The 57671-nt window shown below is 45.6% G+C and carries 38 protein-coding genes (2 of these 38 cut by a window edge); 16 read left to right on the top strand and 22 right to left on the bottom strand.

Annotation, left to right across the window (positions count from 1 at the left end):
- The 3 genes from H6H02_RS04390 to gyrB form a co-directional block, all read right to left on the bottom strand.
- Positions 1-1168 carry the 5' portion of an ABC transporter ATP-binding protein gene (locus tag H6H02_RS04390; protein WP_190815038.1) on the bottom strand. It extends 761 nt beyond the left edge of the window, so 1168 of the gene's 1929 nt are visible here — the first part of the coding sequence; its start codon is at positions 1166-1168; its stop codon lies beyond the left edge, outside the window.
- An 89-nt stretch (positions 1169-1257) separates the two neighbouring features.
- The gene (locus H6H02_RS04385; protein WP_190815035.1) at positions 1258-2238 is read right to left on the bottom strand and encodes a type IV pilin-like G/H family protein; all 981 of its coding nucleotides are present in this window, start codon (positions 2236-2238) and stop codon (positions 1258-1260) included.
- A gap of 444 nt (positions 2239-2682) precedes the next feature.
- Positions 2683-4626, bottom strand: a complete 1944-nt coding sequence (gyrB, locus tag H6H02_RS04380; protein WP_190815033.1) for a DNA topoisomerase (ATP-hydrolyzing) subunit B — start codon at positions 4624-4626, stop codon at positions 2683-2685.
- Between the two features lie 280 nt (positions 4627-4906).
- Between gyrB and miaA the strand changes: the two genes are divergently transcribed.
- From miaA to H6H02_RS04355, 5 genes are all read left to right on the top strand, one after another.
- Complete coding sequence (gene miaA / locus H6H02_RS04375; protein ID WP_190815440.1) at positions 4907-5833, top strand: tRNA (adenosine(37)-N6)-dimethylallyltransferase MiaA; 927 nt, start codon at positions 4907-4909, stop codon at positions 5831-5833.
- Positions 5834-6387: 554 nt separating this feature from the next.
- The gene (locus H6H02_RS04370; RefSeq protein ID WP_190815031.1) at positions 6388-9540 is read left to right on the top strand and encodes a PAS domain S-box protein; all 3153 of its coding nucleotides are present in this window, start codon (positions 6388-6390) and stop codon (positions 9538-9540) included.
- Between the two features lie 114 nt (positions 9541-9654).
- The gene (gene glcD / locus H6H02_RS04365) at positions 9655-11127 is read left to right on the top strand and encodes a glycolate oxidase subunit GlcD (protein ID WP_190815029.1); all 1473 of its coding nucleotides are present in this window, start codon (positions 9655-9657) and stop codon (positions 11125-11127) included.
- 45 nt (positions 11128-11172) lie between these two features.
- Positions 11173-11826 (top strand): hypothetical protein, encoded by a 654-nt coding sequence (locus H6H02_RS04360; protein WP_190815027.1) that lies wholly within the window; start codon positions 11173-11175, stop codon positions 11824-11826.
- Between the two features lie 114 nt (positions 11827-11940).
- Positions 11941-12528, top strand: a complete 588-nt coding sequence (locus H6H02_RS04355) for a GDSL-type esterase/lipase family protein (RefSeq protein ID WP_190815025.1) — start codon at positions 11941-11943, stop codon at positions 12526-12528.
- Between the two features lie 186 nt (positions 12529-12714).
- Here H6H02_RS04355 and H6H02_RS04350 read toward each other — a convergent pair whose 3' ends face one another.
- Positions 12715-13281, bottom strand: a complete 567-nt coding sequence (locus tag H6H02_RS04350) for a hypothetical protein (protein WP_190815023.1) — start codon at positions 13279-13281, stop codon at positions 12715-12717.
- Here H6H02_RS04350 and H6H02_RS04345 point away from each other — a divergent pair.
- On the top strand, positions 13264-14289 hold the full coding sequence (locus tag H6H02_RS04345) for a 1-acyl-sn-glycerol-3-phosphate acyltransferase (RefSeq protein WP_190815021.1): 1026 nt from the start codon (positions 13264-13266) through the stop codon (positions 14287-14289). The genes H6H02_RS04350 and H6H02_RS04345 overlap by 18 nt on opposite strands.
- Before the next feature lie 39 nt (positions 14290-14328).
- Here H6H02_RS04345 and H6H02_RS04340 read toward each other — a convergent pair whose 3' ends face one another.
- The 9 genes from H6H02_RS04340 to dxs all read right to left on the bottom strand — a co-directional run bounded on the left by H6H02_RS04340 (position 14329) and on the right by dxs (position 21981).
- Positions 14329-14862, bottom strand: coding sequence for a rhodanese-like domain-containing protein (locus H6H02_RS04340; protein WP_190815019.1), 534 nt, complete (start codon positions 14860-14862; stop codon positions 14329-14331).
- A gap of 107 nt (positions 14863-14969) precedes the next feature.
- A complete protein-coding gene (locus H6H02_RS04335) occupies positions 14970-15770 on the bottom strand; it encodes a sterol desaturase family protein (protein WP_190815017.1) in 801 nt (266 codons plus the stop codon).
- A 61-nt stretch (positions 15771-15831) separates the two neighbouring features.
- Positions 15832-16143 carry a hypothetical protein gene (locus H6H02_RS04330; protein WP_190815015.1) on the bottom strand — a complete coding sequence of 104 codons (312 nt, stop codon included), beginning with the start codon at positions 16141-16143 and terminating at the stop codon, positions 15832-15834.
- A gap of 73 nt (positions 16144-16216) precedes the next feature.
- A complete protein-coding gene (locus H6H02_RS04325) occupies positions 16217-17218 on the bottom strand; it encodes a type IV pilin-like G/H family protein (protein WP_190815013.1) in 1002 nt (333 codons plus the stop codon).
- A gap of 175 nt (positions 17219-17393) precedes the next feature.
- Complete coding sequence (locus H6H02_RS04320; protein ID WP_190815011.1) at positions 17394-18026, bottom strand: type IV pilin-like G/H family protein; 633 nt, start codon at positions 18024-18026, stop codon at positions 17394-17396.
- Between the two features lie 106 nt (positions 18027-18132).
- On the bottom strand, positions 18133-18765 hold the full coding sequence (locus H6H02_RS04315; RefSeq protein WP_190815009.1) for a type IV pilin-like G/H family protein: 633 nt from the start codon (positions 18763-18765) through the stop codon (positions 18133-18135).
- Between the two features lie 42 nt (positions 18766-18807).
- Positions 18808-19866 (bottom strand): S-methyl-5-thioribose-1-phosphate isomerase, encoded by a 1059-nt coding sequence (gene mtnA / locus H6H02_RS04310; protein WP_190815007.1) that lies wholly within the window; start codon positions 19864-19866, stop codon positions 18808-18810.
- A gap of 45 nt (positions 19867-19911) precedes the next feature.
- Positions 19912-20058, bottom strand: coding sequence for a hypothetical protein (locus H6H02_RS04305; RefSeq protein WP_190815005.1), 147 nt, complete (start codon positions 20056-20058; stop codon positions 19912-19914).
- Between the two features lie 15 nt (positions 20059-20073).
- Positions 20074-21981, bottom strand: coding sequence for a 1-deoxy-D-xylulose-5-phosphate synthase (dxs, locus tag H6H02_RS04300; RefSeq protein ID WP_190815003.1), 1908 nt, complete (start codon positions 21979-21981; stop codon positions 20074-20076).
- 78 nt (positions 21982-22059) lie between these two features.
- On the opposite strand from dxs, the gene H6H02_RS27525 reads away from it, so the two are divergent.
- The 9 genes from H6H02_RS27525 (at position 22060) to H6H02_RS04260 (ending at position 42449) form a co-directional block, all read left to right on the top strand.
- On the top strand, positions 22060-22194 hold the full coding sequence (locus H6H02_RS27525) for a hypothetical protein (RefSeq protein ID WP_277922516.1): 135 nt from the start codon (positions 22060-22062) through the stop codon (positions 22192-22194).
- 6 nt (positions 22195-22200) lie between these two features.
- Positions 22201-23796: a serine hydrolase domain-containing protein gene (locus H6H02_RS04295; RefSeq protein WP_190815001.1), complete on the top strand. Its 1596-nt coding sequence runs from the start codon at positions 22201-22203 to the stop codon at positions 23794-23796.
- Positions 23797-23989: 193 nt separating this feature from the next.
- A complete protein-coding gene (locus H6H02_RS04290; RefSeq protein WP_190814999.1) occupies positions 23990-24742 on the top strand; it encodes a peptidylprolyl isomerase in 753 nt (250 codons plus the stop codon).
- Positions 24743-25610: 868 nt separating this feature from the next.
- On the top strand, positions 25611-25832 hold the full coding sequence (locus tag H6H02_RS04285; protein WP_190814997.1) for a hypothetical protein: 222 nt from the start codon (positions 25611-25613) through the stop codon (positions 25830-25832).
- Positions 25833-25965: 133 nt separating this feature from the next.
- Positions 25966-29010 carry an endonuclease/exonuclease/phosphatase family protein gene (locus H6H02_RS04280; RefSeq protein ID WP_199328984.1) on the top strand — a complete coding sequence of 1015 codons (3045 nt, stop codon included), beginning with the start codon at positions 25966-25968 and terminating at the stop codon, positions 29008-29010.
- A gap of 455 nt (positions 29011-29465) precedes the next feature.
- Positions 29466-37784 (top strand): esterase-like activity of phytase family protein, encoded by an 8319-nt coding sequence (locus H6H02_RS04275; protein ID WP_190814993.1) that lies wholly within the window; start codon positions 29466-29468, stop codon positions 37782-37784.
- 111 nt (positions 37785-37895) lie between these two features.
- Entirely contained in the window at positions 37896-40769 is a 2874-nt protein-coding gene (locus H6H02_RS04270; RefSeq protein ID WP_190814990.1) for a right-handed parallel beta-helix repeat-containing protein, read from the top strand.
- 406 nt (positions 40770-41175) lie between these two features.
- Positions 41176-41445: a ChaB family protein gene (locus tag H6H02_RS04265; RefSeq protein WP_190814988.1), complete on the top strand. Its 270-nt coding sequence runs from the start codon at positions 41176-41178 to the stop codon at positions 41443-41445.
- A gap of 452 nt (positions 41446-41897) precedes the next feature.
- Entirely contained in the window at positions 41898-42449 is a 552-nt protein-coding gene (locus H6H02_RS04260) for a hypothetical protein (RefSeq protein ID WP_190814985.1), read from the top strand.
- Between the two features lie 290 nt (positions 42450-42739).
- On the opposite strand, the gene H6H02_RS04255 is transcribed toward H6H02_RS04260, so the two are convergent.
- From H6H02_RS04255 to H6H02_RS26985, 6 genes are all read right to left on the bottom strand, one after another.
- Positions 42740-43957: an aspartate aminotransferase gene (locus H6H02_RS04255; protein WP_190814984.1), complete on the bottom strand. Its 1218-nt coding sequence runs from the start codon at positions 43955-43957 to the stop codon at positions 42740-42742.
- 136 nt (positions 43958-44093) lie between these two features.
- Positions 44094-45278 carry an iron-containing alcohol dehydrogenase family protein gene (locus H6H02_RS04250; RefSeq protein ID WP_190814982.1) on the bottom strand — a complete coding sequence of 395 codons (1185 nt, stop codon included), beginning with the start codon at positions 45276-45278 and terminating at the stop codon, positions 44094-44096.
- Between the two features lie 196 nt (positions 45279-45474).
- Entirely contained in the window at positions 45475-45996 is a 522-nt protein-coding gene (locus H6H02_RS04245) for a Ycf51 family protein (protein WP_190814980.1), read from the bottom strand.
- Positions 45997-46002: 6 nt separating this feature from the next.
- Entirely contained in the window at positions 46003-46485 is a 483-nt protein-coding gene (gene sufU / locus H6H02_RS04240; protein ID WP_190815438.1) for a Fe-S cluster assembly sulfur transfer protein SufU, read from the bottom strand.
- Positions 46486-46675: 190 nt separating this feature from the next.
- A complete protein-coding gene (locus H6H02_RS04235) occupies positions 46676-47119 on the bottom strand; it encodes an STAS domain-containing protein (protein ID WP_190814978.1) in 444 nt (147 codons plus the stop codon).
- 371 nt (positions 47120-47490) lie between these two features.
- A complete protein-coding gene (locus H6H02_RS26985) occupies positions 47491-52911 on the bottom strand; it encodes a CHAT domain-containing protein (protein ID WP_242040558.1) in 5421 nt (1806 codons plus the stop codon).
- A gap of 512 nt (positions 52912-53423) precedes the next feature.
- Between H6H02_RS26985 and H6H02_RS04220 the strand changes: the two genes are divergently transcribed.
- Entirely contained in the window at positions 53424-53966 is a 543-nt protein-coding gene (locus H6H02_RS04220; RefSeq protein ID WP_190524603.1) for a hypothetical protein, read from the top strand.
- 19 nt (positions 53967-53985) lie between these two features.
- Here the strand turns inward: H6H02_RS04220 and H6H02_RS04215 are convergent, their stop codons facing one another.
- The 3 genes from H6H02_RS04215 to H6H02_RS04205 all read right to left on the bottom strand — a co-directional run.
- The gene (locus H6H02_RS04215; RefSeq protein WP_190815434.1) at positions 53986-55371 is read right to left on the bottom strand and encodes a DUF3370 domain-containing protein; all 1386 of its coding nucleotides are present in this window, start codon (positions 55369-55371) and stop codon (positions 53986-53988) included.
- 137 nt (positions 55372-55508) lie between these two features.
- Positions 55509-56312: an alpha/beta hydrolase gene (locus H6H02_RS04210; RefSeq protein ID WP_190814976.1), complete on the bottom strand. Its 804-nt coding sequence runs from the start codon at positions 56310-56312 to the stop codon at positions 55509-55511.
- A gap of 207 nt (positions 56313-56519) precedes the next feature.
- Positions 56520-57671, bottom strand: the 3' portion of a protein-coding gene (locus tag H6H02_RS04205; protein WP_190814974.1) for a DUF3370 domain-containing protein. The gene runs 276 nt beyond the window's last position; the window shows 1152 of its 1428 coding nt (coding positions 277-1428); its start codon lies off the right edge, out of view — the gene reads right to left on this strand; it ends in the stop codon at positions 56520-56522.

The following is a 57671-nucleotide window of genomic DNA, read 5'->3' as shown; positions in this document are numbered from 1 at the left end:
TGCCATTCACCGCCATTAAATAACGTTTGGTTTGACCAAACATTCCCTGGATTGGAAAGCCAACTTGGAGGTCGCGGACAGAGAGTAGAGCTTTTTCAGTGGTAGAGATGCGATCTATCGCTTCTAAGTTTTGAGTTGAACCCAGAATTTCTTCTGATTCCTGACTCTTGACGCCTGTTTTTTCTCGAATCTCAATTTCGCCGCTGGGTGTTTTCACCACTTCCATAAAGTCAGCGACGGTCGGCAGGTATTTCAACCGGCGGGTGAGGCTGGGGCGACAGGCTAACAAACCTTTGGTGTAAGGATGTTGGGGGTTAGAAAAAATTTGTTCGACCGAGCCGTATTCAACAATTTTGCCTTGATACATCACGGCGACAACGTCGGCAATTTCAGCAATCACCCCCAAGTCGTGACCGATAAACATCATCGACATCCCACGGGCGTCGCGTAACTCCCGCAACAGATCCAGAATCGTTGCTTGTACCGTTACATCCAAAGCGGTCGTCGGTTCGTCAGCAATCAACACCGCTGGATTGCAGGAAATTGCCATTGCAATCATCATCCGTTGCAATTGCCCGCCGGAGAGTTCGTGGGGGTAGCGATCCAGCATTGCCAATTTTTGCTGATTGATCTGCTGATTAATTTCTGCTTCGCTATCTCTTCTGGCTTCTGGTCTTTCTTCTAGATAGCGTTGCCGCATGTCTTCATCGTTAGCGAGGAGTTTGACTTCTTGGAGACGTGCGATCGCTTGCCGCCTCGCCTCGGCAGGCGTTACATTTTGATGCTGACGGATTGCTTCGACTAACTGAAACCCACAGGTAAAAACTGGGTTTAGGGAACTCATCGGTTCCTGGAAAATCATCGAAATCTGACCACCCCGATATTTCCGCAACTCCTCTGCACTCAGATCCCGCAAATTTACTACAGATCCGCCTCGTTCCTGTGAGTTTTGAAACCAAATTTCACCGCCGCTAATCCTGCCCGGAGTTGGCACCAGACCCATGACGGCGAGGGAAGTCACCGATTTACCCGATCCCGACTCTCCCACAATGCCCAAAGTCTGCCCGCGACTCAGTTTGAAGGAAATACCATCAACTGCCAGAATTTGCTTTTCATCAGTTAAAAATTGAACTTGCAGGTTGCGGATGTCTAAAACGGTGTCACTCATGGCAGTCAAGGCGAGAAATTTAACTGGACTTTAACAATCTATGCAATCGCGAGAGAATCAATCCGGTTATTGATAGCGACAGCAGCCGATTACTGTAACAGACGCGAACCCGATGGACATTGAACTGCTGATGAGCCACTTTGAGGCGGTTTCGGCATCGCCGGAGGTGAGGTTGAGGGGCGCTGGGTTTCGCAAACCGCTACGAGGGTGGTGGCTTCACCGTTCCTTTTGCTGGCAAATACTGCACCCGTGTAGCTATGAATTTCAGCATTCTTGGCTTGGGCGGCGATCATCACGCTTTGGGCGTCCTTTCCTGGTGATACCAGACGATAGTTGTAATAGATGCTGGCTGGTTCGCCTCCTAGACCTAAATCTTCAGTGTTTGTGGCAAATTTGCCTTTTTGCTGATAATAAGCCTGTTGCGCTTTGTTTACCATCGCGATGTACAATTTGGCTTCCGTTTGCGGTTTTGGGAGCTGCGAATCTTCGGACACCTGACTCTGTGCATTTTCCAGCTCAATTACTTTGGCGTCTTTAGGTAATGTCGCGCTATCGGAAATTTTTTCAAATATCGTTGCCTTAGGGGTAAAAGCATTGGGTCTGGGTTGTCCAGCTTGCCGTCCCTCTAATTCCAAGCGTAGTTTACCGCGATCGATAAACTCAAAAATGCTCAGGATGCTCTCTTTTTGGCTAAAAACCAGGTCAAGTTGTCCCGGTTTAGGCTGGGAATTGACCTTGTACTTAATTCCAACGGCAACCGGAGGGCCATCGGACGTGGGAAATACAATGAATAATTTTCCCTCTGGGGCAAATATAAATGTGACTAGCTCCCCAGATTCGGGGTCTTTGGCTTGCCATTGCCCTACAAATTGCTGGGAAGCGGTGGTTGTTGCAGGTGCAGGTTTGGCTGGAGCCGCAGCGGGTGCGGGTTTGGCTGGGGTATTTGCCGATGTCCCTAAGATACCTGTCACCAGGATGCCGTTGATTGCAATTAATAAGCTAGATGTAATCAACTTGCTGTTAACAGGGAGGTTCGCCAGTTTGAAAAGGTTGATGAGCCGGTAATTCATTATTTTTGGGTATTTGCTTGATATTTTTTTCCAAATTTTGATGATTCTTCCGTGAAATGTGAAAGATTAAATTAGTAAGACCTGAAATTGCAAATTATAGTTTCCCTCAAGTTATAACATAACCAAGCTATAGCAATATTATTTGAGTTGTGAGATGGCAGTTTCTCAGATTCCTGGCTTCTTAGAGAAGCTGGGTATCTCACCCTTACCAATCATTTAGGGTTACTATATATCCATTTCTAGGCTTCGATATTACCGAAAAAAATAGCGATTACGTTCTTTTGGTGCAGTATTGATGGGGAATCTAGTACAGGGGCTTTAAAAGACAAAAGTATGGTTAAGTTATTAATTAACCATACTTTTGTAACCGGGCAACCTTATGTACTAATCATTTTTACATTAGTTGCCAAATTTTGGAGTATTCAATCCTTTCAACCGGAGAACCTAGATATCTAGATCGTTGAGGTTGAGGCGAGGGCCATAGGTTTCGATAAATTCGCGGCGGGGTGCAACGCGATCGCCCATTAAGACGGTAAAGATACGATCGGCTTCAGCCGCGTCTTCAATTTCCACCCGTTTCAGGGTGCGGGTTTCCGGGTTCATGGTAGTATCCCACAACTGTTGCGGCATCATTTCACCCAAGCCTTTGAATCGTTGGATGGTGTAGTTCGCATTGGCAGGAAACTCATGCTGAATCAGGTTTGCCATTTCGCGATCGCTATAGCAATAGTAATGATTGCGTCCGCGTTCTACCTTATAGAGTGGAGGACAAGCGATATAGATGTAACCCTGCTCAATCAACGCCCGTTGATATCGATAGAAGAACGTCAACAACAGCGTCCGGATGTGTGCGCCGTCTACGTCGGCGTCAGTCATAATCACGATGCAGTGATAGCGCAGCTGAGAAGCATCGAACTCCTCACCCTTGACACCCAATCCCAGTGCTGTGATTAGCGCCTGGATTTCGGTGTTTTTGTAGATTTTGGCATCGTCGGTTTTCTCAATGTTGAGAATTTTACCGCGCAATGGGAGGATGGCTTGGTTGCGTCTGTCGCGCCCTTGCTTGGCACTTCCTCCGGCTGAGTCGCCTTCCACGATATAAATCTCAGACTCCGAGGGATCTCGCGTACTGCAATCAGCTAATTTACCCGGTAAAGGGGAAGATTCCAAAACCGATTTGCGGCGCACTAATTCCCGTGCGTGACGCGCTGCTTCTGCGGCTTTGAAAGCTTGAATCGCTTTTTCCAGAATCGCATCGCCAACGTTTGGGCGAAACTCTAAATATTCAGTCAAAACTTCACCGACTAGGGAATCGACGATTCCTCGAACTTCGGTGTTACCGAGTTTTGTTTTCGTTTGTCCTTCAAATTCCGGATCGGGAACTTTGACAGAGATAACGCCCGTTAACCCTTCGCGGACATTCTCTCCACCGAGGTTCGGTTCATTTTCTTTGATTTTATTGCGCTTGCGAGCGATCGCATTCAGCGTCCGCGTCAACACCGCCTTCAACCCTTCCAGGTGAGTACCGCCGTCAACTGTGCGAATATTATTTGCAAACCCCAACAGCGTGTCTGTATAAGCATCGACGCACCACTGCAACGCCACCTCTACCTGCACGTTGTTGCGTTCGCCAGATACATAGATAATTTCTTCGTGGAGAGCCTGCTTATCGCTATTCATATAGGCGATATACTCTTTAATACCTCCCTCATAACAGTAGGTTTCTACTCTTGGCTCTCCACCCTTAACTAATTCCAGGCGGCTGTCAGTAAAGGTGATTTTGACACCCGCATTTAAGTAAGCAAGTTCCCGTAGACGGCTTGCCAAGGTGGTGTAATCAAACTCAATGCCAGTAGTCACAAAAATCTGCAAATCTGGCTTGAAACTAATCGAGGTGCCTGTTCTGGCTTCTTGAATTGGCGTTGCCTTCAGTTGAGTGACGGGAATACCCCGCTCAAAGCGCATCTTATGCTCCTGATTCTCGCGCCAAACAGTTACCTCCACCCACTCAGACAAGGCATTTACTACGGAGATCCCAACCCCGTGCAAACCACCAGAAACCTTGTAACCGCCGCCGCCAAACTTTCCTCCGGCGTGCAGCACCGTCATTACCGTTTCCAAAGCTGATTTGTTTGTAGTGGGATGAATACCTGTGGGAATTCCCCGCCCATCGTCTGTCACCGTCACCGAACCATCGGCGTTTATATCTATCTCCACATGGGTACAATAGCCAGCCAGAGCCTCATCAATAGAGTTGTCCACTACCTCGTAAACTAGATGGTGGAGTCCCCTAGGGCCAGTCGAACCGATGTACATCCCCGGTCTTTTCCGGACTGGTTCAAGACCTTCTAGAACTTGAATCTGATCGGCACTGTAACTGCTCGTCATGAATAAAAATTCTCCAGTAATGGCTTGGAAGCCCGCCGGGACTTCAGAAATGCAAAAACACTCCAAAATTGTAGCACAAAAGGTTCGGGGGCGACCCTAGGGCAATTTCAAGAGATATTTGTTTAGGGGATCTACCCAGTGAAAGGTAACAAAGCAGGAAAGCACAGTGGCACAAGAGAACGGGAGCGAGGAGAAGGAGACACAGGGAACGGCGGAAAATCATCTCTTCACTTCAGCCCTCAGCCCTCAGCCCTCAGCCCTCAACCCTCATCCTTCAGCGCTGATTGTCATCTGTGGTGCTACGGCGACAGGAAAATCAGGACTGGCATTAGCATTGGCGCAGCGGCTGGGTTCTGTAATTCTTAGCGCTGATTCGCGTCAAGTGTACCGCGAATTTGATATTGGCACCGCTAAGCCAACAGATGCTGAGCGCAAGCTGGTACCGCACTACTTAATTGATATCTGCGATCCCACGGAAACTTTGACGGTGGCAGATTACCAACAGCAGACACAAGCTTTAATTGCTGCTTTGGGCAAGGAAACTCCGCCTCTTTTGGTGGGAGGGACAGGTTTATACATCCGTTCTATTGTGCAGGGGTTAAAGATTCCGAGAGTAGCGCCCCAAGAAGAATTGCGATCGCAACTGCAATCTCTCGGTCAAACCCAACTTTACGCCTTTCTGCAACAAGTCGATCCCGTTGCCACTCAGAAAATTCATCCCAATGACCCTGTGCGGACATTGCGAGCTTTAGAAGTATTTTATGTGACAGGTCGCCCTATTTCAGAGCAGCAAGGAGAGAATCCACCGGATTACCCCATTCTCCAAATTGGCTTAGATTGTCCTGACTCTAGCCACCTGACTCAGCGCATTGAACAGCGAACCGAACAGATGTTAGTAGCAGGGTGGGAAGCGGAGGTAAAAACCCTCTGTGAGAAATACGGTCGCGATCTGCCGCTGCTCGATACGCTAGGTTATAGGGAAATGAAGCAATATTTAGCCGGAGAAATTTCTCTATCGGACGCCAAAGAGTTAACCGTTTTGCACACTCGTCAATTTGCCAAACGACAACGCACCTGGTTTCGTGCTTATCCTCAGATTGAGTGGTTTAAGGCAAATCAACCCGATTTATTGGAGTGTGTGTGGCAACGGGTGCTGGAATTCATCGCCGCGAATTGCCAGGATGCACCCCCTCAAGCTAGATGTTAACTTCCCGTTCAATTTTGTAATCTTGTAATTAATTTGGCTTCGTTCATTGTCGAGTTGTATCGACTTGATTTTCCTTTGCTTTCCTTTACAAGAAGTTGAAGGATTAGTGTATAGGACATCACAAACAAAGTGACATCATAAACTTTTTGCTTATGTTAAGCCGCCATCAATCTTTAGATAGATTTCATAGAATTTAAATAGGAATAGGAAAACCATTTAATACACCATGAAAGTAGCAAAACCACCTTTCTTACTTCCCACGGACACAAATAACCCTTAGCAGGCGCGATCGCACTTCCGGCACTGCGGTAAAAGGCTGGAGACTTTTTATCTGAGAGGAAATGTGTAGAATTTAGCGATTTTATGTAGATTTTCCTGGAAGTGTTAGTCCATTGGAGCGCCAGGGAACAATCTAGCTAGGGTTATCGGACGGAAAAGTTGATCGCTGGACTTTCTCCTGCTTCTTCAGCATTGAGACATTTAGCGCGACAAGGCAGAACAAGCATTTTCAGATGACAGCTACCGAGATCCGGTCTAAGTAGGAATAAGTACTGATGAAAACTTTAGTATCTAATAAGGAAGCGGCAAGGCTGGAAGCTCTGCGCCGGTATCGGATTCTTGATACAGAACCCGAAGAGGCATTCGACGATCTTGCCTATTTAGCAGCGCACGTCTGTGGAACCCCGATTGCGTTGATAAATTTTTTGGATAAAAATCGTCAGTGGTTCAAGTCAAAGGTGGGTTTAGAGGTATCAGAATTCCCCCTTGATATCGGGTTCTGTCCCCTACTTGACCAACCCGACATTTTAATGATTCCTGATACATTAGCTGATAAAAAGTTCGCCTCTAATCCAGTTGTAATTGCTTGCCCTAGTGTTCGCTTTTATGCTGGCGCACCGCTGATGACGCCTGAGGGACAGATAATCGGAACGATTTGTGTGGCGGATTATGTACCGCGAAACCTCAGCTCAGAACAGTTAGAGGCACTTAAAGCGATAAGCCGCCAGGTGATTAGCCAATTAGAGCTACGGCGTAATTTAGCTGAAAAAGAACGCAGCATCGCTGAACGCAAACGAACCGAGGAGGCGCTCCAGCGAGCGGCTACTGAAAACCTGCAACTAGCACAGGCGATTACTTCCGCTTTTGAGGGAGTGATTATTACCGATCCGAACCAGCCAGACAACCCGATCGTTTACGCGAACCCAGCTTTCTCACGGATCTCTGGGTATGAGCCAAAGGAAATTATGGGTCGCAACTGCCGTTTTCTGAAAGGTTCCGGCACAGATCCGCAAGCGATCGCTCAAATTCGCCAAGCAATTTCCGAACAGAAAGAGATTCAAACAACGCTACTGAACTATCGAAAAAATGGTCAGCCATTCTGGAATGAATTAAGAATTTCGCCAGTATTTTCAGACGAGGGGAACTTACTTTACTTCGTAGGCTTGCAAACGGACATCACCGCTCGCAAACGAGCCGAGGAAGAACGCGATCGCTTGTTCACCCTCTCGTTGGATATGCTGTGTATTGTTAGTTTCGATGGCTATTTTAAGCGCGTGAACCCCGCGTTTGAGAAGACTCTAGGGTTTTCCCAAGAAGAATTTTGTTCTACACCATTGTTTAACTTTGTTCATCCTGAAGACCAAGAAAAAACCCGTAACGAATTCGAGAAACTTGCCACGGGCGAACCGACGATCGACTTTGAGACCCGCTACATCTGTCAGGATGGTTCGTACAAATGGCTATCCTGGACAGCCTCTCCGGTCGTTGAAGAAGCATTAATGTATGCGATCGCTCGCGACATTACCGAGCGCAAAGCTCATGAGGAGGCGTTGCGCCAAAGCGAAGAGCGGTTTCGCAATTTAGTCGAAACGACTAGTGATTGGGTTTGGGAGGTGGATGAAAACGTTGTTTACACGTATGTCAGTCCGAAGGTTCGCGATATTTTGGGTTATGAACCAGAAGAAGCGTTAGGCAAAACTCCCTTCGATCTTATGCCTCCAGAAGAAGCTTTTCGAGTTGCGAATATCTTTGGGCAAATGGCTGCCCTGGCACAACCCATTACCTGTCTTGAAAATACGACTTTTCACAAAGACGGTCATCTAGTTGTCCTAGAAACCAGTGCAGTTCCAATTTGGAATTGTGATGGAAAATTCCAAGGTTATCGCGGCATGGATCGAGACATCACCGAGCGCAAAGAAGCAGAACAAAAAATCCGCAGACAAGCTGCCTTGCTAGATGTAACAACAGATGCAATTCTCGTGCGAAATCAGGAAGACAAAATCGTACTTTGGAGTAAAGGAGCTGAGTTACTGTACGGCTGGAAGGCAGAGGAAGTTCTGGGGAAAAGTGTCTTAGAGATTTTGTACACCGACCCTTCGCCTCAACTCCTTGAAGCTCGCAAGACTGTTAACAACAAAGGTGAGTGGCAAGGTGAATTGTATAAAGTCACCAAAGAAGGTAAACAAATTATTGTCGCCAGTCGTTGGAGTTTAGTGCGCGATGACGAAGAAAACCCCAAATCAATCCTCTCTGTAGACACCGATATTACAGAGAAAAAACAACTTGAAGCACAGTTCCGCCGCGCCCAACGAATGGAGAGTATCGGTACGCTTGCTGGTGGTATTGCCCACGATCTAAACAATGTATTGACGCCAATTCTTGCCGCCATTCAAATCTTGCAAATGGTAATTCCCGATCCGCGCAGTCAGCGGCTTTTGGATCTACTAGAAACAAATACTAAACGGGGTGCCGAGCTAATTAAGCAAGTCTTGTCATTTGCGCGAGGAGTTGAAGGTGAGCGAATGTCACTTCAAGTAGGGCACTTAATTGCGGAAATTCAAAAAATTGCCAAAGAAACCTTTCCTAAATCAATCGAAATCTATACAGATGTACGAATGATGGAACTTTGGCCTGTCTCTGGAGATGCCACTCAAGTACATCAGGTGTTGATGAATCTCTGCGTGAATGCCCGTGATGCCATGCCAGATGGTGGAGTCTTGAGTATCGCCGCCGAAAATCTTCTCATCGATGAAAACTATGCTCGAATGAATATTGATGCCAAAACCGGACCTTATATTGTTATCACTATTTCGGATACGGGTAGTGGGATTCCGCCAGAGAGTTTAGAAAGAATCTTTGAACCATTTTTCACGACAAAAGAACTTGGCAAAGGCACAGGTCTGGGTCTTTCCACTGTTTTGGCGATTATTAAAGGTCATGGCGGTTTTATCAATGTCTATAGCGAAGTAGGAAGAGGAACTCAATTTAAAGTTTATTTTCCAGCAACTAATACAACTACAACAGATCCAGAAGCTACGGAGCGTTATGAACTGCCCAGAGGTCACGGAGAATGGATTCTTGTGGTTGATGATGAACCAGCCATTCGAGAGGTGACTAAAACATCCCTAGAAGCCTACGACTATCGGGTACTCACTGCAAACGATGGGATTGAAGCGATCGCGCTCTATGCCCAGCATCGCGCGGAAATCAATGTCGTATTAATTGATATGATGATGCCTACAATGGATGGCCCAACCACCATTCGCGCTCTGCAAAAAATGAATCCCCAGGTCAAAGTTGTTGCTGTGAGCGGCTTGGTGTCCAACAATAAGCTCCCAGCGATCGCAGGTGGCGTAGTCAAAAGATTTTTGTCGAAGCCCTACACCGCAGAAGATTTGTTGAAATCTATTCACGAGCTTCTAAGTTAGCGGTCAAGCATTCCAGCATCTAATGGGCGAGGATTTGTCTTTTCGCATTTTCCTACTTCTGTGATGTAATTTTTGTAACAATAGTCCTCAAAGCGGTTAATTTGAGAAGCACCGATGATTATTCAAGACAAAAAACAACGCAACTGGCAATCCATTATCAAGCAATTTGAGGCAGCTATCGGGAAAAACGGCGTCGTGCAGCGTCGTGAGGAATTAATAACCTACGAGTGCGATGGTTTAACTAGCTACCGACAAAAACCTGCTCTTGTCGTGCTGCCGCGCACCACCGAAGAAGTCGCAGCGGCAGTGAAGATATGCGACCAAAATCAAATTCCCTGGGTTGCACGCGGTGCTGGCACTGGACTTTCTGGTGGAGCCTTGCCTATAGAAGATTGCGTGCTAATTGTTACTGCATTGATGCGAAAAATCCTAAGCATTGATTTAGAAAATCAGCGGGTTGTGGTGCAGCCTGGAGTGATTAATAATTGGGTGACACAAGCCGTTAGCGGTGCCGGATTTTACTATGCGCCTGACCCTTCCAGCCAGATTGTCTGCTCAATTGGCGGTAACGTTGCAGAAAATTCTGGAGGCGTCCATTGTCTCAAATATGGCGTCACCACCAACCACGTTTTAGGTTTAAAACTGGTTCTCCCCGATGGCTCTATTGTAGACGTGGGAGGACAAATTCCCGAAATGCCTGGTTACGATTTAACGGGTTTATTTGTTGGTTCTGAAGGCACGCTAGGTATCGCTACAGAAATCACTTTGAGAATTCTTAAAACCCCGGAATCTATTTGCGTTCTTTTAGCAGATTTTACTAGTGTTGAAGATGCTGGAGCCGCTGTATCAGATATTATCAGCGCTGGGATAATTCCAGGCGGTATGGAAATTATGGATAATATCAGCATCAACGCTGTTGAAGATGTTGTAGCCACAGGTTGTTATCCCAGAGATGCTGCTGCTATCTTGTTAGTCGAAATAGACGGCTTAGAAGTGGAAGTGGCGGCAAATAAACAGCATATTGCGGAAATTTGCACTACAAATGGAGCGCGTAGCATTACCACGGCAAACGAGCCAGAAACCCGTCTAAAGCTGTGGAAAGGACGGAAAGCAGCCTTCGCAGCAGCAGGCAAGCTCAGTCCTGATTATTATGTCCAAGATGGGGTGATTCCCCGGACTCAAATGCGATTTGTGTTGCAAGAAATTGAAGCATTGAGCCAAAAGTATGGCTATCGTATTGCTAACGTTTTCCATGCTGGAGATGGCAATCTTCACCCCCTCATTCTTTATGATAATTCGATTCCTGGGGCGTTGGAACAGGTGGAAGAATTAGGTGGGGAAATTCTTAAAATTTGCGTAGAAGTAGGCGGAAGCCTTTCTGGAGAACACGGGATTGGTGCAGACAAAAAATGCTATATGCCGCAAATGTTTACCGAAACCGATTTAGAAACGATGCAATGGGTGCGCCAAGTCTTTAATCCCAAAGGTTTAGCTAATCCAGGCAAAATATTTCCCACTCCCCGTACCTGTGGCGAAGCTGCACACGCTCAGTCTCAAAAGCAGTTTGAGTCAGTTGATGTATTTTAATTCATTAACCTAGAGCAAATGATTCGCTAAGGAATTTGGGGAAGTATGCGATCGCGCTACAATCTAGAGCCAGAAAGATGGTTTGCATTGCAATCTAGATGGGAGTCTTTACTACAACCGTTTCAGGTTGAGCAAGAGATTGGTCAGAAGGTATTGCTTGACTTATTCAAGGCTTACTCTAGTGATGGTAGATACTATCATACTCTGGAGCATATAGAACAAGTTTTAGCAACGCTTAACAATTTGCGATCGCTATCCCAAAACTACGCAGCAATTGAATTTGCAACTTGGTTCCACGATGCAGTTTATAACCCAAAAGCTAACGACAATGAGGAAAAAAGTGCAGAATATGCAGCGATGATTTTGAAAGGGTTAGAGATTCCCTCATCAACTATAGAGGCTGTATATTCCTTAATCATCAAAACCAAATACCATCAACATATAGAGGAGATTGATAGCAAAATTTTTCTAGATGCAGACCTTGCTATATTAGGAGCATCAGCTACTAAATACAAAATATATGCTCAATTAATTAGAAAAGAATATGTATGGCTCTCGCCTGCAAAATACCGAACCGGCCGAAAACAAGTATTACAGAGCTTTTTAAACCGAGAACGAATATATTTTACTGAAAAAATGTTTCTTGCTTTAGAACAACAAGCCAGACAAAATATTCAAGAAGAAATGGAATTGTTATGAAAAACGGATTAAGCGATCGCTCTATCCGGTGAAGTTCTTCTAGAGTCAAGGATGCTTGTGCTATTTAGAAAAATAGATAGGGAAACAAAAAAATAAAAATAGACTTCAGGCAAAATGCGAATTTGCTTTATTGGTGACTCCTTTGTAAACGGAACTGGCGATCCAGAGTGTCTTGGTTGGACGGGAAGAATTTGTGCAGCAGCACGAAAGCAAGGTTATGACATTACTTATTACAATCTTGGGGTACGGCGGGAAACCAGCGCGGATATTAGATCCCGTTGGCTCGGTGAGGTTGCTTGTCGCTTACCTAAAGAATATGATGGCAGGATTGTCTTCTCGTTTGGTGTTAATGACACCACCCTGGAAAATGGGAAGACTCGTGTAGAGTTAGCGGATTCTTTAGAGAATTACCGTGCAATTCTTGACGTTGCAAGGCAAACATTTCCAGTCTTGATGGTGGGATCGCCACCCGTTACAGAGATTGAGCAAAATTTTAGGCTCGCTGGTTTGTCTGAGCAGTTAGCTTGTTTATGTAGCGATCGCAATGTGCCTTATTTAGATGTTTTTACTCCTTTGCAGGCGTCATCAGTGTGGATTGGTGAGGCAACAGCGAATGACGGCGCTCACCCTGGTGCTGCCGGTTATGCAGAATTTGCTCACTTAGTGCAAAGTTGGTCTGCGTGGTTATCGTGGTTCAAGTAGCTCAATTTACATCTTGCGCCAAGTTCTGACAATGGAATCGAAGGGCGATCGCATTCTAGTTAGGAAAGCGCAAACCAACTAGAAACAAAGGGTTTTGTAACCTGCGTAGCCAGATTTTGCTTGTGTAACTGCGGTTTCAACTGCCTAGAGCAAGATGTAACTTTACGGCGAAAAGTTCAATATCCCTTAGAAAACCCAGAAATAGAGATAACCGAGCCAATAAATCAAGTTCATTGCCATGAGTAGTGCTTTGCCGATGTAGGAGTGAACTATCCCGAAGACGTAAACGGTCGCTACCAGAACCAGCAATCGCTCAACGAAAGAAACAATCGTGCCGTATTTGTTAGTATCCCAATAAGAGATAGGACTGATAAAACGATAATTGCTAAAAGGCAAAAAATGCCTATGTGCATCATCGCTGTGGACGGGTAAATCTCCGAGGGAATGCAGCACCATGCTCAAAAAGACGATTTCAAGGGGTTTCCACCCGTAGTAGCGAGCGATGGCTACCCCAATTAAAGCCAGTGGAATTGAATGAAAGAAGTGGATAATATTTTGCCAAAAAGGTTGGTAATAAGCGGTTGACCAAATTTGATGTTCTGGTAGGCGTTGAATATATTTCGCCACAAGGTAGAAAACAAAAATTGGAATATCGGGTAATATAGCGCCCAACACGATTAGGAGATTGAAGTGCGATTGTTGCGGTTTAGCGAGAATGCCGAGATTGAGAATGGCATGGCTGGGCGTATTCACGATTATTCTTGGAATTGGTTTGATTGGTTTTGTCTTTGGTATCCTCCAGGCTGGCTGATTTTATTCAACCGCCACTGGCAACACTATCACACCGATCCCGATGGTTGGAATTGGCTGGAGTATGGATTGTTTCTCATTCCTGGGGGATTTTATCTGGCGTTGTTGATTCGTTGGATACGTCTCGGCTTTCGTTCACCCCGCCGGGGAGAAGGGGAGTTTGACCCAAATTATCAGCAAGCTTTTCGAGATGAAGTGCTGGCTCCGATTGTGAAATATTATTTTCAAGGAGAGCTACAACAACTCGAAAATTTGCCTCAAACCGGGCCATTGATTGTATCAATGAACCATGCAGGAATGTGTTTCCCTTGGGATATTTTGGGATTAGGAACGCTCTTAAGCCAGACACGGGAATGGGTTGTGCAACCGCTGGCGGGTGTTTCGTTGTTTGAACATCCCTGGGTGATTTGGTGGCTACCTCCAGGATGGTCGCAAGTTCTAGGCGGCGTTAGGGCAGAAGCTGATGAATTTGAAGCGGCGGTGGCTCAAAAAACCATCTTACTATACGCGCCGGAGGGCATACGCGGGCCGGGAAAAGGGTGGAAAAGGCGTTATCAGTTAGACACTTTTCACCCAAGTTTTATCCAGTTAAGCGATCGCTATCGCATTCCAATTCTGCCCGTTGCTTGCATCGGCAATGAATCTTTGCATCCTTGGGCAATCAATCTCAAAAAATTTGCAAGAGCCATCTACTTGCCTTTCTTGCCTGTCTCTTTTTTGATGTTTTTCTTCATTCTCTTCCCATCAATGGGTGTTTGGGCGATGCGAAGTCGGCTGCGTTATTTTATTCAGCCTCTCTATCAAACTTGGTCAACAGAAGTTGTTGAAGACGAGCAACTTCCTGAACCAAAAATTTCTACTCGGCAAGATCGAAACGCTGCTTACCGACACGCACAACTATTACAAGAAAAGCTGCAAAGTCAAATTAACCAACTTCTGAGAAAAAAGTAATGTAGGTTTGATTTGCATTCAATCAGTTTTTATAAGAAGTTAGTTAGCATTTAACTTCTTAGCTTGTAAAATAATTGGAGATAAAACCGCTTTATCTTGTCCTACAGGCACGGCTTTCCGCCATTCAGTAATGCCACCTGATAAGACTGCCATCTTCAACCCCGTTCCCTCTAACATCCAGTAAGCTTTCGTTGAACGCGATCCTTTGGTGCAATATAGAACGACCGTTGGTTCGGGTTGATTGGGTTGAACGCTCTTTTTCACCAATGCCTTAACGCGCTCAACCCCTATCCCCGTTTCAATCTGAGTCAGAGGTACCAGTGGAGTTTGAGCAATATGATCTTCAGCGTACTCCTCTGGCGATCGCACATCAATTAGGAAGACTGGCTTTAGTTTTCCCTGCTGCAACTGTGCTACCGTCACCTTGTTTGCATATTTGCCAGTTGCGATCGCTTGGATGTCGATGTCCGCGATCGCGATCGCAGCACCTAAAGCACCAACACTAACAGCGACAATCCCTAAAATTACAGGTAAAGGACGTAAACGACTGGTTATTTTAGTCATTATTTGCATAAAACTTTCCGATGAGTGACACCTCAACCTCATTACCATAGCAACCATAATACCGAGATGTCATTAGTCACAACTAGAAATAAAAATTATGAACCATAAAAACTTTTTTATATATTCTCTATTCTTTTAACTTGATTCATAAACTTTTTTCGTTTAGAAAACGGGTAGAGTATTTGTCCAAGATACCCAGAAGGCACAGGTTCGGATATCCCATACTTGTTCGGCATTTTACCCACAGGCATATAGAGAGTGCCGAAGATTAAATCTAAAATTGGAAGCTGAGCCGCAAAGTTTTTGTCATAGAACTTTCGCTCGGCAGTGTGATGCCAGTGATGAAATTCTGGGGTAGCAATTACCCACCTGAGCCATCCAAATCTAATCTTGATATTGGCATGGATAAAGAAGGCTTCAAAAGCACCAAAAAGAAAAAATACAGTAAATGTTTCTTTAGTGAAGCCTAGTATGTATAGCGGGACTATCTGAAAAACTTTTGTAAATATTTGGTCAATGGGATGCAGACGCACCGTTGCTAACCAGTCCATATCTTCTACGCTATGGTGAATCGCATGGAATTTCCACAGCCAAGGAATCTTGTGAGTAAGTTTATGAGCAATGTAATATCCAGTATCAGCGATAAAAATTGCTTCTAGAAACTGTAACCCTACAGGTTGAGAAGCAACGTTCATCTGAATTTCTGGATTGATTAAGCTTCTGAGAAAATGTCCAATTAATATTCCACTAACGACCAATACTGCTGTTCTACCAACAAAGTAACCAATAAAATAATGAATGGCATCTGTTAACCATCCTTTACGAAATATCTTCTGTTTATGTAAAAAAAATATCTTTTCTAGGGGGACTAATATAAACAGCAGTAAAAAAAAGCCTTTAACAACATCAGAAAGCATAATTTTCAGGCATTATTTATCAATTATGGTGGGTAATGCCCACCATACGCCTTTTTTGGATTTAGCGAGGCTGGATAGTGTCTTCTGATTGCATCTCTCCACAAGGATCGGAAGTCAACGTATCAAACTCGCCGGACATACTGAGAGCAAACAAGGCTCCAAGACCCATCAGACCCATTAAGATCATCGGACTAAAAAAGATAAGTAAGACAAGAAGTGCCTTAATTTCGGGACTAAATTTATTTAGGAATGGCTGAGATTTAGTAATCGAATTTGTTGTCGTATTTTCAGTCGTTTCTTCAGCTTGAATGGCTAGGTTTAACTGGGAAGATATATTGACTGAATTTTGTTCTTCTTTATCCTTAAGCTGCATGATTACCTCCGGTGAATCACTGGATTTGGAAAATTGCTGTTTCAGGCGATCACTATATTTTTTAGATGTGGTACTAGAGTAGCGGATGAGTATTAGAACCGCAAGTGACAACACCATTTTTGTAAGTTGGCTCTGCGGGTAGTTGGTTAGTAGGAGTATCTGTCTCGCATAATATAGCTAACGTTTCCTTGTTATTTTTAGCCGCCTTTTTGTCTATCTTAGATGCAGGTACGATGAATACAGCCCCAACATAGCTCTTCAGCGGTTTTGAGGCAGTTTTTTGAGCGATCGCGTAGTTAAAGAGTTCCGTTTTTGTTCTGCGAACAGAATATTCATAATTGGTTGTTTCGCCTGTTATATCTGTAACACCCATACCCAATTTCGACATAGTAGGAGCAAAAAAAATACCACTTTCTAAATAGAAAGCTTGCTGTCCTTTAATCTTTGAGAGAATGTTAAGTTTTCCTTCGTCCCTTCGCCTTCGTTTCTCTTCCTCGATTCTCATAAATTCAGGTACTTCAAGTGCTTGAGTATTAGAACCACAAGCGAGGACACCCTTTTGGTAAGTTGGCTCCGCGGGGATTTGGCTAGTAGGAGTATCTGTCACGCATATTATTGCTAACGTTTCCTTGTTATTTTTAGCTGCCTTTTTGCCTACTTTAGATGTAGGTACTATGAAGACAGCCCCAACATAGCTCTTCAGTGGGTCTGAGGCAGTTTTCTGAGCGATCGCGTAGTGAAAAACTGCTGTTTTTGTCGCACGAGCGAAATATTCATAATTTTTGTTTTCAGTTTTAATACCTGTCCCTAGTTTCGGAATTGAATCCACAAAAGCACCATTTTCTAGATAGTAATATTGCTGTGCTTTATTCATTACGCCGATATAGATTTGCCCATAGAGTCTGCCTTTGCCTCCACAAATCCTCTCTTCAGGAAATACCATAGGTAAAGCTATAACTGCCAAAACACCAAAAATTACCATAAGAACCAAAAGTCTAAGGTAGAAAGCTATACCTTCAATTTTGTGCTTTTTAAATAAAAATTGTAACCACTTAGCTCGGAAATAGATGCTCATTTCAGCCTCTTTGAATAAATAAACCCTAGATACTTTTTTATACTTTGCGTGCGTGCAAACTATAAAAAGCTTTAAGAAATATTCACTTGGAAAATAAGGGATTCCTGAAAAGTTTAGATTTTGGCTTGCTTAGTTAGATGCAAAGCCAAAATCTAAATTTTCTTCCGGGTTAACCTTAAGGTGAATAACGGTAGATTTCGGTGGTATTAGAACCGCAAGTGAGGGCACCCTTTTGGTAAGTTGGATCGGCGGGAGGTTTGTTACTGAGGGTCTCTGTCTCGCATACTATTGATAACGATGACCATTTCTCGTGATTTTCAGCCGCTTTCTCGTTTACATCAGATGCAGGTACTATGAAGACAGCCCCAACATAGCTTTTCAAAGGTTTGGAAGCAGATTTTTGAGCGATCGCGTAGTTAAAGACTGCTGTTTTTGTTGCCCGAACAGAATATTCATAATTGATTGTTTTAGTTGGAAGACCTAGACCCAATTTTGGCATAGAAGCAACGAAGTTACCATTTTCTAAATAGTAAGCTTGCTGTCCTCTATTCATTGAGCCGATATAGTTTTTTCCCTCTGATTGCTTGGCTTTATTGGCACAACCCAAAAAATTAGGCAAAGTCATAAACGCCAAAATACCAATAATTATAAGAACAAACAAAAGCTCAACGGCGGTAAAACCTTGATTTTTGTTTCTATTAAATAAATATTGTAGCCACTTATCTCGGCGGTAGATGCTCATCTTCAATCTTTTTAAGTCAATAAAGCTGATATAGGCTTTTGAGCTTTGCGTGAGTACAAAGTACAAAAGGCTTTAATAGATATTCACTGGCAAGATGAGAAATTCCTGAAAAGCTTAGATTTTGGATTGCTTAGATGCCGATCCAAAACCTAAACTTTCTTACGAGTTAGCCTTAAGGCGAATAACGGTAGATTTCGGTGGTGTTAGAGCCGCAAGCAACTGCACCATTTTGATAAGCTGGCTCTACAGGTTTGATTGCCCCGGGGGAATCCGCTTGGCACAAAATAGTTACTATTATCTCACGATTAACCGCTTTAGATTTGGTCTCAGGAGCAGGGACTACAAACACAGCCCCAACGTAACTGTTACTTCCTTTACTTTGGGATATCCCGTAACTAAAGGCAGCCGAAGAAGTGGCACGAGTTGAATATTCGTAGTTGTCTCCCTGCTTTTGAAGGCGGATTCCTAACTTATTAAAGTCGTTAGCAAAGGACTTTTTTTCAGAAAAATGGGCTTCTTGAGCTAAGTTAATTGACTCAATATTTTCTTCCACTGCTGATTGCTTAACTGGACCACAGTTCAACATGGGGGGAAACCCAAGTGCGAAAGCAATGGGATTACCTACCGATACCAAACTCCCTATCGTTATTACACCTGTTACGAAAAAGAGTATGTTTCTTCGCTGTTTGAGGGAAACTTGCCAATTGTAAAGATACGATGAATCTGCTTGTATAGACGCCGCAAATTTACGGATGGGTTTGTTTTTCAAAAGATGTTGTTTGGTTTCGGCTGTGGTTTTTCCCAAGGTTTGTGCCTTCTTCTTTTTCAGATATATTGTTGCACTCTTCTAAACCATTTGTTTGGTCTGAAACTGTTTTAACTCACTGGGCGCGATCGCGCCATACTCTGTAATCACTGCTGAAATTAATTCGGCGGGAGTGACATCAAATGCTGGGTTGTAAAACTCCACACCAGCAGGGGTGAGAAGTGTATTGCCAACTTGGTAAATTTCCGAGGAGTCGCGTTCTTCAATCGGAATTTTGTTACCAGACGGTAACTCGAAATCAATCGTAGAGAGGGGTGCGGCAACGAAAAAAGGAACATTGTGAGCCTTGGCAACCAGTGCCAGACTGTAAGTGCCAATTTTATTAGCAGTGTCACCATTTGCGGCAATCCTGTCAGCACCGACAACGACCGCATCAATTAAACCCTGTTTCATGCAGTGAGCTGCCATACTATCGGTAATCACCGTAACCGGAATGCCTTCTTGGACGCATTCCCAAGAAGTCAGCTTCGCACCTTGTAAGCGGGGACGAGTTTCATCGGCATAGACTCGCTCCAGACGCCCATCTCGCCACGCAGAACGAACAACGCCCAAGGCAGTTCCATAGCCAGCAGTTGCCAAAGCTCCAGCGTTGCAGTGAGTCAAAATAACCAGTTTATGAGGCTTGGAAGGTAAAGCTTTTAAACCGTGATCGCCGATTGCCTGACAAGTTTGCAAGTCTTCTGCATTAATCGCCTTAGCAGTTGTCAGTAAAATAGATTTGATTTCTTCTACCGTTCCGAGCGATTCATAGGCAGTTCGCAACATCCGCGCGATCGCCCAAAATAAATTAACCGCAGTTGGACGAGTTTGCCGCAACATCTCGGCAATTTGCTCCAACTTAGTCAAAAATTCCTCACGCTTGTCTGTCTGAATCTCCCTTGCCCCCAGGTACATCCCGTAGGCAGCCGCAACACCGATAGCCGGTGCCCCCCGGACAATCATCGTTTTAATCGCCTGCGCCATATCCTCGCAGCAGCTGATCTCAACAAACGTGTACTCGGTAGGCAGCCGGTTTTGGTCGATGAGCAAAACGCGGTCTTGGTTCCAAATAACCGGAAAAACTTGAGTTTTGGTAGACATATCGGCTGTGAGTTGTTAGTCATCAATATGATAGTTTCTAACAACTTAGCCGATATTTACTCGACTAACTGCTTTTTTACCTTGTGCCTTTTCCCGAAAATAGTTATCGCGATTTTGCTTTAGCGCCAAGGAACGCAGAGCGCCAGCGATATCTTTGCGTACCTCTGCGATTACCTCTGCGAACCCTTGCATTAAAAAAACCTACTTTTAACCCATCACTGCTGACAGCTGAGGACTAAAAGATTTCCTCACTCGCTCGGCAATTTGAGACGGTGTCAGACCCAGTTCCGCCATCGACTGTTCTGGCGTAGCATGATCCACTAATACATCAGGCACGCCAATCCGCGTTATAGGCACCATCAGATGATTATCCAGCAAGCTTTCTGCCACAGCCGAACCAAAGCCGCCAATGATGCAGCCTTCTTCCAGCGTCACCACCCGACCAATCTGCTGAGCCAGAGGCAAAATTAACTCAGTATCCAGCGGCTTAGCAAAACGAGCATTGACGACAGTCGCTTCAATTCCATGCTCGCTTAAAATCTCCGCTGCCTGCATGGCGGGATAGACCATCGAACCATAACCCAGGAGCAAAACATCATCGCCTTGGCGCAAAATTTCTGCTTTGCCGATGGGTAGTTCTTCCCAGCCTTCTTCCATCAGGGGCACCCCGTAGCCATTGCCGCGAGGATAGCGCATCGCAATCGGGCCATCGGTATAGTTAACGCCTGTCACGATCATCTGCTGCAATTCAGCTTCATCTTTGGGTGCCATCAACACCATATTCGGGAGACAGCGCAGATAGGCGATATCGTACATCCCTTGGTGCGTGGGACCGTCAGCACCGACAATTCCGGCGCGGTCAAGACAGAAGAAGACGGGTAATTTTTGAATGCAGACATCGTGAACGATTTGGTCGTAGCCGCGTTGCAGAAAAGTAGAGTAAATTGCGGCAACGGGTCGCATCCCTTCACAAGCCAAACCTGCGGCTAAAGTGACCGCGTGTTGTTCAGCAATTCCGACATCAATGTATTGCTTGGGGAGTTTGCTGGCGAGTTTGTCTAAACCTGTGCCAGTCGCCATTGCTGCTGTGATGCCGACAATGTTGGGATTATTCTCGGCGAGTTTAACCAGCGTGTGGGAAAAAACTTTGGCGTAAGAAGGAGGCTTGGGTTTGCTAGAGGGAACCGCTTTACCCGTAGCGAGGTTGAAGGGGGATTGTGCATGGTAGCCGACTTGGTCTTTCTCAGCTATTTCATATCCTTTCCCTTTTACGGTTGCGACATGAACCAGAACTGGCCCTTGCATCTTGTGGGCTTGCTTGAAGGTGGCAATCAGTTCCTCTAAATTATGACCATCCACTGGTCCCATATAAGTAAAGCCGAGTTCTTCAAATACCGCCCCTACTTTAGGAACTGCCAGACGCTTCATCCCTTCTTTCACTCTTTCCAGTTCTGGCGTCAGGGATTCACCCACAAAAGGAATATGCTTGAACTGCTCCTCCAGATTATCTGTAATAAACTGCATCGGCGGACTGAGACGCATTTTGTTCAGATAGCGAGGAATCGCGCCGACGTTGGGCGAAATCGACATTTCGTTATCGTTCAGCACCACCAGCAGGTTGGTTTTGGGCAAGTGTCCGGCATGGTTAATCGCTTCCAACGCCATACCGCCAGTGAGTGCCCCATCGCCAATCACTGCTGCGACTTTGAAGTTATCGCCTTTGAGGTCTCGCGCCATCGCCATGCCCAAAGCAGATGAAATACTGGTGGAAGCATGACCAGCACCAAAGTGATCGAATTTACTTTCACAGCGCTTGAGATAACCGGCGATGCCATCTTTTTGGCGCAGTGTGTGGAAGCGGTGATACCGTCCCGTGAGCAATTTGTGCGGATAGGCTTGGTGCCCGACATCCCAGGTCACTTTATCGCGATCTAAGTCTAGCGTTTGATACAAAGCTATTGTCAGTTCTACGACCCCCAATCCCGGTCCCAAATGACCGCCGCTGGTGGCTACAGTTTGGAGATGCTTTTCCCGAATTTGACGGGCAATTTGCTGAAGTTGACGAATTGATAGACCGTGCAACTGGTTGGGATGAGTAATTTCACTCAAATGCATTCCAGATTTCCCTATAAGCTTAAGGATCGGATTTTAGTTATCTCTTTAAACTGTAATGGATTTGGGGGAACGAACCGAATGATTACGGTATACAAGGCGGGTTTAGTCTGCGTAACCGTTAGGGACACGGAAGTGCCCTCGCTGTTACCCGGATTGTTAGCGGTAGGCACAATATCCGATGAAATCCGTAAATTACAAAAATTCTGGATGTAGAGACAAATGGTTAACTTTTATCAATTAGAACAGCAAATTGAAGAACAGATGAAAGTCTCCGCTATCCCAGGTGTGGCGCTTTCGGTTGTCCAAAAGCGGGAAGTCATCTATGCCAGGGGTTTTGGTGTCACTAGCGTGGAAGATGGCTCAATCCCCGTGACCCCGCAAACTCTGTTTCGGATTGGTTCTGTCACCAAGCCGCTAACTGGGACTGCGGTGATGCGGCTGGTTGAGACTGGCAAGCTTGACCTCGATCGACCCATTAAAGATTACATTGATTGGTTCGCCCTCAGCGAGGAGGGAGCCGCTGAACGCATCACCTTACGGATGCTGATGACTCATACTTCTGGACTCCCTACGGATGCCCAAAATTTTGGTCGGCGCGATCCAGAGGGACTTGAGGCTTACGTGCGAGACCAGATACCGAAGTACCCGATTATTGCACCTCCTGGCAAGCTGTACTCCTATAGCAACCCCGGCATTATGGTGGTTGGTTATATTGCTGAGGCTGTCAGCGGTAAGCCATTTACACAACTGATGCAAGAGTTGGTTTTTGACCCTTTGGAGATGCAACGCACGACATTCGATCCGACGGTGGCGATGACTTATCCAATTGCTCAATCGCACAACCAGAATGAGGATGGGACATTAAGTGTAGATCGTCGCTTTGCTGACAATACGGCTGGCTATCCGGCGGGATTTATCATTTCCACGGTGCTAGATTTGGCAAACTTTGCGATGATGCACATGAACCAGGGTTGTTTTCGCGATCGCCAGATCCTCTCACCCCAGTCGGTTACTCAAATGCAAACACTTCATGCAGACTGGTATACGACGGAAGGGGCAGGATATGGACTGACTTTCATGGTTGACCCCTACAAGGGGATACGCCGAATCGGACACAATGGTGCAATCAGCAGCTATGGTAGCTGGTTCCTCATGGTTCCGGAGGCTGATGTTGCAGTTTCGCTGGTGTTCAACCGTCGCGCCCCTGACTTCGCGGCTTACAAAATCGTCAACCGGATCTTTGACGAACTCCTGAATCTGCCAAAGCAGACACCGAAGCCGCAAGCGATCGCGCCCGATACCGGGTTATGGTCGCAATATACAGGATTATATTTAGGGCCTCAGACAGGGTTGCTCAAGATTCAGGTGCTGGATGACCAGCTGATGCTTGATTTAAACGAGCAGGTAATGCCTTTACAGGCGCTTAAAAAAGACCTTTATTTTGCACAAAAGCCAGATAGCGAAGAAAAAATTCCTGTCGGTTTTATCCTCGAAGCAGCAGCGCCGACGCGGTATATCATGGTCAACTCTTCACCCTGCGAACGCATCGAACTCGATGCTTCGTTTGTGCCCGATTTCTCGGCTTGGGCGTCTTATGCGGGCAGTTACACGTCAGATTTAGATACGCTGACTATCCATGTTGAGGCAGGTCGCGTGTTCCTTCACACCAAAATGTTCAACCAAGATGTGCCCTGCATCCTAATAGATAATACCCGCTTTGCTTGCAAATTCGGTTTAATTGAAGTGCAAGTTGCGGAGGATGGCGTTGCGCGATCGCTTAACTTAGGAAATTATTTCATCTTTACCCGCTGTTAAATCAACCCAGTTGCTTTATTAATTTCAGCAAAGAGATTAATCGCGTTATCCAGCAATTATCTAGTTCAAGCGGCACTTCTTTAAAGGTAACGACCGAATCTGCTATAGGATTTGGTCAGTAGCAAAGGTTTAAGACCAATCTGACCTACTTATGGAATCAAGGAAAACTTAGAGACGTGTATCTGCGTTTGAGATGGCGGAAATTTTTCAAGTTGGCAGCAAAGTAATTCAGGCACATGAGATTCCGTCTTTGTTGAGTCGTTATCAGCTGCTGTCCCAGTTCTTGCAAGGGATTATTATTGACGAAGCGATCGCGCTCTATTCTTGCACGGATGCAGAGCGCAAATTGGCTGTAGAGCAGTTTGCCGCGCAGCACCAACTCACCTCCCCAGAAGCGCGAAAAGCTTGGGCGGCATCCCAAGGCATGACTTTAGAACAACTGGAAGACTTAGCTGTACGATCCTTGCTGCTAGAGAAGTTTAAGATAGCTACTTGGAGTTCAAAGGTCGAGTCTTATTTTATCGCTCACAAAGCAGGTCTCGACCAAGTAGTGTGTTCCTTAATTCGTACCAAGGATATGGGAATTGCCCAGGAAGTCTACTTTAGAATTCAGGAAGGAGAACAATCTTTCGCAGAGTTAGCCAGAGAATATTCCCAAGGTACAGAGGCTCACACTGGGGGAGTCATTGGCCCAGTGAGTTTGAGTGCTTTGCATCCAGCGATCGCCAAAATGTTATCAATTAGTCAACCTGGGCAGCTATGGACTCCAACCCGTCTGGAAGAATGGTATGCAATTGTTCGACTCGAAAAGTTCTTGCCAGCACAGCTAGATGAACAAATGCGCCGTCGCTTGATTGACGAAATGTTTCAGAATTGGGTCAAAGAGCGGATGCAAGAAATCGGTTTATTACAGTTTACCGGGTCTTCAGCCTCAAATTCAGCATGACTTTACCGGAGCTGATAACTAGAACCTTCCTTCCACAATTGAAATCTGGTTTATAATCCTCCAAAATCATAAAAACTTCCACCGATGAGGTCTATTTTCCCGCTCCTTGTGACCGAGGTGGGGGTTTGCTGCCCCGCTTTAAATGGGTAGCTCCACAAAATAGTTACCCCTCTTAAAGATAAAGAGTGGATGTGGATGCTAATAGATATTAAACCGCTTCTTACCACTCCCAGTATATTTGCAGAGATGACGATTTCTTAATATCGGGATAGTTTATGAAGATTACGTAAATTTACGGCTAACTGCATCCCGCCTAATTTATACTTATTAATGATTATCAGGGTTTCTTAACAATAACTAAATATCTTCAGGGTGGCGCTGTTTGGGCTTGGAAAAGTTTAATATTCCTGCCGTTAGCACTAAGCTCAATGCAATGATGTGGTCTGCAAACAAGCCACTTTCTGGAGAGATAAATTTTGCCAAAGTATCTACTTTATCACAAGTGGGTTCGTTTCATTCGACCCTACTAAGGAAAAGAGGGAGTTCTGTGAAGCAGCAGTAGGAGAAAGAGAAAGCGATCGCTCCTGAAAAGGGGAATATAGCGATCGCTATATTGCTCCCGATTAACTTCACCGTTCCAAAAAATAATTGAAAATGAAAAGAGACTTCTATGGCTCAGACAACGCTTGCTGCTGGTGACATTGCCATTATCGGTTTAAACTTTGGCGATTCCGCTCAATTTACCTTTGTTTTATTAAAAGATATTGATTTGTGAACTGCTATTCAGTTCACAAATCAAGGTTGGCAAAGTAGCAATAAACTTGGAAAGAATGAAGGTACTCTGACTTGGACAGCAAATAGAGATTACTTGGTTGGAGAAATTGTCAATCTGGGTGTTGGCTCAATAAAACTGTCCCTCAATAGAGATAAAATTCTTGCCTATCAGGGCTTAGCTAGCAATCCCGCTTTCATTTATGCAATGAATAGTAATGGTTCAAAATGGGCAGAGAATGCAACCAGTAACAATAACTTTGCATTACCGCTAGAGCTAATAAATGGATTGATAGCGGTATCTATTCCAGACAATTGATAACGCAACTTATAACAGTCTTAACGGCACTTCTGGTACTCAGACGGAGTTACCTTCAGAAAACAGCAATTCAGCTAATTAGACGACAAATAATACCGAATAGTTAACGATGCCTAGTAATGGATTTACCGTAATGAATACTGACAACGAAATAACAGAATCTCTCAGCTTAACAGTTGACTCTGCCACCTTTTCAGAAACCGCAGGTACAGGTGCTGCCACTGGAACTGTCACCCGAACCGGAGACTTATCACAATCAGTTACGATTAACTTACTGAGTAGCGACACCAGCGAAGCCACTGTTGCGGAAACTGTGACGATTCCGGCAAATCAGGCATCAGCAACCTTCACAATTGATGCAGTAAATGATTCATTTGTAGATGGTTCTCAGACGGCGACATTAACAGCTTCAGCAACCCAATATACTAGCGGTACAATCACTGTAACAGTGACAGACGACGAACTAGAAGCTGGGAATCTCCGCATCCACGATATTCAAGGTGCTAGCCATACATCACCCCTGGCGGGTCAGATAGTTTCCAAAGTCCCTGGTATTGTCACCGCAGTTCTGTCGAATGGCTTCTATCTGCAAGACCCGAATCCGGACATGAATGATGCCACCTCTGAGGGGATTTTTGTCCTCACTTGGATAACACCCAAGGTCAGCGTTGGCGACTCTATTCTGGTTAGCGGGATTGTTAATGAATTCATTCCGGGCGATTCTGATAGCAGCAATCTCTCCACAACTCAAATTATTGTTGGAAATGCAGGGATTGCAACAATTTCCAAGGACAATCCTTTACCTGATAGCACTATTTTGGGTGAGGGTGGACGCTCGATTCCAACTCAAGTGATTGATAATGATGGATTAGAAATATTTGACCCGGCGCAAGACGGCATTGACTTCTACGAAAGCCTGGAAGGAATGCGGGTGCAGGTAAATAACGCGGTAGCTGTAGGGCCAACCAATGATTTCGGGGAAATTCCCGTCCTGGCTGACAATGGAGTGAATGCTGGCACCCGAACAGAGAGGGGCGGTATTGTAGTTCAGCCGGGGGATTTTAACCCGGAACGGATTATTATCGACGATGCCATTATTGACGGTGAACCTCAGGTGAATGTTGGGGACACCTTTGAGGGTTCCATCACTGGCGTCATCGACTATAGTTTTGGCAATTATAAGCTTTTAAACACTGCACCTTTACCTAACGTTGTTTCTGGAAATTTAACGCGGGAAACAACTGCATTAACCGGAAGTCTTGACCAATTGACAGTGGCTAGTTTTAATGTCGAAAATCTCGACCCCAGTGATGACGAAGCTAAATTTACCAGCCTTGCGAATATTATCGTCAACAACCTTAAGTTACCAGACATTATTAGCTTAGAGGAAATACAAGACAACAATGGTGCGACGAATGATAGTGTCGTTGATGCCAGCCAAACTTACCAAACACTGATAGATGCGATCGCATCTTTGGATGGCCCAACTTACGAATACCGCCAAATTGATCCGGTAGACGACCAAGATGGCGGTCAAGCGGGGGGTAATATCCGCGTCGGCTTCCTTTTTAACCCGAATCGGGTTGAGTTTGTAGACCGTCCCGGCGGCACCTCCACGACTAACACCAGCGTCATTAGCGGGACAGAGGGTGCAGAACTTTCCGCTAGTCCGGGTCAGATCGTTGATACCGATCTCTCCGATGGCGATGCTTTTGCCGACAGTCGCAAACCGTTGGTCGGGGAGTTTCTTTTCAACGGCAATCAAGTATTTGTCATCGGCAACCACTTTAACTCAAAAGGTGGCGATCAACCTCTTTTCGGAAGTTCTCAACCGCCCACACTCACTTCAGAAGTACAACGTTTACAGCAAGCCGCTACCGTTAATAACTTTGTAAATAGCCTGCTGGCAGTTGACCCCAATGCCAATGTCGTAGTCATGGGCGATTTCAATGATTTTCAGTTCTCAAAACCGTTGGAAGTCTTAAAAGGGGACGACCTTACAAACCTAATTGATACTTTGCCACTCAACGAACAATATACCTACATTTTCGAGGGCAATTCTCAGGCGCTTGACCACATTTTGGTTAGTAAAAATCTCAACACGGCGGCAGAAATTGATGTGGTTCATCTCAATGCCGAATTTGCGACTCAAGACAGCGACCACGATCCCCTCGTCGCTCGTTTTACCTTACCAATTAATGACAACGCAAGTTCTAATACCTTAGTTGGCAACGAGAATAATAATCGCATAGACGGGAAAGGAGGGAATGACACCCTCATCGGTCGGCAAGGAAATGATATCCTCACCGGCGGTGGCGACCAAGATATTTTTGTGATTCGCAGTGGCGATGGTGCTGACACGATTACAGATTTCGGTGGCGTCGGAATGGGAAATCTTCCAGCCGCAGAGATTATTGCCGAAGTCGATACCCTCCAATTTGAAGGGGCTGGTTTAACTGCCAGCAATCTACTTTTAACTCAAACGGGTAACGATCTAGCGATCGCATTCGATGGCGTTGACAACACGAATGTCGTCCTGAAAAACTTTAGCCTCGAAAACCTGAATAACCTCCAACAATCTACAGGTGCGTCGGTAGACATCGGCAATATTCTCTTTGACGGACAAACACAGATTCAGCAAAGCTTTGACATTGCTAACGCTAACGAGGATCTCAAACAGATTTTCAACAAAAATACCGTCACTTTCCTTAACGACCTAGATAACAACACCCAAGGTTTTGATGCTTCTAACGATGTCATTAACGGTCAAGGTGGCAATGACACGCTAGAGGGATTGGGTGGCGATGACTTGCTGCGTGGCGGGATTGGCAACGACACTCTTTTAGGTGGAGAAGGAAATGATTACCTCGCCGGTGGCGACGGTGATGACTGGCTTAATGGTGGGATTGGTCAAAATACACTCTTCGGCGGTAATGGTAGCGATCGCTTTGTTTTATCCAATAACAGCGGTGCAAACACCATTCTTGACTTCACCGATGCTCAAGACCTAATCGTATTATCCGACGGTTTGAAGTTGGAGTATGTAACGATTACCCAAGGGACGGGTGCAAATGCAAATGATACTTTGATTGGTATTGCCAACACCGGGGAACTATTAGCGACACTTACTGAAGTGCAAGCGAACACCCTTACCAGCGATGATTTCACCACGATCTAGCCAAGTAAAAAGCAATCGATAATTGTCTGTTGACCCTAATCGGACATCGTTCTAGTTAGGGTTTATGGATATAGCCAAGACTTCTTTGCTTTCTCCCGTTCCCTTGTAAGGAAGGGCTTGGGGCTTAGGTTCTTATCCGAGAAGTATTGATATATACCGTAATACCGAAAAGCTATATAAAGCGGGTATAAAGACCCGTTAATTTTTCATAAATTTATCATAAACTTTTTGTCATCTTTCAAAAGTAAGAAATAATTAAAGTGTTTATGCGAGTACAGCGAGGATTAAGGTGTGCTGAAAATAACACAGCAGATTAAGGATAGTTTAAGCAAATCCAGGGACTGAGATTTTATATATAGCAATATTTGTCAATTTTTTTCAGAGTATGTGGTGCGCGATCGCGTTGCGCCTCAGTTTTGATTTGTAATTCAGCTTATCTATAAGGAAAATTAATCATGCAAGACCTGTGCGATCGCTCATCCAATTTAAATCAACAACTAGATCGCTCTCTCGACAGCCTTAGAAGTGGAGACTTCTACACAGCAGCAACTTCTCCTATTCAGACTTTCTCCAAAAAAGAGATCGTCTTCATTGACGGGACTGTTGAAAATTACCAGTGTCTTACAGCAGGAGTCAAACCAGGAACTGAAATCGTTATCCTCAACCCTAAGCGGGATGGAGTAACGCAGATTGCAGAGGTGCTGAAGGATTGCACCAACATCAAAGCAATTCATATTGTCTCCCACGGGAAAGAAGGCTGCTTGCAACTAGGGTCAACCCAGCTCAATGCAGATACTCTAGAAACCTACACCCGCTTTTTGCAGCAGTGGAAATCTGCACTCATACCTGACGCCGATATTCTTCTATATGGCTGCAATGTGGCAGCCGGTGCGTCTGGTGTTGCCTTTGTAGAAAAGTTAAGCCAGCTGACAGGGGCAAATATTGCAGCTTCCAAAAATCTTACTGGCAATGCAACGTTAGGCGGTGACTGGCATCTCGGAGTCAAAACTGGGTCAGTTAAAACACCCTTAGTATTCCATTCCTCAGTCATGCAGGAATATACCTCAGTTTTAGAAATTTTCAAGTTGATTGGGGAATCAACTTTTGAGTCAAATTACAACTATTCAGGAACCACAGTCGGGGGGGTATCAGGCATTACTTACAATGCTGCTACCAATACTTACTACGCTATCTCCGATGCCAAAAATGATGGTGACGGCGCGGTTCGCTTCTACACCCTCAACATCGATCTAACGTCAGGTTCATTAGGAGTTGATTTCATAGGCGTTACAACCTTGAAAAACTCAAATGGTACCCCTTTTGTTACGAACATTTCTGATACAGAAGGCATCGCCCTTACTAGCGGTGGGAATGCCTTCATTTCTTCAGAAGGAATATTTTCTACAAACACACAGCCCTTTATCAATCAGTTCAACTTAACAACAGGAAATCAAAATTCCTCGCTACCTATTCCTAGCCCTAAATTTGAGGTATCAACAGACACAACTCAAGGTGTTCGCGATAATAAAGCTTTTGAAAGCTTAACGATTACGCCTGACCAGCAAGTTTTATTTACAGGGACGGAAGTTGCTTTAGAACAAGATGGTTCTGCGCCAACAAACAGTACTGGCAGCCCTTCTCGCATCGTGAGATACAACTTGTCCACAGGTTCAGTAGATGGAGAATTTCTCTACAACACTGACGCTGGAAATGGTATTTCTGAACTATTGGCACTGGATCAAAATACCTTACTCGCTATAGACCGTGATGTCTCTTTGGGATTTGGCAAGCTGTATCAAGTGTCTCTGCAAGGAGCGACCAATATTCAAAACAATAACGGTTTGATTGCTTCCGGTCTTGGGGGGATCACAGCCGTTCAAAAAACTCTGGTCGCTGATTTGTCAACCTTCCCACTCGGTACCAATTTTGAAGGCATGACGCTTGGTCCCATTTTGCCTAATGGGAAACGCTCTTTAGTGCTTGTCAGCGACAACAATTTTGGTGCCGGTTTTGGCATTCCCACCCGGTTCGCCTCTTTTGAAATTAATAGCGCCCCCGTACTAGATAACAGCGGGTCGCCCATCCTGACAACGATTAACGAAGATCCCACCAGCAACCCAGGCACCTTAATTTCCTCGCTTATTGCCACTTCTGTCACAGATTTAGATACTGGGGATGCTAAAGGAATCGCCGTAACGAGTGTAGATAAGACCAACGGCACTTGGGAGTTCTCAATCAACGGGGGCAGTTCTTGGGCACCCTTCACGCCATCAGAAAGCGCAGCACAATTGCTAGCAGCAAACGCTGACACCCGAATCCGTTTTGTCCCCAGCCTTAACTACAATGGCACCGTCACCGCAGGCATTACCTTCCGCGCCTGGGATCAAACGACCGGAACTAACGGCGGTACTGCGGATATCACCTCTAGCGGTACTGGTGGCTTATCATCCTTTAGCACCGCGATTGAGACAGCCGACATCATTATTAATCCCGTCAACGACGCTCCCACCTTTACCCCAGGAACGAATCAAGTTGTCACCGCAGGCACAGGGACGCAAAGCGTCACCGGATGGGCAACCGAGTTCAATCCGGGACCGGCTAACGAATCCAGTCAAACCGTTCTCGGCTACCAGATTGTCAGCAATAGCACCCCCAGTCTATTCAAAGTTGCACCCACCATTAGTGCTACGGGTCAATTGACCTACACACCCTCTGCTAGCCTTGGCAGTAGTGCCACTGCAACGATTGGTGTCACTGTTCAGGACAATGGCGGCACTGCTAACGACGGTGCAGACACTTCAGTAATTAAGTTTTTCGATATCACCGTCAATCCCAACATCGCACCGTTAAACGTAGTCATTAACGAAGTTGCCTGGATGGGAACTCAAGCTAATTTCACTGACGAATGGATTGAACTTTACAATCCCACTGGTAATGCTATTGATTTGAGTAGCTGGACATTGACGGATGGGGGTGACATTAATAAAACCCTTAGTGGAGTGATTCCGCCTGGTGGATATTTTCTATTAGAGCGCACGGCTGATACAACCGTTAACGACATTGCGGCTGATTTAACCTATGCAGGCGGACTAGGCAATGCTGGAGAGATACTGACACTCAAAACACCAGATGGCGTTGTGATTGACACTGCCAATGGGAATGGCGGCTCATGGCCTGCTGGAGCGAACGTCACAGGTACTCCCACCGTCCGCCTGACAATGGAACGGACGAATCCTTTAGCCGCCGATAGTGATAGCAATTGGCACAGAAATGATGGCGTGACTCGCAACGGCATCGATGCCAATGGGAATCCTATCTATGGAACCCCCAAAGCTGCTAATTCGCTTCCTGTGCCTCCTGGTGTCACAGTGACTCCAATTACAAATTTGACGACTACAGAGGCTGGAGGAACTGCGACTTTTACCGTCAAACTCAACACAATTCCTACCGCCGATGTCACCATCAATTTAACCAGTTCGGATACAACGGAGGGGACTCTCTCCACTTCATCCCTAATTTTTACTCCTAATAACTGGAATATCCCTCAAACTGTCACCATTACTGGCGTAGATGACACGATTGTTGATGGCAATATCGCTTATTCCATCATCACTGCGGCAACAGTTAGCAATGACATTATATACAACAACATCAACCCAGCGGATGTGGCTGTAGTTAATAATGACAACGACACGCCAATTGTTATTAATATCACCGCCATAGATGCTGATGCAGCAGAAGCGGGCGCAAATACTGGAACTTACCAGATTACTCGGACTGGCAACACCACGGGCAATTTAACTGTAAAATTTGCCGTCAGTAACAACAGTGCCAGCAGCGGTGACTACACCCTAAAAGATAGTAACGGCAATGCGATCGCTATCTCGAATGGAATTGCCACCGTTACCCTATTAGATGGACAACCGTCTTTCGATGTCACTCTTACCGCAGTTGACGACATCCAAGCGGAGGCAGCTGAAACACTAAAGTTAGATTTAGTCGCTGACGCGGCGTATGCGATCGCATCTTCTCAAAATACCGCAACCGCCACCATCCAGCAAAATGACACGGTAGTCATTAACACCAACAATAGCGGCGAAGGTTCATTACGACAAGCAATTATCAACGCCAACGCCTTTAGTGGAACCGATACCATCGGGTTTCAAATTGGCAGCGGCTTACAAACAATTACACCCCTGTCAGCTTTCCCTATTATCACCGACTCGGTAATTATTGACGGCACTACTCAGCCTGGATTCTCTGGTACTCCCATTATTCAATTAAGTGGAAGTGGGACGGGTACTGGACTGACAATCTCTGCGGGTAACAGTACAGTCCGCGGCTTAATTTTTAATGGTTTTCAGAATGGGATTGAGTTAAGCGGTGGTAGCAATAATGTTATTGCAGGCAACTTTATTGGGACTAATGCGGCGGGTAATGCAGCTGCAGGTAACTCCGGCTGGGGAGTGTTTATCAACGGTTCCTCTAACAATATCATCGGAGGAACGACGGCAGGAACGCGCAACATTATTTCCGGTAATAGTTTTGGTGTCATCGTCGCTGGTAGCGGGAATCAAATCCAAGGTAACTACATCGGGACTGATGTTACTGGCAATATTGACTTGGGTAATAGTGCTAACGGTATCAGCATCCAAGGAACCAACAACATCATTGGCGGGACAACAACAGGCGCACGTAACGTCATCTCCGGCAATAATCAGCATGGTGTCAGCATTAGTCAAGTCGGTTCTACCGGAAACCAGGTATTAGGGAACTACATTGGCACCAATGCTGCTGGTAGTGCCGACTTAGGTAACACTCAGAATGGTATAGAAATTCAATACGCACCCAATAACATTATCGGCGGGACAATCGCAGGCGCACGTAATGTTATTTCTGGTAATAACAGTAACGGTATCTGGATTACAGGCAACACTGCTACGGGAACTCAGGTATTAGGTAACTACATCGGCACTAATGCTTCCGGAACGGCGGCGATTGGAAATTCATTAAGAGGTATCACTGTATCTGCCCCTAACAACACCATTGGAGGTACAGCGGCGGCTGCGGGTAATGTTATTTCCGGCAACGTTGAGGGTATTGCTATCCAAGGTACTGAGGCAACAGGAAATCAGATACAAGGCAACTACATTGGAACCCAAGCAGATGGCACTAGTGCTTTAGGGAACACTTCGCACGGTGTGGTAGTAAGAAGCGATGCTAAAAACAACACGATTGGCGGAACCACGGCTGGCGCAGGCAATACCATTGCCTTTAATAATGGCGATGGAGTGTTTGTTGATACCAACTTCGGCACTGTTATTAACAATGGCATCCTATCCAACGCCATCTTCTCTAACTCTGGTTTAGGAATCGATTTAGGGACTAATGGAGTAACCGCTAATGATGTTGGAGATGGTGACGCGGGGGCGAACAATCTTCAGAATTACCCCCTACTTACTGCTGCAACTGCCAATGGTGCCAACACAACAGTTACAGGAACATTCAACAGCAACCCCAACACTACATTCAGGCTAGAATTTTTCTCTAACACAGCCTTAGATGCGTCTGGCAATGGTGAAGGTAAAACATTCCTTGGCTTTACCAATGTAACGACTGATGCCAGTGGCAATGGCAGCTTTACGGCTAATTTGGCGACGACGGTGGCGTTGGGTAACTTTATTACCGCAACAGCAACCAATTCCAACAACACCTCCGAGTTTTCCACCGGGATACCCGTTACTACACTCGTCAGTATTAATGCCATAGATGCTACCGCTGCTGAATCTGGCACAGATACAGGCATTTACCAGATTACTCGAACTGGTACAACGGGCGATTTGACAGTGAATTTTGCTATTGATAGTAGCAGCACTGCTAGCGGAAATGACTATACGCTGAGTAGCGGCGGTTTATCGGTGGTGATTCCGGATGGGCAGAGTTTTGTCAATGTTACGCTTACTGCTGTTGATGATACTTTGCCAGAGTTAGCGGAAACGCTGCGGCTAAACTTGGTGACGGGTGCAGGTTACACCATTGATGCTGCTAAGAGTAATGCTACGGTAGCGATCGCATCCAACGACACGATTCAATACGCGATTACCACTGCTTCCCCAACTTTGACTGAAGGTGACACTGGTAAGCAAACCGTTACCTTTACTGTCACACGCAGCGGCGGAATAGGCGTAGCGAGTAGCGTTGATTATGCAATTGGCGGGGCTGCTACTTCTGCAACTGACTATAACAATATTCTGGTTAGCGGTGGAGGAACTACTCTTTCTGGCACTATTAATTTTGCCTCTGGTGAGGCGACAAAGACGATTGCATTGGATGTCTTGGGTGACACAACATTTGAGCTTGATGAAAATATTTCTGTCACGTTAAGTAATCCTAACCTGACGGATGCCCCAGCAAGTTCTAAAATTACTACAGCCATAGCACAGGTAACGGTTGTCAACGATGACAATCAACCTACTATCAGCATCAACGATGTCAGCGTAACTGAAGGAAATAGCGGTCCAACTAACGCTAGCTTTACGATTGGCCTTTCTAATGCAAGTAGCGAAACAGTCACAGTAAATTACGCCACATCTGACGGCACAGCTACTACATTTGATGGCGATTATACTAGCGTTACATCAACACCCATCACCTTCAACCCTGGAGAAATAACCAAAACTATCACGGTTGCTGTCAATGGTGATAATAAATTTGAGACGAATGAAACCTTCAACGTGAATCTCACGGGTGCAACCAACGCCACCATTGCCAAAGGCACCGGAGTTGCCACAATTACTAACGATGACAATCAACCTACTATCAGCATCAACGATGTCAGCGTAACCGAAGGAAATAGCGGCACAACTAACGCTAGCTTTACAATTAGTCTTTCTAATGAAAGTAGTGAAACTGTCACAGTAAATTACACCACATCTGACGGCTCAGCTACTACAGTAGATGGCGATTACAATAGTATCGCTTCTGTTACTCCCATTACCTTCGCACCAGGGGAAACTAGCAAGATTATCAATGTTGCAGTTAGCGGCGATACTAAATTTGAAGCCAACGAGACTTTCAACGTTAATCTGAGTGCTGCAACCAACGCCACCATTGTCAAAGGCACCGGAGTTGCCACTATCAATAATGATGATCTGCAACCAAAGATTAGCATCAGCGATACCACCCTAAACGAAGGCAACAACGGCACAAGTAACGCTAGCTTTACGATTGGCCTTTCTAATGCAAGTAGCGAAACAGTCACAGTAAATTACGCCACATCTGACAGCACGGCTACTACAGTAGATGGCGATTACAATGGTATCGCTTCTGTTACTCCCATTACCTTCGCACCAGGGGAAACTAGCCAGATTATTACTGTTGCAGTTAACGGTGATACCAAATTTGAAGACAACGAGACTTTCAACGTTAATCTGAGTGCTGCAACCAACGCCACCATTGTCAAAGGCACCGGAGTTGCCACTATCAATAATGATGATATCGCCATCCCCAACATCAGTATCAGCGATGTCACCGTCACCGAAGGCAATAGCGGCACTAAATTAGCTAACTTTACTGTTACTCTTTCCAATGCTAGCGCTCAAGAGATCGCAGTCAATTATGCCACTGCTAACGGTGGCGCGATCGCACTCAGCGACTATACCAACAAAGCAGGTACTTTAAATTTTGCCCCCGGTGTCACCAGCCAAATCATTACCGTTCCTATCATTGGTGACAATCTGGATGAGGCGAACGAAACCTTTTTGGTTAACCTCTCCAACCCCGTCAACGCCAAAATTGCCGATAATCAAGCCGTCGGCACCATCCTAGATAATGATACGGCTGGCTTCACGATTTCACCCATCACCAATAACACCACTGAAGCGGCAGGGACTGCCACCTTTACCGTCAAACTCAATAGTCAACCTACGGCTAACGTCATCCTTGGTTTAACGAGTTCCGATACGACGGAAGGCAGCGTTTCCACTCCATCACTGACCTTTACTCAAAACAATTGGAATATTGCTCAAACCGTTACGGTGAAAGGAATTGACGATGTACTTGTAGATAGCAATATTGCTTACAACATCGTTACTTCTGCTGCGATTAGCACCGACGCCAAATATAACGGATTCAACCCTCAAGATGTCACTATTGCCAACATTGACAATGACACTGCACCCCTGAATGTCATTAACGGCACTTGGCTTTCTGAAACCTTAGTAGGAACCTCTTTAGACGACCGGATCAATGGCTTTGGCGGTCATGACACGATTGTAGGGGGACTAGGAAAAGACCACATTTACGGCAATGACGGTAACGATACCCTAATCGGCGACCTCAACAATAACGTATTAACTGGGGGTTCGATGGGGATGGATGACCTGATCTACGGTGGGACAGGTAGCGATCGCATCAATGGTTGTGGCGGTAATGATACCCTGTACGGCGAGGCAGGCAGCGACCAAATCTGGGGAGATGGGGGCGATGACCGACTCTACGGAGGCTTGGGGAACGATATCCTCACCGGAGGTGCGGGGCGCGATATCTTCGCCGTTTCTATAGGGGGAGGTACTGACATCATCCGCGACTTCCAGATTGGTCAAGACTACATTGGCTTAGCCGGAGGTTTAAAACTGAATCAGTTGTCGATTATTCAGCAAGGTAGCAATACCAGTATTATTGACAATTCCAATAGCCAGACTCTGGCAATATTGGCTGGGGTGAATGCTTCTACTTTTATAAGTAGTGCCGCTTCTACTTTTGTAAGTATCTAGTACGGCAAAGCAGCTTTAATTAATATTTAAAGCTGCTGATTTGGCAACTGTTGACAATGAGTTGTTGTGGATACGAGCCTGAAGCTAAGACAGAATTTAGTGGGGAGAAAAATGCTTCTAAGAACATCAACACCGTACTTCTACACAATTTTACTACTGTTAGGAACGCTAACCTCAACTGCCGTCGCCCAAACAACTAAGTCAAAACCCAATGCATCAAGCTCGACAACAGACTTTACAGGCGTTAAAATCCTCCAGTTACCTGATGGCATTCCTGAATTAAATAATAATACTCTAGAGGTATCCCTTGTTGATACCCTTGATGTAGCAGAACACCCACAAGAGGTGCCAAAACCCGAAACCTTAAACTTCGAGAACCAGAATTCTTTAGCCAAGCCGTCTTTTTACACGCTGAAAGAAGGGCGTTTTCTGGCTCAAACATCTAACGTGGAAACTGCACTCGCCACACCAGAATCTAGCCTCAAAACCATACCTTCTCCAGAGACATTGGAGGTCGAAGCCTCTCAACCTTTAGCAGAAGTAAAAACACCTCCCCGCACTTTGTACGAAGCAGGGTTACTCCAAGAAACAATAACTCCGGAAAACGTACCTTCTATAACAGAGATTAGCGCCGAAACCAAACAGACACCACAATCAGATCGAGTCCGTTTTCAGCAGTTTTTGCCTCGAATTGGCGCTGAATTTATCACTGGCCCCGGCGTAGGTTACGAAAGTTCTTTTGGTAGCCTTGAAGGCTTTGTTCCTTTATGGCAAAATTCCAGCAACCTCACTTTCTTAGAAGGTAGGTTGCTGTTGTCAACAGAAGACTCTCATACAAGCACCAATATTGTTTTAGGACATCGCTTTTATAGTGCCAAAGATAACCGAATCTTGGGTGGCTATGTGGGCTTCGATACCCGTGACACGGGTAATAGCAACTTTAATCAACTTGGTGCTGGATTTGAAAGTTTAGGAGAAAACTGGGATGTTCGCGCGAATGCTTACATTCCGGTTGGAGATACCCGCCAACTGACCCAAGAAAGGGTTTTTTCTACAGGTTTATCGTTTTCAGACCCTTTCTTTCAAGGTAATTTTTTGGGTCAAACTAGAAATCAACAACTTCGGCGCGATCGCAATTTTGAAGCGGCGATGGCAGGATTTGATGTTGAAGCTGGCGTGAAAATTACCCAAATCGGTCAAACGGGCGACCTTCGAGGCTATGCCGGACTTTATTATTATGATGCCCCAGGCAGTGCAGAGATTTTGGGCTGGCGCACTCGGTTGGAAGCGCGTCCCACTGACACTTTCAGGCTGGGACTCTTGCTCTCAAATGATGGCACTTTTGGCACGAATTTGGTGCTGAGTGTGGGGGCGAATTTTCCCGGCACTCGTCCCAGAGGGATAAGAAAAGAAGATCGGGTTCTAGCGCGTCTAGGGGAATCTGTGACCCGAAACGCGAATATCGTAGTCGATGAACAATCCGAATCTGAATCTTTCAGCGTCCAAGATACGGTGTTTGTTACGAATCCCGCGACGGGACAACCGTGGAGATTTCGGCACGTCAATTTAGGAATTGGAACCGGAAACGGTACGTTTGAGAATCCAACTGCAACAGTTGTGGAAGCGTTGGCTGTGGCTCAACCCAATGATATTGTCTACGTGCAACCAGGGACAAATCCTGGAGTTCCTGCTTTCAAGATTCCCGACCAAGTGCAAGTGCTTTCAACTGGCCCTGTGCAGCGTATAGATACCGTGGAACTCGGCAATCTACAATTACCCTTGTCTAATGCAGGGGTACTGGCAGACGTGACAGGAACGGTCATGATGGGAAATACCACAACGCTGTCGGGTTTCGCTATTAGCACAACTACTGGCCCTGGTATCGCTGGAAGCAACATCAGCAATGCGATTATTCGAGACAACGCGATCTCGAATTCTGCCAGTGAGGGGATCTTACTTGAGAACGTGACTGGGCAGATACTAATTCAAGACAACGCGATCGCAAATTCTGCTTTGGAAGGCTTCTCTCTCAACAACAATCAGGGACAAGTTAACCTAATTCTTGCCAAAAACACGATTATCAACAATGGCGCTTTAGCTAACGAGGGGGATGGCGTCAATATTGAACTTCGCAATAGTGCGACTGGAACCTTTAATATTTCTGAGAATACGATTGCTGACAATAACAGCTTAGCTACTATTGCTGACGGAGTCGAGGTAAAACTGTTTGACAGTGCCTCCGGAAGCTTCAATCTTACTAATAACCAAATAACCGGAAATCAATTTAGCGGAATTAATATTGAACTTGAAGCCAATAGTTCTGGAACATTTGATATTACTGATAGTACAATCTCAGAAAATCAATTTGATGGGATTTCTCTTAAGCTAAACGATAGCGCAACCGGAACGTTTAATATTGCTAATACTCAAATTTCTAAAAACGGGTTTTATGGAATTGGCATACTTCTCTCCAATAACACCTCTGGAACCTTCAACATTACCAATAGCACTATTTCGGAAAATCAAGACAATGGGGTGAATATCGCACTTTCCGATGCGGCGGTAGGAACAGTCGATATTTCTAACAATCAACAAATTTCTAAAAATGGATTCTATGGAATTTTCACCAGCATCAATGGAAATGCCCAACTTCAATTCCTTAGTGAATCAAATCAAATTATAGATAATACTTTTACCGGGCTTTCCCTCAACAGCTACGATACCGCTAAAATCTTTGCCGGAGTCCGGCTTAACACCTTAACAGGCGGTGCAATCGGGGATCTCGAAGCAATAACCAGCGGTTCTGGCGATACGATTTGTCTCCAACCCCGCAATAATACAATTGGCAACTTTTTCTTAAATGACAGTTTTGGAGGAGCGATCCAGATAGAAACGGAAACGCTATCTACAAATAATATCTCTGCCAGCGATCTCAGCAATTGGTCTGAAACCACTGTACCGGCTGGAACTTGTGGTTTCCCTTAGTCGGTAAACGATACCAATTCACTTTTGTCGGATTATATATCAGAATCCCCAGATTCCCCTTTCTAAGGTGAGATTCGAGAATTGAAGTGCCTTTAGCGTAGAAACGCGATAACCCTTGTCTCTACAGGAGTTCGCGAATTATTTAAGCATAGCAATCCTCAAGGATTCGTGAAGGAGAGATCCCCCGCTTCTTTCTCAAAGCCGGGATCTCAACCGCTGTATTCGTCATCTGTATTTGTCAGCCGATGATTTGCAGGAGGATTCTGTATATATAAATACAAAATTAATTTACATAAGATAATGCCTCGGATAGGTATATCGAGGAGCCATAACTACATCCAGGGAAGAGGAATTTGTGCATCTGGCTTTCTAAGATGATCCCAGACGAAGATAATAGGAGTACTTTATGACCGAACAACCAGATCAACAAGTTAATAACTTACCTTCAGAAGTACAAGAACTGCCTGAAGCTGCTCAGCAGATTTTCCAAGCTGCATTTAAGAGTGCCCACGAGGACGGGATGGACGAAGAAGCTGCCCGCAAGGTTGCATGGAATACCATCAAAAGCGAATACCAGCAAGGTGAAAATGGCAACTGGGAGCGGACTCCTGAAATGATCAACGAAGACAATTCAAATCCCGTAACCCGCGCTGCGGTTCAGTCTGGCGGTAATTAAACCCCTTTAAGTAGCAATAGTTTAGATTGATTGACAATAGAAGGCGGTCTGTGAATTTCACAGGCCGCCTTTTGCCTATAGCTCTACGCTTAGCTTAATTTGCGGTAAAATGAACCGTTTCAAGCGCAGCGAACGATGTAAAGATAAACACCATTAGACGGAACCTCACTCCCAGTCCCTCTCCGTGAACGGAGAGGAGAGAATATTTAATTCTTCTCCCATTGGGTTCGCAGGGTAGGGTTAAACCGGAGTGCATTCAATAAAGAATTTCCTTAGTGGCGCTTGAAGGCAAATTGTTCGTGTTGCTACCCGCTAAAGCGGTTGCTCCCAAAAGATAAATTTGAATAAATTATGATAACTTATGGTTGTAGTTAGCTCACCCGTGTTAACTGCCTCAACTCAATGTTTGATCAATTAACCAGGTTCAAAAAAATAAAAGGAGGTAGAACATAATGAAAAAAACATTCAATAGTCTATTGTTAACAGGTCTTGTGTTGTTTTCAATGGTGCTAGTCAGTGGTTGTGGTGGAGATGAAAAATCTACTACTTCTCAGGGTTCTCCTTCCCAAAAATCTCCTACATCCCAGACTGCAACTACCTCTAAACCGAGTTCTTCTCAACTGAAATTTGAAAAATCTTTTTTGGTCAGGAAAACTGCCGATCAAAAAGTTGTGCCGGTTAATGATGGAGTTTATAAAAGAGGGGAAGATGTTCAGCTAGTCTTGCTGAATGTTGGCAAATTTAAGAAAGGTCAGGATGGGAAAAACTGGCTAGATATGGATATGGAAGTTAAAAATGCTAAGGGTGAAGTCATTTTGGTAAAAAAGAGCCTAATTGGAGAAAAAGGACATACAGCTTTAAAAGATGATGTGGCAGCCTCTCCCAATGGCACTGTTAATACAACTCCTAAAATTCAACCAGGAACTTACCAAATTACGCTGACGATTTATGACAAGGTGGGTGGTGGTAGGGTAACAGAAACTAAAGCTTTTACTTTGAAATAAGGGCGCGCAAACAAAAAATCATCTACCGTATCGTTTCCGGTTGATGACTTGTAATTCCCTTTGATATTGCACCCCTCCCCCAGCCCCTCCCCGCAAGCAGGGAGAGGAGCCGGAGCCGCAGAAAATGGCAGGGAGGGGTGGGGGGAACGGTGGAAAATCAGACGGATTTTATCTCTGATTAAAGTTTGCTGTTATACAAACAAATTTATCTAAAGGATAACGCTGGCTATTTTTGAAATAGCTGATTTTCCTAATTTGAGATTAAACCCAAAAATTCAAGCTTCGATGTTTTATCCCTGTTTAATAAACGCGCCCTCATTTTCAGATGAATAGCGGATATTCGCTTCTTTGAAACGCCGCAAAGCTTCTGCTAAGCGATCGCATTCAGCAATCAAACTCACCCGCACATATCCCTCACCAGCAGATCCAAAAGCATTTCCAGGAGTTACTACCACGCCTGTCTGCTGCAAGACAGACAGGGCAAAATCTGTTGAAGTCATGCCCTCCGGACAAGGAACCCACAGGTACATGGTGGCTTTTGGTTTGGGAACCGTCCAACCCAACTCAGCAAATCCCTCAATCAGAAAATCGCGGCGACGGCGATAGCGATCGCAGACTTGATTTACATAAACATCTGGAAGTTGCAAGGCGGTTTCGGCGGCAGATTGCAAGGCGGCAAAGATGCCATAATCCAGATTCGTTTTGAGTGTCCGCAACCCTTGAATGATGTGTTGGTTGCCCACGACAAAGCCAACACGCCAGCCTGCCATGTTGTAAGTTTTAGACAGGGTATGAAACTCGACGCCGATTTCCTTCGCCCCTGGAATTTCTAACAAGCTGGTTGGTTGATAACCATCAAAAGCTAGTTCTGCGTAGCACAAATCATGCACCAGTAAGATTTCGTGCTTCTTGGCAAAGGCAACGATATCTTTGAAGAACTCGCGGGGTGCGGTTGCGCCAGTGGGATTGCTGGGATAGTTGAAATAGAGAATCTTGGCTTGTTGGGCGACATCATCGGGAATGTCACCGAGATCGATCAACCAGTCATTTTCGGGTTTTAGAATCAGCGGGTGAATTTTACCCCCAGCGATCGCTGGCCCGCGAAAATGGGGTGGATAAGAGGGACTGGGTACCAGAATCACATCGCCTGGGTTGATGTATGCAAAGGCGAGGTGAGTCAGCCCTTCCTTAGAACCGAGTAGCGGCAAGGCTTCGCTATCTGGATCGAGGTCAACATTATAGCGACGCCCGTACCAGTTAGTGATGGCACGGCGGAAGCTGAGAGTCCCTTCAAAGGGGGGGTAGCCGTGATTTGTCGGATTTTGCAACGCAGCGATCGCTGCGTCTATGACTGGCTGAGGCGCTGGGCCATCTGGATTCCCCATCCCCAAGTCAATTAAATCCAGCCCTTGTTCGCGTGCCCTGGCTTTGAGTTCATCCAGACGGGCAAATACATAAGGGGGCAGTGATTGCAGGCGTTCCGCTGGGCTAATCCAATCTAACGTCATTGGTTAAGGCAGGAAAGTTGGCAAGGAAAGCAGGTTGACAGGCAGGATTGCAGGTTGGAGATTGGCAGGTTGATTAAAACTTTCAACTTTTGAGATTCTTCAACCTTCAATCGTTTAAACCTGCAATTTTTGAAATTCAAACATCATGATTATTCCCCCCTGAGGTCATCCCTAAATTTGGACGCCCGACTTCAACGGGTGCGGTTGTAGACACCATTGCCGCCATCAGCTGTTCGGGCACCACCCGGAAGGGTAGCCGATGGATATCAGAGTTAGGGGCACAGGCAATTTCAGCGGCTTGCCGAAATTCTCCGAGTGTAATATTTCCTAAACCCAAATCATCCAAAGTTTGAGGCAGTCCAATTTCGGCGTAAAACTTCAATAACTGTTGCCTTGCAGTTGCTGCAAGTTGGTTGCTTTGCAGCATTTCTTCTAACCGCAACTGGACGAGAATGCCATAGGCGACTTTCTCACCATGTATAGCACTGTGGGCAGCGGGGATATGGGTCAACCCATTGTGGACGGCGTGGGCAGCGACGGTACGGCACTGGGCACCACCTAAACCACCAATGACACCGGCAAGCAAAACTGAGGCATCTACGACCTCTCGCCAAACTTCACTGCCCGGTTCTTTCAGCGCTGCTGCGGCTTTTTGGAAGAGAATATCCCGCAGGACTCGCGCTTGTTGCACGGCGGCAATCATTAAAGTTTGGTCGGAGTGACCGCTGCTGACAGAAGCTTCGTACCACTTCGCCAAGGCGTCGCCAATCCCGGCAATTAAGGTGCGTTGCGGTGCAGTCTGAATTAACTCGTAATCCAGCACTAGCAAATCCGGGCACCGATCGAGACTGACATCATAGAGAAATGCCCCTTCGTCGGAATAGACGTTAGAAAGGGCTGTCCAAGCAGCGCAGGTCGCCCCTGAGGTGGGAATTGTGACGACTGGCAACTGGCATTGATGAGCCAGTAGTTTTGCGGTGTCTAATGCTTTGCCACCGCCAATGCCGATAATTACGTCAGCTTGATGGTCGGTGACAGCTTTCCGCAGAGATTCAAGCGATCGCGTACTGCAATCTGGGCTGTACGATGCCTGGGCAATGTCTGTCTTTTGCTGTTTGAGGGCAAGCTGCAATCGGGGTAACGTAGCGGACAGTGTGCGATCGCCCCCTACAACCAAGGGACGCCGCCCAAAAGTCGCGATCGCTTCTCCTGCTTGTTCCAGCGCCTTCTGACCGCGCAGCACCCGACCGGGAGCCACCATCAGTGAAAATAATGAAGGAGCGGTTTGAGTAGACAACTCTGGCAAGGATTGATTGGGCATAGAATCAACCATTTTAGTCTAAAGAAGGTAATTGCTCAATACTGCTTATGAAAGAATTTATAACAAATTTCTCTAATAATTTTGCTGTAGTAATTGGGGGAGGCAGCAGCCTATTTAACACTCGTTTCTAGGAACTCGTTTCTAGGCTCCGCCTCGCTTCGACTCTGAAAATCCCAATGTAGAGAAAGATCCGTAATTACGCGGTAGACTTTGGCAATTGTGCCAGGTTTTCTGGGAAGACTTGGATATCAATCTGCTCATCATCGCGAATAGCGAGCGATCGCTTCACCTCACCCAAGTAAAGCGGTTTAGAAACGCCAGGGGAAGGATGAATAACGGTACGTACCCGAATGGTCAGTAAATTGTCTTTTGCCCGACCTAAACGACCATAAGAGTACAAGTCGCTGGCAGCTTGACGCATCGTTGCATCTAATTGGGCGTTGGAAATCATCGGCGGTACAGAAACCACTGTTTCCGCCCCGCCGGTGTCATAAACCAACTTATAGTGCACCGAACCTGGAACTGCTGTATGGGTTAGCGGTACCAAACTCAAAGAAAATAAACCGGCTGTTAGCACACCCATAAACCCAGTGCTACCCACCAATCGAAACCGGATGCCCCATTTGAAAATAAACCCCAACACGGTTACAACCGCACTGGCAATGGTAAGAACCGCTGACCATTTGGCTAGTTCTAGAAAAAAAGTAGTTGTTAACATGGCAACTTAAGCGTCTTCCTTTTCATTACTGACGAACCCGTTTGGCTGATTGCCATTGGGTGATTCCAAGGCAGCTTTTAAAGTATGCCAGGTGAGGTTAGCACATTTGATCCGAACTGGAAATTGAGAAACGCCTTGCATCACGTTCAGCTTGCGTTGCTCTTTGGGGAACTCGGCCTCCCCTTTCATCATGTTTTGAAAGCGTTCCACCATTTCCAGGGCTACATCTACTTTCTTTCCCCGCAACGCATCCGCCATCAAGTCAGCAGAAGCCATTGCGATCGCGCAGCCTTCTCCTTCAAATTTCACATCTTCTATGGCGTCGCCTGCTGCATTCATCTGCAATGTCAGCTCAATGGTATCGCCACAAGAAGGATTGTGTCCCCTCTGAGACCGATGCACGGGATTGGTTTTACCCTTGTGCCGTGGCTTCTTGTAGTGTTCTAAAATGACCTGTTGATAAAGGTCGCGTAGATTGCCCAAAGTCATGGCGAGATTGATTAAGACGATATTCATCCATCTCGATCCTATCAGTGTCGCTCGATTTCCGGAGGGCTGAAGGCTGAGCATTGACTTCCCAACGCTGAATTTAGATGAAATTTATAGCTGCCTAGTTCAGGCTAAAGCGCCTTTATATCCTGCAATCGTTCGGTTGTTGGCACTCTTGATGAAGGAGTCGTCAAGCCAGTTTGGCAAGGGCAGCTTCATAACTTTCCTCAATCTCAAACATTTCCTCAAGCTGCGCTACTTCAAAAAGTGTTTTGACGGAAGATTGCAAGTTACAAATTACAACATGGCACTGCTGTTTGCGGGCAGCTTTGAGTCCTGCCACCAAAGAAAATAGCCCCGAACTATCCACCCCCTTGATATAGGTCATATCTAGCACGCATAGAGCCGGGGCATCCAGTACGACGTTGTTCACAATCCATTGCTGTAAGAAAGCGCCATTACAGCGATTTAAAACCCCTTGCGGCTGAATCACAATCCGGTGGCTGGCTTTTATGTTTCTTTGGGCTTGAGCAAATTCACGGTAAGACTTTTGGCGCTTAATTACTGAGAAACAAATAAATTCAGGAAACAGTACGGTCGAACGCCAAAACTTGATAAGTCTAGAAGCACCCATAGTTGTGGCTGAGGTAGACTAATTGGTTCTTTACAAAGATTAGTCCTCAGCTCAGTAATTTTCCGTATGAAGTTGATGAAGACAGCACAAGTTACGTGAAGGGAATGCAAAGTTTCGCGTTGTCCTCGCGATCGCTCAGTAGGTAATATTATGAGGACTTAGGCAGAAATCCCCCTTGCATCCGGCTTTTTAAGCCTCCCCGCACCTTTCTCCGACACGGAGAGAGTCTTTGAATATTGTTCTCCGTTCCCACCTCTTTGGGAAAGCAAGCGACGTAGGGAAGGGGCTGTTCTTGCTAGGACTGGGAGTGCTTTGAGCAAATTAAGTCACTTGTGCTTGCACCGTTGCTTTTTAAGAGGGGCTGATTACTATTACTGTGCTTCCCCAATCAGGGTGAAAGCCGCCCAGTTGACTGGATCTGGATATTGTTTCATTGTCACTAACATTGCGCTTCGCAACGCCTGGGCTTTATTCGGATTTTTTTGTACAGTTTGATAAAACTCTGTCATGAGAAGGGTCGTCGGTTCGTCAGGAACCGCCCACAGGGAAACGATCGCGCTGGGGACTCCTGATGAAATGAGCGATCGCGACAAACCGATAACACCATCGCCGGTGATTTTGCCGCGTCCCGTGTGACAAGCACTCAACACCACAAGTTCAGCATTTAGCTTCAAGTCAAAGATTTCTCCAGCAGTGAGGAATCCATTATCGTTCTTGGATGGAGCCAGAGCGATCGCGCCGGGAATGCCTAATTCTTGAATATCATCCAGTAAGCCGTGCGTCGCTAGATGAATTACCCGCGCTTGGGGCATCTGTTGCACAATCTCAACTTTGGTTGCTTTGTCACCAATAAGCGCTTGAGTGTTTAAGAGTTTAGCAATCGTCAGCGCTTCCCGTTCGGCACCCGGTAACGGTGCGAGTTTCTGAGGCGTTTGTCCATCCTTAGTGGTGGGCATGCTGGGCATCGTCGGATTGCCCACTACTAGGACGTTTTTGCTATCTGGAGATGTTTTATACAACCTTTCTAGACGTTTCTGTTGTTGGTGAGTGAGGTCTAGCATCTCAATGGCTGGAGCGGTTAGAATTGTGTGCTGCTCGATTAAGTATTTGCCATTGGGAGCTTTTAGAGCCGGGAAAGGCAGCAAAAACAGCCCACCTTGCGGAATAAATATTACGGGAGAATTTGCATCTTTGGGCAGGAAATCAGCAATTGGCTGAATCAGCACTTGATGCAGTTGGGATCTAGCCGCTTCTCCTTTGCTAAGATTAGGTCCATTTAAAATCCGGCTGTTCGCGAGCAAATCTTCAAAAGAATTATTTTGTTGCCGTAACGGTTTTAAGTCAACTCGGCGAAACGCCACTTTCCCTGTAGGCTGCACTACCCAAATAAAGAGTTCCGACGCCTTTCCTCTGAGTTTACCTTGAACTTTAAATTCTTCTTCTGGAACAATTGAATATTCAACTAATGTGGCATTTTGTTCTTTGGCAATTCTTTTAATCTGTGCGATTGTCGGAGGGTTTAATTTAGTTTGAGATCGAGCCGAAGCTTCAGGGGACAATCGCTGTTGCAGTAACTCTACAAAAGCACGGGCGCGTCCCCTTTCGGAAATTTCCAAAGCCGAATCTTCTTTATTCTGGGCAATCAGGATTTGTTGCAATAGGTTGTAAGTTAGGACTTGCGTATCAAAAACTGAGACATTATAGAGATCGTTTAATCCTGGTCGCAGAGATTCCAAAACCTCAACAGCATCGCGGAGGTTTTTCTCGGCTTCTGGGAGTTTGCGAGAAGTAAATAGAGTATGTCCCAGATTATTGAGAGCTGCTGCCTCTCCTCGTTTGTCACCCAGCAATCGCGCAATTTTTAAGCTCTTCTGGTGATGTTCAATCGCTTTGGGATAATCGCCTAAATCCTCATAAGCAATTCCTAAATTTCCGAGTGCCTTGTGCTGTAACTCGCGATTGCTAATTTCTTTTGCGATCGCTAAACTCTGCTGATAATAATCGAGCGCTTTGGTAAATTCGCCTTGAACATGATAAGCAGATCCGAGGTTGGATAGGGTGCTTCCTTGTCCTTCCTTATCGCTAATTTGTTGCGCGATCGCTAAACTCTGTTCGTAAGACTGAACGGCTTCCTGAGACTTGCCCAAATTAGCGTTAATTGCTCCCAAATTTCCTAATGCTCTCCCTTCTGCTGAGGGATCTTTAATTTCTCGCGCAATCGTTAAACTTTGTTGATAAGACTGAATTGCTTTGTCATATTCACCCAAAGCTTCGTAAGTATTGCCTAAATTGACTGAAACCTGACCCTCTCCCTGACGGTCTTTGGCTTCCTGCATAATGGTCAAAGCTTTCTGATGGGATACGATCGCGCTTGCATAGTTGCCTACGGCTTTGTAAGCAATTCCCAGATTTGAAAGTGCTTGTGCTTTAGCTGTAGGATTGCCATTTCCCGCTTCCATCGTCAAGAATGGCTCTAAGAGCGCGATCGCATCCTTATAGTTTTCCTGAACCAGAGAAGCCGCACCCAGAACACCTCTGGCAGCAACTTCCCCCGGAACGTCTTTGAGTTCCTGGTAGATTTTTAATGCCTGTTGCCAAGACTGGACAGCAGGTGCAACCCGATTCGGCTGATACTGTTCAAAGCCTTGCTGTAATAGTCGATCTGCTGCCACTTTACGGCTATCTTGCGCTGATGCGACTGATGCGGTGGGTTTTTCTTGCAAGCAACGCGGATCTCGTAGTTGCAGATTTCGCCGTCGCGGATCTTGCAGTTGTGCAGCGCACACAGCAGATGCTTCAGCCGTTGACAATTTCAGCGTTCCATCGCTATTGTGCGTCACCCGGTTCGCGTGAGGTGCATCTGAGCTGCTTTTAAGGCTGTTATCGAAGACAAGAATGCGATCGCTCAAATCTGATAAGCGCGAGTTAGAAGCGTCATTTCTCAGCGCAATTAGTTGTATATCTGGTGTGAGGTCGTCAGATCCAGCAGTAGCGGTATCGTTATCTGTATTTGTATCGGTACCAGAGACAGTATTCGTGTTAGTGACGATGTTGGTGCCAGTATTTGTGTTAGGGCTGATATTGGTACCATTACCAGCGTTCGCCGTGTTAGTGACGATATTGGTGCCAGTATTCGTATTAGTGCCAATCCCAGTATTCGTGTTAGTACCAGTGCCACTATTGGTATTGGTGTTAGTCCCGGTATTTGTATTGGGATTAGGGTTTTGGGCGATTGGGGGAAAAGAGATATTTTGAGTAGACCCATAAAACAGATTGTTATTGCCAGCTCCAACGGTGATAGCTGCTACAGTACCGCTAACATTATTGGGAAACTTATCTGAACCAAAAACAAGCGGTGTATAAACTTCATTCTTGATCAAACTAAATGGGAATTGGGCATCAAAATCATCAAAACTATCATCGCTGGAGCTTGGTTTAAAGGGTTCGCTATTAATAGCGATCGCTGGTCCCAAATTAAAACCTCCATTTCCCCCTTTGATCAGAATGCTGCCTTTGCTACTAGGCGTTGAACTTCCAAAACTATATATATCAAACTGTTTTGATACAAGGGTTGTAGTTGCACCTCCATACCGGATACTGATCGGGGCATTAATTTCCCCATTAGTTTTGTTGTCACTCGGTCTAGCATGCAAACTAGATGGGATATCTTGTGTAAATACTGTTATTTCTTTTTCTGGGTCAAAATCAACGTTTTTACCTTGAAGAAAACTCAGTAATTTTGGATCATTTTTGGGTTTAACCTCTGCTTCCAAAAAAGGTTCAGGAAGAGTATAACTCTTAGCTTGGAAAAGACCAGCGGCTGTAATGTCAATTCCCCCACCGCCCGCATCAATGCTATTGACCACAATATTGCCTGCTGTAGAAGACAAAACTACAGCACTGTCAGCGGAGCCACTAAGCCCACCCGTGAAGATATGTCCTGATGTAATGTTTCCAATAGCAGATAAACCTACAGAATCACCATCAGTATTAATGTCTTCTGTGAAGATGCTTGTTCGTGAATCAAGTAAAACTGCACCGACATTATCCGAAAAATTTGAATTCTTATTGTTAATAGAACCGTTAACTTTGATCTCTCCGCTGGATGAAGTGTTAGAAGAATAGCGATTTGTTAAAAGAATAACTCCATCTGGCTCAGTTATATTAATGTCTCCAGTGATTACAATACTCGCATCCGTTGTTGTTCCAGCGAAAACAGGTTGCGAATTAGGGCTTATAGATGGATCGAATGCAGAAGGTGGAATAACGCTATTTGTTGGTGCGCCACCTAACAACTCCCAATTGATTCCAGCTCGGATATCTAACGTAGGTTTAGCGCTGCCATCAATTGTTATCGTCGTCCCATTGGATAAGGTGACATCCGCTAAACTGGCAAGGAAAGAATCGGGGTTATTAGGATTAATCGTATCTGTTGTTGAGTCTGTACCAGTAATTGTGACGTTGCCCAGCGTCACGCTACCTCTAGCCAAAATATGGAGTGAAGCTCCCTCATAGTCTCCTAGCGTCACATCTCCAGATGCCAGAATAATTGGGTCGTTAGGACTCGATAGATTCCCCACACTTCCATCCAATTGCTCAATTTTGAAGCTGCCGCCAGTTGTGAAATGAGCATCACCAATGACTGGGTTAGGAGAGCGCAACAGTGTATTTTTACCAGAAACCACACCACTTGCCGAATGATTTAAGGCAAAGATATCAACACCTAGAGTGCCCTGAATCAGTAAATCTCCTCCTGCCTGAAGTAAAACAGAATTCGCCTGAGTGTCTCGGACTCGTACTGTATCCTGCGCCAGCAATTGCATATTTCCCGTTGTCTTTAGCTGGCTTTCGACTAAGGTTAGATTGTTGTTGGCAGATAGCTTTGCTGACTCGGCTGTCACTTTCTTGGCGACGGCATCCCCGTTTTCCACCGCAATGCTAGATCCGGTTAGTTCTACCTGTCCGTTGCTGTTAACTGTCATTCCAGTAGCATTGCTTACATTCCCGCCTGTCAGCAATTGAGGTAATGTGGGAATCGGTAATGTCCAGTTTTCAGGTTGAGTGTCTGCCGTTGCCAAAGGTTGAATATCCAAACCTAGCAGCAGCCCTTGCTGAGTGATGCGGACGACACTTTCACCAGGGATGGCAGCTACGGTAATGTTACCCCCTGGTGCGGAGAGTTGCCCGGTACTGACGACGGTTCCGCCCAACAAAGTTAAGAAGTTTTGTCCCGGCTGTAAGCTGAGGTTGCCAGCGTTGATAATGGCTCCTGGCTGACTGGTGGCAAAAGCAAAAGCGTTGGGGTTTCCCGTCAGTGCGGCGTAGTTGTTAGATCCTGCTGCATTAAACCAATTTGAGCCAATCCCAATTCCGGTTGCTGTTGTCGCGGTGAAGGAAGCAGACACGTTGAGGCTGGCTCCTGCGCCGAAGATAATGCCTGCGGGATTCATCAAGAAGAGGTTAGAATTCCCGCCTGTTACCTGAATCAGTCCATTAATAATGGAGGCATCTCCACCGACAACGCGACCCAAAATATTCTGAATCTCTGCTTGGGAGAGAAAGTTGGCAATCTGGTTTGAGTTTAGTCCAAATTTCTCAAAGCTGTGGAAAAGATTCGCTCCCGATTGCTGTCCGCCGCCGATGTCGAAGCGATCGCCGTCAAGGACAACATTGCTGCCAGTGCCGTCACTCGCTGGAACAATGGATTGCCCCTGCACTGCTTGGGTATTAATCGCTCCTACCCAAGGAAAAACTATCAGCAGCCGACGGATGCTTCTCACCGCAGTATTCATAGGATTCCCACCCAGGATTATCTAATTTTGCGAAACTTAAAATTTTTTTTTGCTGCAAGAATCACCCTTAACATTTAATTAATAATTCCCTTGATTTTGCTTGCAGATGTTTATTTTCCTTTTCTTTTCTCAGTAATTTGAACAGTATTATAAATATTAAATTTTAGAAATACTGATATCTTTTACGTATCTTTACGGAATCTTCATCAAATCTTTATATAAAAACTAGTCAATTACGAAAAATTACTAGTTCTAAATAGATGTAAGATGTTCCATCGGTAGATTTGCGGTTAGCGCTAACCGCAAATCTATTTTTGAGTTCATGAAAGTTAATTAATGGTTCGCAAATAGCTTGAAAAAATAGCGAACAGATGCAAATTTCTATCGCTAGGAGTGTCTCTGCCGCAGGACTTACCCTGACCTCTGGCAGAGGTAGAAAGAAAAAAAAGCTGGCATTCTATAAACATATACCCCAAGTGCAAAAGAGGGAAAAAACCCCAAAGAGAAACACTATGAAACTAACAAATTGGATAAAAATATTACCCGCTTTCTTAGCGATCGCTTTCGTTGTCCCCGCCCAACGAACCCAAGCTCAGACAACGACCGTTGCCGTTCCTCAACCCACACAGACTGTGGTTCCCACACCGACGAAGGCTCCCGATGGAACCCCGACTTATGGAGCGGAATATGCTTATGACCAGTACATGAGATTGGGGTATGCAGCAACGCAAAGAAAGGATTATCCAGCCGCTTTGTCTTACTTCCGGTCAGCACTTGCCGAACGCCCAACTGACCGCTATGCCACACTTGCTTACTGGAATATTACAGACTATTTAAAAGGGCAAGATCCACCGCCAGCAAGTGCCCCAGCAGCAACAAACTATGACAAATACATGAGAGTTGGCTACGAAGCTTCCAAGAAAGGCGATTATCACACCGCGCTGATTAATTTCCAAAGGGCATTGAAGCAGCGTCCGGGCGATTATTATGCTAGCCAAGCACTGCGGAATGTCCAGACCTATATCAATCGCGGTCAGGGATTATCCCGCAGATAAAAGGCTAAATTACAACGTTTCAGGAAGTCTTTTCCAAGGTTTTAACCGTTAAAACTTGTGGCGGCGTGGCGTCTGGGGGATAAATAAAATCGACTTTTACCAGTCGGCGATCGCCCGGTAGCATCTTCAAGGTTATCAAAGGCTCGCCTTGCTGACCGCGCCGTTGAACTAAATGCACGTAACGAATTTGCGGTAAGCCTCGGTCATCAGTGTATTGGATTTGAACGGTACCCCGGAAAAAAACTTGCTGAGGCGGTGGTTCTAGAAAACGCAACCCTCCCTGCAAGCGATCCTGTTTGATTGGTGTCTGTATTGCCAAGGTTACAGTCTGGCTGTCGTTTGTATCGTTCATCAACGGCAAGGTGAGGCTGTATTGCACTCCATAGTTGCCGTGAGCCATATAAGCGGTATCTGGGTAGCGCACCAACATGGGGGCACTTTGCACTCGTTCGGTGCCGAGAGTGCCGCGAGGAACGGTGCTGAGGCTATAGGAAAACGCTTTTCCTGGTTGGGGAATGCTCAGATTCACTGCACCCGGTCTTTCTACCAGTCTGGCTTTCCACTGCGAACCTTGAGCGACACCAGCAACACGACCGTAGATCAATTGCCCCTTACTGGCTTCTGGAGAGGTCGGAACGCGATCGCGCGGCTGTGCTAAATTACCAGAATTCAGAAGTGTCTGCCATTCTTCCAGCGTCGGTGCGCGTTCGCTCTTATTGGGATTTTGACGCGCATACATTGCTAAACTCGCCATGTAGACTTTGGCATTGCTCCGCAACCGCATCAATGTTGAGCGACCATTGAGCGGCGGCGTCAGCGTCTTCACAGGAATCGGATGATTCATCAACATCCGGCTTTCCCCTGGCGGAATCGTCAACAGAGGGGGAAAATCGGCTTGACGCTGTTCTCGCAAAATATCATTACTGACGCGATCGCCAGGGCCAGCATACACTTTACCCAAGGGATTCTCAATATAGGACGCCATTGGCATAAATGGCGCATCTGGTTGACTGAGATAACTGGCGGCTTGCAAGATATCCACCGTGACGGGTTGCTTACCGGGATTATGCACGATGATTCCCAAGTAGAGTGTCCGTAAGTCTTCCGGCGTCGGCGGCTTGGCAATATGATGGGCAAACACATCAAAACGCCCTTGGAAGGCAAAATTTAAATGAGCTGCTGAGGTGCTTTTGTTACTGGGGGGAAAGGTTGAAAGTAAGATTCCCTCTGTTTGTACTAATTCTGGGCTATTGCTATTAAAAACTGGCACATCGTCCAGTTTCCCAGGTAAAGCGCGGACTTCCTGAGGTTGTACTACCTCAAGAGGAGGGGGTGGTGCAGGGGGTGTAGGTGTCGGGATTGGATTTGTTTTGGAAAGGAGAAAAATCGGCAAAAAAGTCAGCATGAAGCGATTTTGGAGTCTCACGGTTAGCTCTCTCCATTTTCTCCGTAACCGGATGCGATCGCACCCCTATTCTCCCAATTGAGCCAATTTACCAAGGATAGGCAAGGGAGGAGCTGCAATTATTCTTACCCAAATTTCTAGTAATTTTCTACCCGCACTAAGCTTTTCCCCTCAATTTCCGCAATAAAACCAAAGATAATTTCTGTAAATTTATCTGGAAAAAACAGGTTCCATTCGTGATATCCTTCTTCTACTATTTTTAGCTTAGAACCTTTTATCCCTTGTGATAGCTCTTGGGCAAACTTTACCGGAGTTAGAACATCGTTTTCTCCCCATAAAATCAAACAAGGAGATTCAATTTTTGGCAAAATTGGTCTGAGATCTTCTTGTAACGCGATGAATCCCATCTTTATTGTATTTTCAGGGTTAAACAAGCTGTTATAAAGCAAGTTTTGAAAAATAGCACTAACAGGCTGAATCTTCATTTGCCAAGATTGGGCAGGCATTTCAATTGCCCTTTTCAATACAACTTCCGCTATAGAACCCAGAGGAATCCCTGTACTGTCTACGACGATGAGGCTGCGGACAATCGACGGCATCAAAGCTGCCAATGCTATGGCAATTGCGCCTCCTAGTGAATGCCCAACTACATGAACTTTCTTTAAATTTAACTTTTTTACAAGATTACCGATAATCTTTGCATAGTCATTAGAATTTTGAATTTTTTCAGGTGCGGTTGAGTTTCCTAAACCTGGTAAAACAGGCGCAATTACCTGATAACGCTCGGATAAAATATTTAAACTGTCTTGATAAGGTTCAACTAATACTCCCCATCCGTGTATAAAAAGTATCGGATCTAAATTTGAGGCAATTCCTCCTTCATAGTAGGAAATACAACAGTTGTCCAAATTAACTTGCTTTTCGATAAATTTGCTTTTCACTGAATTGACCTTCAATTTCTTGAGACAGGAAGGACTAATTTAAGCATTTGTCAAAAGTGCCTAAATTAGAGGATGTTACATAAGTTAACAATTTTTACCTGGTTGTCTCGTCTGTCTAAAGTAGGGACACGGCAATGCTGCGTCCCTACGCCTGGAAATGGGGAAGCGAGGCAAACCCCGCAGGCAATACATCAGGAAATTTTTTAACTAAAGTACAAACCGAATTCCATACAGGACACGCATCAATTCCACTAATGACTTGTTGCTTACATTCGCTGAGGTCTTTTCTAAAGTTCGCACAGTCATTACCTGCGGCGGCGTCGCATCTGGTGGGTATATCAAATCGACTTGCACCTGTCGGCGGCTTGCCGGGGGCATATTTAGCGTTAGCAGTGGTTCCAATACCTGACCTGTTTGGTGCCACAAATGCACGTAGCGCGTCAGGGGTTTCCCTTGGTCATCGTTATAGCGCAACCGTACAGTACCGCGAAAAATTGGAAAATGCGGGGGTTTCTGGAAACGCAATCCTCCTTTTGCTAGCTTGTCTTCCTTCATCGGTGTTTCTAGCGTCAGGGTGACACTTTGGGGTTGTTTCGTGGAGTTGATTAAGGGCAAGCTGAGGTTGTATTCAACTCCGTAGTTCCCATGCGCTTCGTAAGCGGTATCCGGATAGCGCACCAGCATCTTTGCAGTTTGCACTTGACTTGTACCGAGGGTGCCTAGTTTGAGGGAACTGATGGGATAGGAGATGGCGTTGCCAGGTTGGGGAATGGTGAGATTCTGGGCATTGGGTTTATCCACCAGTTTCCCTTTCCAGGCAGAACCTTCAGAGACTCCTGCTACGCGGCTGTAAATAAACTGCCCTGAGGTTTGTCCTGGCGGGGAGGGGGCTTTATCTCTTGGCCCTGCTAAACCGCCTGTCTCTAGTAAAGTCTGCCATTCTGCTTGGGTGGGTTTCCGTTCGGTGCCATCTGCATTTTTCTTGGCATACATGGCTAAACTGGCTGCATAAACCTTGCCATTACTCTGCAACCGCATTAGGGTAGACCGACCATTAATGGGTTTTTCTAGATTCCGCACTGGAATCGGATGATTCATCAACAAACGACTTTGCCCCGGTGGTATCACTATCTGGGCGGGAAAATCAGCTTGTCGCTTGCCTCGCATGACATCGTTGACTGCGCGATCGCCATGACCTGAATATACGTCTCCGTTGGGGTTTTCGACATAAGTCGGCAGTTTGACATAGGGCGCATTCTGCATTAGCTGACTTGCCGCTTGCAATACTTCCACTTTGACGGGTTTATTACTTGGATTATGCAAAATTACGCCCAGATAAAGCGTCTGCAAATCCTTAGG

The organism is Coleofasciculus sp. FACHB-1120 (genome assembly GCF_014698845.1).
Lineage (GTDB): Bacteria > Cyanobacteriota > Cyanobacteriia > Cyanobacteriales > FACHB-T130 > FACHB-T130.
This window is presented reverse-complemented; position numbering and strand designations above follow the sequence as displayed.

What these genes read in the sequence shown, in the direction of transcription:
- H6H02_RS26985 (WP_242040558.1), bottom strand. Translation starts at nt 52,911, where the DNA reads ATGAATACTGCGGTGAGAAGCATCCGTCGGCTGCTGATAGTTTTTCCT.
- H6H02_RS04215 (WP_190815434.1), bottom strand. Translation starts at nt 55,371, where the DNA reads ATGCTGACTTTTTTGCCGATTTTTCTCCTTTCCAAAACAAATCCAATC.
- H6H02_RS04335 (WP_190815017.1), bottom strand. Translation starts at nt 15,770, where the DNA reads ATGCTTTCTGATGTTGTTAAAGGCTTTTTTTTACTGCTGTTTATATTA.
- gyrB (WP_190815033.1), bottom strand. Translation starts at nt 4,626, where the DNA reads ATGACGAGCAGTTACAGTGCCGATCAGATTCAAGTTCTAGAAGGTCTT.
- H6H02_RS04305 (WP_190815005.1), bottom strand. Translation starts at nt 20,058, where the DNA reads ATGCAAGGGTTCGCAGAGGTAATCGCAGAGGTACGCAAAGATATCGCT.
- H6H02_RS04330 (WP_190815015.1), bottom strand. Translation starts at nt 16,143, where the DNA reads ATGCAGCTTAAGGATAAAGAAGAACAAAATTCAGTCAATATATCTTCC.
- H6H02_RS04260 (WP_190814985.1), top strand. Translation starts at nt 41,898, where the DNA reads ATGAAAAAAACATTCAATAGTCTATTGTTAACAGGTCTTGTGTTGTTT.
- H6H02_RS04270 (WP_190814990.1), top strand. Translation starts at nt 37,896, where the DNA reads ATGCTTCTAAGAACATCAACACCGTACTTCTACACAATTTTACTACTG.
- H6H02_RS04245 (WP_190814980.1), bottom strand. Translation starts at nt 45,996, where the DNA reads ATGTTAACAACTACTTTTTTTCTAGAACTAGCCAAATGGTCAGCGGTT.
- H6H02_RS04370 (WP_190815031.1), top strand. Translation starts at nt 6,388, where the DNA reads ATGAAAACTTTAGTATCTAATAAGGAAGCGGCAAGGCTGGAAGCTCTG.
- H6H02_RS04220 (WP_190524603.1), top strand. Translation starts at nt 53,424, where the DNA reads ATGAAACTAACAAATTGGATAAAAATATTACCCGCTTTCTTAGCGATC.
- H6H02_RS04235 (WP_190814978.1), bottom strand. Translation starts at nt 47,119, where the DNA reads ATGGGTGCTTCTAGACTTATCAAGTTTTGGCGTTCGACCGTACTGTTT.
- dxs (WP_190815003.1), bottom strand. Translation starts at nt 21,981, where the DNA reads ATGCATTTGAGTGAAATTACTCATCCCAACCAGTTGCACGGTCTATCA.
- H6H02_RS04360 (WP_190815027.1), top strand. Translation starts at nt 11,173, where the DNA reads ATGCGATCGCGCTACAATCTAGAGCCAGAAAGATGGTTTGCATTGCAA.
- H6H02_RS04255 (WP_190814984.1), bottom strand. Translation starts at nt 43,957, where the DNA reads ATGACGTTAGATTGGATTAGCCCAGCGGAACGCCTGCAATCACTGCCC.
- H6H02_RS04280 (WP_199328984.1), top strand. Translation starts at nt 25,966, where the DNA reads ATGAATACTGACAACGAAATAACAGAATCTCTCAGCTTAACAGTTGAC.
- H6H02_RS04265 (WP_190814988.1), top strand. Translation starts at nt 41,176, where the DNA reads ATGACCGAACAACCAGATCAACAAGTTAATAACTTACCTTCAGAAGTA.
- H6H02_RS04325 (WP_190815013.1), bottom strand. Translation starts at nt 17,218, where the DNA reads ATGAGCATCTATTTCCGAGCTAAGTGGTTACAATTTTTATTTAAAAAG.
- H6H02_RS04250 (WP_190814982.1), bottom strand. Translation starts at nt 45,278, where the DNA reads ATGCCCAATCAATCCTTGCCAGAGTTGTCTACTCAAACCGCTCCTTCA.
- H6H02_RS04385 (WP_190815035.1), bottom strand. Translation starts at nt 2,238, where the DNA reads ATGAATTACCGGCTCATCAACCTTTTCAAACTGGCGAACCTCCCTGTT.
- glcD (WP_190815029.1), top strand. Translation starts at nt 9,655, where the DNA reads ATGATTATTCAAGACAAAAAACAACGCAACTGGCAATCCATTATCAAG.
- H6H02_RS27525 (WP_277922516.1), top strand. Translation starts at nt 22,060, where the DNA reads ATGATTACGGTATACAAGGCGGGTTTAGTCTGCGTAACCGTTAGGGAC.
- mtnA (WP_190815007.1), bottom strand. Translation starts at nt 19,866, where the DNA reads ATGTCTACCAAAACTCAAGTTTTTCCGGTTATTTGGAACCAAGACCGC.
- H6H02_RS04340 (WP_190815019.1), bottom strand. Translation starts at nt 14,862, where the DNA reads ATGCAAATAATGACTAAAATAACCAGTCGTTTACGTCCTTTACCTGTA.
- H6H02_RS04295 (WP_190815001.1), top strand. Translation starts at nt 22,201, where the DNA reads ATGGTTAACTTTTATCAATTAGAACAGCAAATTGAAGAACAGATGAAA.
- H6H02_RS04275 (WP_190814993.1), top strand. Translation starts at nt 29,466, where the DNA reads ATGCAAGACCTGTGCGATCGCTCATCCAATTTAAATCAACAACTAGAT.
- sufU (WP_190815438.1), bottom strand. Translation starts at nt 46,485, where the DNA reads ATGACTTTGGGCAATCTACGCGACCTTTATCAACAGGTCATTTTAGAA.
- H6H02_RS04355 (WP_190815025.1), top strand. Translation starts at nt 11,941, where the DNA reads ATGCGAATTTGCTTTATTGGTGACTCCTTTGTAAACGGAACTGGCGAT.
- H6H02_RS04290 (WP_190814999.1), top strand. Translation starts at nt 23,990, where the DNA reads ATGGCGGAAATTTTTCAAGTTGGCAGCAAAGTAATTCAGGCACATGAG.
- H6H02_RS04345 (WP_190815021.1), top strand. Translation starts at nt 13,264, where the DNA reads ATGGCTGGGCGTATTCACGATTATTCTTGGAATTGGTTTGATTGGTTT.